The sequence below is a fragment of the Bradyrhizobium sp. ISRA430 genome, assembly GCF_029909975.1.
In the GTDB taxonomy this organism is placed as follows: domain Bacteria; phylum Pseudomonadota; class Alphaproteobacteria; order Rhizobiales; family Xanthobacteraceae; genus Bradyrhizobium.
On sequence record NZ_CP094516.1, the window covers coordinates 5,269,561 to 5,327,231 of the forward strand.

Here is a 57,671-nt window from a genome sequence, read left to right on the forward strand (position 1 = left end):
TGAGGCCCACCAGGCTGGCCATACGCCATGTAGTCGAGATCGCTGCCCGGCTGCGCCATCGCGACTGGGCCCGTGGTCTGCATGCAGCCGCCAAGGGCGAGCGCCGCGGACGCAACCAAGACCGACCATCGAAACGCGCGTGCAACCGGCACCGGACCCATCCCTTGAAGGAGACAGCTCCAGTCTTGCACTGGGTATGGTTAATAAAGCGTTTCGGAAACCCTCCCTGGAGGGATCCGAGACGAGCGTAGCTCGCTCGTGGGTCGATCGCGCGAAGCGCGAGCGGGTGGGATGACGGTCTCTCCGCATCGAACACTGTCCGCGTTGAGAGATCACCCCACCCCGTCTCATATTTCTATTTCGGTGCGCTCAATATGAGCCGACCCTCGCCCTCCAGGGGAGGGTAACCGCGATGCATATCGATTTGCGCTTACGCGCTCACGCCGACGCCGATCGGGCAGGACACGCCGGTGCCGCCGAGACCGCAATAGCCGGCCGGATTCTTGGCCAGATATTGCTGGTGGTAGTCTTCGGCAAAGTAGAACTCGCCGGCCGGCGCGATCTCGGTCGTAATCGCATCGAGCCCCTTGGCTTTGAGCGCCTTCTGATAGAGCGCCTTCGATTCCTCGGCCGCCTTCTTCTGCACGTCGCTGAAAGTGTAGATCGCGCTTCGATACTGCGTGCCGACGTCGTTGCCCTGGCGCATGCCCTGCGTCGGGTCGTGGTTCTCCCAGAATGCCTTCAACAGCCGTGCATACGAGATCTTGTTCGGATCGAACACGACCAGCACCACCTCGGTGTGGCCGGTGCGCCCCGAGCAGACTTCCTCATAGGTCGGGTTCGGCGTGTGGCCGCCTGCATAGCCGACGGCGGTGACATGGATACCATCGCCGAGCTCCCAGAACTTGCGCTCGGCGCCCCAGAAGCAGCCGAGCCCGAACACGGCCTGCTCGAGGCCCGCGGGATAAGGCGGCTGCAGCTTCGCGCCGTTGACGAAGTGAGTGGTCGCGGTGGGGATCGGTTGCGCACGGCCCGGCAGCGCTTCGGCTGCGCTCGGCAGTGCGGTGGACTTGCGCATGAACAGCATGATCGGATCTCCGGGACGAGCTCACCGTCCCCCGAGCCAAAGGTTCAAACCAGGCGCTCGGGCGGCGTGCTCGTGACTACGGGTGGAATATAGGCAATTACGTCGGGACGGGCAGCCCCGTTACGCGCCCGCGCGCGCAGGACCTTAGTCCCGCGAATAGCCGATCAGCGGTTTCCGCGGCCGGAACAGGATCATCAGGAGGATGCCGAGGATGCCAAGGACGGCGAAAGCCGGCTGGTCCAGGATCACGCGGATCACGGAGGTCCAGAGCCAGGGCGCCTTGGCCTCCACCCAGGTCCGGACCGCCTGCTGGCTGGCCTGATGGACATCGTTCCAGAACTGGCCGAAGCGGGTGAACCGCAGGGTCTGGTCGGCCACCCAGCGGGCGCCGTCATAGACCATGAAGACGAAGCCGCCGGCCAGCAACAACAGCCCAATCAGTCGGAAAAAGCCGCGGATCATGCGTCACCTTATAGGGCCGCCCGGTCGGGGCGGCCTCGAAGCGCCGCCAGCCAATAGCGGGCTAACGGCAGAAATTCAACCTCATCAGCACGTTACGGCCCTCTCCGGACCGTCCGGGGCCGGCCTTCCCAGCCCTAGAGGGCGTTGACGGTGCGGCAGACCCCCTCTATAAGGACGCCAACTGGCGGCGGGTGCAATCCCGCCGCCGCTGTTCTTTGAGCAGACGAAGGTGACGCCGCAAGGCGGTCGCTCATGCTCCGGGGACGGCCTTAGCAACCGAACACCCTAAATCCGAGCGTCGATTACGCGGTTCAAGCAGCCGGCGCTACCCGACCAAAACGCGACCGGTTACCGCAAAGGACATTGAGACTATGGCCAACACCACTTCCGCCAAGAAAGCGACGCGCAAGATCGCCCGCCGCACCGCCGTCAACAAGTCGCGCCGCACCCAGATGCGCGGCGCCGTCCGCACTGTCGAAGAAGCCATCAAGACCGGCGATCGCACCGCTGCGCTGAAGGCGCTGGCGACTGCGGAGCCCGCCCTGATGCGCGCCGCCCAGCGCAACATCATTCACAAGAACAACGCCAGCCGCAAAGTCTCGCGGCTCACCGCGCAGATCGCCAAGCTCGCCAAGTAAGCTTCCAAGCAAGCTTCCAAGCAAGCTTCCAAGCAAGCTCTGCGAGTCATCCGATCGATTGATCCGATCGATCATCGCGCGCATCAATCAGCCCGGCATCCTGCCGGGCTTTTTTGTTGTCTGTCACAATTCAAGCACGCGCTCGCACGACGATGAGCCTTCGGTCGGAAGAGCCTTGGGTCGGAAGAGCCTTGGGTCGGAAGACTTGGGTCGGAAGACTTGGGTCGGAAGAGAAGATGCGTGTCGCCGCGGGACGTCTCGCTCCGTAATTTTACCGCTGATGGTTTTGCGACAGCGGAAACTTTCACCGCATTGCAAAAAACCCTTGCAGGGCGGGGCTAAAATGAATTTGCGCGAGATGAGCTCTACACAGCGCCGTCTGACGGGACGGCGCGTCGCGGCAAAGTTACCCTGCAAAACGAGACTCGAAAAACGATGCTTCGATAATCACTTATCCACATAGCGCGGACAACCATTTGGAAAATGAGCCCACGCGGCACTCGCGTGAAGGTTTTGTAAAATATTTTTGGCCGCCGTCGGGGAATTGTCACACAACGCGCGGAGCTTTCGATTCTCCACGCGGATTCAAAAACTTGGTCTCGAGCCTGTGAACAACTCGCGCGCGGCGTTAACGCAGATCAAGAATTTGGGCGCCTCAAGTGTGAATCAATTTCGTTGCGAGTCTGTCCGCATCGTGTATTCCTTAAGTCGTTCGCGGCGCCCACGATCTTGAGACCAGCGCGGTTTGGGAAACGGGGCGAGCGTGCAAATCGGCGGCGGTCTGCACGTTGGCGACGCTTTACCAAGCGATTGTCGGTTCAAAACCCATAGCAATATGGGAACGGTTGCACTTTGTCTGAATGTCTCCACGCGGGGCATACGTGTCTCGTTCGCAGCAAGCGCAAGTGAGAGACGTGATCGAGGCGACCCGACAGGCGTGACGGCGAAGCCGGCGAACGGCAGTACAGACGGGCGGGGGCACCTGCGACTGAAGTGTTTCGGACGCGGTTGTCTTTTGGACACGCAGGACCTTGTCGTGAGCAATCACGGCAGGACGGGGAGGTATCATGTCTTACGGACTCAACGCGGTATCGAAACAATCTTCCTACTCCAACCATGCCGTTCTAGATTCGTCCGACCTGCAGTCTCCGACGTGTGACGGAGCGCCGAGTACGCGCTGACCTCGCGACCCCTCCATCTCTGACATCGCTGAACAGGCCTGCGGCGCTTGCGCCGAACGGCCGAGCCATGTCCGACGATGGACTCGCTTGAGGTCGCGCCATGGCGGGAAACCCCGCGTGGCGCTCACAACGCAACTTTATCTCTCAGAAGAAGTTTTTCGACGATGACGACATCGGAACAGGATCGCTGGTCACGCGTGAAGGGACGCCTGCGCTCGAGCGTTGGTGAAGACGTCTATACGAGCTGGTTTGCCCGTATGGATCTGGAAGGGGTGCAGGACGAGAGCGTGCGGCTTTCGGTTCCGACCCGTTTCCTGAAGAGCTGGATCCAGGCCCATTATGCCGAGCGCGTGCTGTCGTGCTGGCAGGCCGAGATGCCGGAGGTGCATCGCATCGATCTCACCGTCCGCTCCGCGGTGCGCCCGATGGCGCAGCCGAAGGAAGCGCCCGCGCCGGTCGAGGCACGCCGTGCACCCGCCGCCGAGCTGCGCTCGACCGCGACTGCGCCGGTCTCCGCCAATCACGATGCGCTCGGCGGCTCTCCGCTCGATCCGCGCCTGACGTTTGCGAGCTTCGTCGTCGGCCGTTCCAACACGCTGGCGCATGCGGCGGCACGCCAGGTCGCCGAAGGGCGCAGGGGCGATCCCGTGATGTTCAACCCGCTCTACATTCATGCCGGCGTCGGCCTCGGCAAGACGCATCTGCTGCAGGCGGTGACCTGGGCCGGCAATTCCGGCAACGAGCGCAAGGTGCTTTATCTCACCGCGGAAAAATTCATGTACGGCTTCGTCGCTGCGCTGAAGACGCAGACGGCGCTCGCCTTCAAGGAGGCGCTGCGCGGCATCGACGTGCTGGTCATCGACGACCTGCAATTCCTTCAAGGCAAGTCGACCCAGGCCGAGTTCTGTCACACGCTGAACGCGCTGATCGACGCCGGCCGCCAGGTCGTGATCGCGGCCGACCGTCCGCCGTCCGATCTCGAGAGCCTCGACGATCGCGTTCGCTCGCGGCTCGCCGGCGGTCTCGTGGTCGAGATGGCCTCGCTCGGGGAAGATCTGCGGCTCGGCATTCTCAAGTCGCGCGTCGCCGCGGCGCGCACCCATCATGCGACCTTCGACGTGCCGGAGGAGGTGCTGAACTATCTGTCGCGCGCCATCACCCATAACGGCCGCGACCTCGAAGGTGCGATCAACCGGCTGCTGGCGCATTCCAAGCTCAACAACCAGCCGGTGACGCTGGAGATGGCCGAGCGCGAGGTGCGCGACCTGATCCGGCCGCAGGAGCCCAAGCGCATCAAGATCGAGGACATCCAGCGCGTCGTGGCGCGCCAGTACAATGTCAGCCGCTCCGACCTGTTGTCCTCGCGCCGTACCGCGAACGTGGTCCGCCCGCGGCAGGTCGCGATGTACCTCGCCAAGACGCTGACGCTGCGCTCGCTGCCGGAAATTGGCCGCCGCTTCGGCGGACGCGACCACACCACGGTGCTGCATGCGGTGCGCAAGATCGAGTCCCTGGTCACCAAGGACACCGCGCTGTCCGAGGAGGTCGAGTCGCTCAAGCGCCAGCTTCAGGAATAAACGCCTAGGCCGTCCCGAATTCTGACCTCGCCCGCCGCCCCGGTCCCGCCGGGGCGGCGGCTCGCGTTTTGCCCCTAAATCGTGGGGAACTGGCGCTCAATCCCTTGAAACGGGTGGCGTTCCGCGCCACCTTGCGCGACCCGGGGGGCTTTGATCATATCGGGTGGATGATCCGGCTTTTCGGGTTCTTCGGTGCCGTGGCGCGCTTTTGGCCGCCCGGCTTTTCCATCATGGGAATCGGGCGGGTAGTGCAATGAAGGTTACGGTCGAACGCGCGCAACTCCTGAAGTCGCTGGGCCATGTCCATCGCGTGGTGGAGCGTCGCAACACGATTCCGATCCTCGGCAATGTCCTGGTCCGCGCCGAGAACGCGAAGCTGTCACTCAAGGCGACCGACCTCGACCTCGAGGTGACCGAGACGCTTCCCGCGGAAACCGCGACCGCGGGCTCCACCACCGTGCCGGCGCACATGTTCTACGACATCGTACGCAAGCTGCCGGACGGCTCGCAGATCGTGCTGGAAGCCGACGGCGATCGCGCCGTGCTGGCGATCCGCGCCGGCCGTTCGCGCTTCACGCTGCAGACGCTGCCGGAGAATGATTTTCCGGATCTGGCCGCCGGCGACATGTCGCATTCCTTCTCGCTCGCCGCCAAGGACGTGAAGCGGCTGATCGACCGCACCCAGTTCGCGATCTCCACCGAGGAGACGCGCTATTATCTCAACGGCATCTATCTGCATGCGGCCGGCACGGCCAAGGCCGCGACCTTGCGCGGCGTCGCCACCGACGGCCACCGCCTCGCCCAGCTCGACCTGGTCCAGCCCGCGGGCGCCGCCGGCATGCCCGGCGTGATCGTGCCGCGCAAGACCGTCGGCGAGGTGCAGCGCCTGATCGAGGACTCCGAGGCCGAGATCACCATCGAGCTGTCGCAGGCCAAGATCCGCTTCACCATCGGCAACGTGGTCCTCACCTCGAAGCTGATCGACGGCACCTTCCCCGACTACGGCCGCGTCATCCCGCAGAACAACGACAAGGAGCTCATTGTCGACAAGAAGGATTTTGAGAACGCGGTCGACCGTGTCTCGACGATTTCGAGCGAGAGGGGGCGCGCGGTCAAGCTGTCGCTGTCGGCGGGCAAGCTGGTGCTGTCGGTAACCAATCCGGATTCCGGCAGCGCGACCGAAGAGCTCGAGGTCGATTACGCCTCCGACGCCCTCGATATCGGCTTCAACTCGCGCTATTTGCTCGACATCGCCGCTCAGATCGAGGGCGAGGTTGCAACGCTGAAACTCGCCGACCCCGGCTCGCCGACCCTGGTCCAGGACCGCGACGACACGAGCGCGCTGTACGTGCTGATGCCGATGCGGGTGTGAGCCGTCTCCCCTCGTCATGGCCGGGCTTGCGCGTGGAGGATTGATCTGACAGCCGCGAGCATCCCGAACGGCCGCGCCTATATGATGAAATTGCCCGCGCGGACGATGGGATTGCCGGGTCAAGCCCGGCAATGACGAACAAACATGACCTCCTCCCGCATTCATCGCCTGGCGCTGACGCATTTTCGTAATTACCGGGCGGCGGGGCTCGAGACAGCGGCTGACATGGTGGCGCTGGTCGGGCCGAACGGCGCCGGCAAGACCAATTGCATCGAGGCGATCTCCTTCCTGTCGCCGGGGCGTGGCTTGCGGCGCGCCACGCTGGAAGACGTCGCCGACAACCAGGGCGACGGTTCCTGGGCGGTCTCGGCCCAGGTCGAGGGCGCGCTCGGCCTTGCTACGCTCGGCACCGGCATCGAGCCGCCACGGCCCGACAACACCGTCAGCCGGCGCTGCCGCGTCGATCGCGAGCCGGTCGGTTCGGCCAGCGCCTTCGGCGACCACATCCGCATGGTGTGGCTGACGCCGGCGATGGACGGGTTGTTCATGGGGGCTGCGTCCGAGCGGCGGCGCTTCTTCGACCGCCTGGTGCTCGCCATCGACAGCGAGCATTCCAGCCGCATCTCCGCGCTCGAACGTTCCTTGCGCTCGCGCAACCGCCTGCTCGAGGCGCGCAATTACGACGACCATTGGTGTGACGCGATCGAGCGCGAGACCGCGGAACTCGCGGTCGCGGTGGCCGCAACGCGCGGCCAGACCGCGGCACGGCTGACCGGCATGCTGAACGCCCGCGCGCAGGCGTCCGCCTTTCCATCCGCGCAGATCGCGCTCGACGGCTGGATGGAGAATGCGCTGCTCACCGAGACCGCGACCGCAGTCGAGGACCGCTACCGCCAGATCCTGCGTGACAACCGCCCGCGCGATGCGATCGCCGGCCGCACCACCGACGGCCCGCATCTCACCGATCTCCAGGTGATCTACGCGCCGAAAAGCATGCCGGCGCGCGACGCCTCGACCGGCGAGCAGAAGGCGCTGCTGATCGGGCTCGTGCTGGCGCATGCGAGCCTCGTTGCCGAGATGACCGGCATCGTGCCGCTGCTGCTGCTCGACGAAGTCGTCGCGCATCTCGATCCGAACCGGCGCGCGGCACTTTTCGAGGAACTGCGCAAGCTTGGCGCGCAGGTCTGGCTGACCGGCGCGGACCCGGCCGCCTTCGCCGAGATCGGCGTCGGCAGCGAGGTTTTCGACGTCGAGAGCGGGCGCATCGCCGCACGCCGTTAGGGCATCCGCAGGCCGCCACAGATCCGGAAAAAGCGGCCTTCAAAGACCCCGAAACCAGGTCCCGAATCGGCCTTTTTGCAGTGCCGAGAAACGGCCTTGGAACGACTTGAAAACCGGCCAAAAATCCCCATCTGCTCAAAGGGTTGCGGAAGGATACTTTGCGCTAGGCGCAATCCTCCTTTCATGGCACAAATAGCGTCCAAATCAGCGCCTTCTGCGCCGCTGATTCGGACGACATCCTCGAAGGCCTCTCATGACAGAACCTGCTCGGCAGCCGCGTGCCGAAAACGAGCCCTCCAACGCGAGCGAATACGGCGCGGAATCGATCCGCGTGCTCAAGGGTCTCGATGCCGTCCGCAAGCGTCCGGGCATGTATATTGGCGACACCGACGACGGGTCCGGCCTGCACCACATGGTCTACGAGGTCGTCGACAATGCAATCGACGAAGCGCTCGCGGGCCATGCCACGCGCGTCGACGTCGTCCTCAATCCCGACAATTCCGTCACCGTGCGTGACGACGGCCGCGGCATCCCGGTCGACATCCACAAGGGCGAAGGCATCTCGGCGGCCGAGGTCATCATGACCCAGCTCCACGCCGGCGGTAAGTTCGACCAGAACTCCTACAAGGTCTCCGGCGGCCTGCACGGCGTCGGCGTCTCCGTGGTCAACGCGCTGTCCTCTAAGCTGATGCTGCGCATCTGGCGCGACGACAAGGAGCACTACATCGAGTTCGCCCATGGCGATTCCGTCGCACCGCTGAAAGTGGTCGGCGACGCGCCGGGCAAGCGCGGCACCGAGGTGACGTTCCTGGCCTCGACCGAGACCTTCAAGAACATCGAATATGATTTCGCCACGCTCGAGCACCGCCTGCGCGAGCTCGCCTTCCTCAATTCCGGCGTCAACATCATCCTCTCCGACATGCGTCATGCGGTCGAGAAGCGCGAGGAGATGCACTATTCCGGCGGCGTCGAGGAGTTCGTCAAATATCTCGACCGCAACAAGAAGGCGATCGTGCCGGCACCGATCATGGTGCGCTCGGAAGCCAACGGCATCGGCGTCGAGGCGGCGCTCTGGTGGAACGACAGCTACCACGAGAACGTGCTATGCTTCACCAACAACATTCCGCAGCGCGATGGCGGTACCCATCTCGCCGGCTTCCGCGGTGCGCTGACGCGCCAGGTCAACGGCTATGCCGAGGCCAACGCGAAAAAGGAAAAGATCGCGCTCACCGGCGACGACTGCCGCGAAGGCCTGACCGCCGTGCTGTCGGTGAAGGTGCCGGATCCCAAGTTTTCGTCGCAGACCAAGGACAAGCTGGTGTCCTCGGAAGTGCGCCCCGTGGTCGAGAACGTGCTCAACGAGGCGCTTCAAGCCTGGTTCGAGGAACATCCGAGCGAAGCCAAGGTGATCGTCGGCAAGGTGATCCAGGCGGCCGCTGCGCGCGAAGCGGCGCGAAAGGCGCGCGAGCTGACGCGCAAGAGCCCGCTCTCGGTCTCCTCGCTGCCCGGCAAGCTCGCCGACTGCCAGGAGAAGGATCCGGCGAAGTCCGAACTCTTCATCGTCGAGGGTGACTCGGCAGGCGGCAGCGCCAAGCAGGGCCGCAATCGCGAGTTCCAGGCGGTGCTGCCGCTGCGCGGCAAGATCCTCAACGTGGAACGCGTCCGTCCCGACAAGATGCTGTCATCGGAGCAGATCGGCACGCTGATCACCGCGCTCGGTACCGGCATCAGCGACGATTTTTCGGTCGAGAAGCTGCGTTATCACAAGATCATCGTGATGACGGACGCCGACGTCGACGGCGCCCACATCCGCACGCTGCTTTTGACCTTCTTCTACCGGCAGATGCGCGACATCATCGACGGCGGCTATCTCTATATCGCCCAGCCGCCGCTCTATAAGGTCGCACGCGGCAAGTCCGAGCAATATCTGAAGGACGAGCGAGCGCTGGAAGACTATCTGATCGATGCCGGGCTCGACGACTGCGTGTTCGTTCCGGGAACCGGAGGCGACCGCTCCGGCCGCGACCTGCGCGCGCTGGTCGACGACGCCCGCGTGGTCCGCAGCATCCTGCGCAACCTGCACAGCCGCTATAACCGCAAGGTCGTCGAGCAAGGGGCCGTCATTGGTCTGTTTGGCAGGGAAATTTATACCGATCCAGCAAATGCCAGCGCCGCAGCAGAATACATGGCGAAGCGGCTGGACAGGCAGGCCGAAGAGGTCGAACGCGGCTGGACAGGACAATTCGTGGAAGGCCACGGCTTCATGTTCGAGAGAACGGTGCGCGGCGTCAAGGAAGCCGCCGTCATCGACGATGCCTTCCTGGGCTCGGCCGAGGCGCGCAAGCTCCACGAATACCGGACGAAGCTGCAAGACGTCTACGAGCGCCCCGGCAAGCTGCGGCGCAAGGATTCCGAGCACGTCATTCATGGGCCGACCGACCTGTTCGAGGCGGTCACCGATTCGGGGCGCAAGGGCATCACGCTGCAGCGCTACAAAGGTCTCGGCGAGATGAACCCCGAGCAGCTCTGGGAGACGACGCTGGATACCGAGGCACGCTCGCTGCTGCAAGTGAAGGTCAAGGAGGTCGACGAGGCCGACGACATCTTCACCAAGCTGATGGGCGACGTGGTCGAACCGCGGCGCGACTTCATCCAGGAACACTCGCTGAGCGCGACGATCGATATCTGAGGCTGGTTGCGACTGCCGAAGGACGCCCGCTTTTGGCGGGCTCCTCAGGACGAGGTCTTGTGTCGCGGCGAGATCCTGATCCTCATGGTGAGGAGCGCGGAACGCGCGTCTCCGGACGATGCTTTGCATCGCCGGGCGAACCATGAAGGCCCGCCTGTCGCCCGCCGCCATCCTTCGAGCCCGTTTGTCGTGCGCTGCTCAGGATAAGGGCGGATGCTTGCGACGAATTGCTACCGCGCCCAATTCTCTGTATTTTCCGCTTCCCGAAAGCAGCCCGCCCCAAACAACAGGACACCGACGTGGCGCCCATCCAATACATCGTCGAGGGCGGTCACCGGCTCTCGGGCTCGATCGAACCGTCCGGCAACAAGAACTCGGCGCTGCCGATCATCGCGGCCGCGCTGCTCACCGAGCATCCGGTCACGCTTCAGAATGTTCCGCGGATCCGCGACACCGAGACGCTGGTCGAGCTGATCCGCTCGGTCGGTGCGTCGGCGGAATGGAGCGCGCGCAATACGCTTCATATTCACGCCAAGAGCATCAGCGCCGCCGATCTCGATCCCGAGCTCTGCATCCGCATCCGCGCCTCGATCCTGCTCGCAGGCCCCCTGCTCGCGCGCTGCGGCGAGGTGATGCTGCCGCCGCCCGGCGGCGACGTCATCGGCCGGCGCCGACTGGACACGCATATGCTGGCGCTGGAACAGCTAGGGGCCAAGGTCACGGCGACCGACCGGCTGGAGTTCCGCGCGCCGAAGCTGACCGGCGCCGACGTGTTCCTGGACGAGCCGAGCGTCACCGCGACCGAGAACGCGCTGGTGGCGGCCGTGGCCGCCGACGGCGTCACCTATTTGCGCAATGCCGCCTCCGAGCCGCACGTGCAGGACCTCGCCAACTTCCTGGTCGCGCTCGGCGCGAAGATCGAGGGCATCGGCACCAACACCATGATCATCCATGGCGCGGCGACGCTGGGCGCGGCGACTTACTCGATCCAGCCTGATCATATCGAGGTCGGCTCGCTGATCGGCTTAGCGGCCGTGACGCGCTCGCCGCTGCGCATCGTGCGCGCCGGCGTCGAACACCTGCGCTCGATCCGCATGGGGTTCGAGCGGCTCGGCATCGTCTGCCGCGTCGAAGGCGACGATCTCATCGTGCCCTCCAACCAGACGCTGAAGATCCAGGACGATTTTGGCGGCCACGTGCCGAAGCTGGAGGATCAGCCCTGGCCGGCCTTCCCGGCCGATCTGATGTCGATCGCGATCGTCACCGCCACGCAATGCGAGGGCGTGATCCTGATGTTCGAGAAGATGTTCGAATCGCGGATGTTCTTCGTCGACAAGCTGATCGCGATGGGCGCGCGCATCGTGCTGTGCGATCCGCACCGCGCCATCATCGCCGGTCCCAGCCGCCTGCGCGGCGCATCGATGATCTCGCCCGACATCCGCGCCGGCATGGCCATGCTGCTCGCCGCGGTCTGCGCCGAGGGCACCTCGACGATCAACAACGCCGACCAGATCGAGCGCGGCTACGAGCGCATCGAGGAACGGCTGAACGCGCTGGGTGCGAAGATCAAGCGCGTGCCCGAGCGGAAGGGCTGAAGTCGCCTCTCCCCGCTTGCGGGGAGAGGCCGGATTGCATCGTCAGGTGCAATCCGGGTGAGGGGGAGCCTCCGCGAGTCCAACTCTTACCGTGATCGCGGAAACAGCCCCTCACCCCAACCCTCTCCCCGTAAGAACGGGGAGAGGGAGAATAGAGCAAGGGTGGAGGGAGAACAGCTACGCGCGTCCGGGACGCGAGAATGGGGCCATGTTTTCGACGTGTGGCTGTGTTATTGACCGGCCATGCTCGACACCGTCCAACCTCGTCCGCAGCCGCAAGCCGGCGCGCCGCAAAGCCACCTCGCCGATGAATTCGTCGAGACGCTGCGGCTGGCCGTGCCGATGATGCTGACCCAGCTCGGACAGATCGCGATGATCACGACCGATCTCGCGCTGATCGGCAGGCTCGGCGAGGACGCCGTCGCGGCTGCGGCGCTGGCGCACACGGTCTATTTCGTCAGCTTCACCTTCGGGCTGGGATTGATGGCTGCGGTGTCGCCGCTGGCAGCACAGGCATTTGGTGCCGGAGACGTCAGGCGGATCCGCCGGTCCTTGCGCGTCGGCCTGTGGGTGGCGCTCTTGATCTCGCTACCGATGATGGCCTCGCCGCTCTATGGCGAGCACATTCTGCTTGCGCTTGGACAGGCGCCGCATTCGGCCGCGCTCGCCCAGCGCTATCTGAACGGGCTCGCCTGGGGCATCGCCCCGGCGCTCGGCTTCATCGCGCTACGCGGCATGATGAGCGCGGTGAACCGGCCGCAGCCGCCGCTGTGGATTACCATTGCTGCGATTCCTGCCAATGCGGCACTGGTCTACTGCCTGATCCACGGCCTGTTCGGCCTGCCGGAGCTCGGCCTGCTCGGTGCGGGGCTTGCGACCACGATCGTCAATCTCGGCACCTTCATCGCCGCGGTCGCCATCGCGGCGACGCGAAAACCCATTGCCGACTATCACCCGCTCGCCCATCTCTGGCGGATCGACTGGCAGTTGATGCGCCAGCTCATCGTCATCGGCGCGCCGATCTCGTTCTCGCTGCTGATGGAATATGGCCTGTTCTCCTCGGCCGCGCTGCTGATGGGGCTGATCTCGACCACCGCGCTCGCGGCACATCAGATCGCGCTGCAGGTCACCGCCGTGCTGTTCATGGTTCCGCTCGGGATCGGCATGGCGGCGACGGTACGTGTCGGCCATGCCTTCGGCCGCGACGAGCCGCTAGCGGTGAAGCGCGCCGGCCTCGTCGCGGCGCTGCTCGGGATCGCCCTGGTCTCGGCCCTGACCGTCGCCATCATCCTCGGCCGCTATGCGCTGGGCCGGCTGTTCTTCGGCGGCGGCGAGGCGAGCGCGGCAACCGTCGAGCTGACGGCGACGCTGCTGCTGGTCGGCGCGACCTTCTTCATCGCCGACGGCCTCCAGACCATCATGGGCGGCGCGCTGCGCGGCCTCAATGACACCAGGATGACGCTGGTGTTCGCGGCGATCGGCTATTGGTGTGTCGCCTTTCCCATCGCCTGGGTGCTGGCTTTCCACGCCGGGCTTGGCGCAGTCGGCGTCTGGATCGGCCTGTCGATCGGGACCTTCGTCTATGCCGGGCTCTTGATCTTGCGCTTTCGGATGCTGACGCGCAGATTGGCGGGATGATCGGGACAGTCCGCGAAGTCACCCCCGAGGTCGAGGCCGCTGCCGTGCTGGCGGGTGCGCAGTTCATCGACGCCTATCGCGTCGGGATCGGCGCGAGCCCGATCGATGCCCGCGAAGCCTGCATCCGGATGGTGCTGCACGGGCCACGCTGGATCGATGCGCTGGTGCGCCTGCGCAACATCCTGGTGAGGCCGTTCGGGCTGAAGACATCGGGCGAAGGCGCGCCGGCCCCGCATGGCATGATCGGCCTGTTTCCTGTGGTCAGCGAAACGCCGGAGCGTCTTGTCGCGGGCTTCAACGATTATCACCTCGACTTCCGCCTCGTGGTCGAATTGGACGGCACTGCACCGAGCCGACAAGTCACCTCGACCACGCTGGTGCGGACGCATAATCTGCTCGGCCGGACCTACCTCACCCTGATCATGCCCTTCCACAAGCTGGTGGTCCGCAGCATGATGGGGCGGATCATGGAGCCGGCGCGATGACCCTTGCAGTCGACCTCTTCTTTTCCTTCCGCAGCCCGTTCAGCTATCTGGCGTTGCCCAAGACGCTGAAGCTCGTCGAGACATACGATCTCACGGTGAACCTACGTCCGGTCTATCCGCTCGCGGTGCGAGTCCCCGGCTTCTTCAAGAAGACCAATCCGCAATTCATCCGCTATGTCGTGCTCGACAGCAGCCGCGTGGCGGAGCATGAAGGCATTCCGTTCCGCTTTCCGCGGCCCGATCCGATCGTGCAGGACCTGACGACGCTCGAGGTCGCGGCCGAGCAGCCCTACATCCATCGCCTGACCCGGCTTGGCGCCATGGCGCAGCTCGAAGGCCGCTCGCTCGAGTTCACTTACGCGATCGCGCGCGTGCTGTGGGACGGCTCGGTCACGGGATGGAATGAGGGCGACCATCTCGCGCGCGCGGCAGAAAAAGCCGGCTTCGATCTCGCCGCCATGGACGCAGCCATCAGCACTGATGCGGACCGCTACGCGCAGGTGATCGCCGACAACGAGAAGGATCACGCCGCGTCCGGCCATTGGGGCGTGCCGACCTTCGTGTTCGAAAAAGAGCCGTTCTTCGGCCAGGACCGCATCGATCTCCTGGTCTGGCGCATGCAAAGCAAGGGCCTGATGCGGCGGTAGGGCGTGTACTCACGAATTCGCCAAGTCCGCTTGCTCTCGAAAGTCGACGTTCAAGCTAACATTGGTGCATGTCGCCCCTGGGCCCACAAGCAGAAATCGCAACCGTGCCCTCCTCCGACTTCGCCCCACCGTGTACATGACCGTGACGGCAGACTGACCGAAGGTTGACTTCGCACGAAAAGAGGCGATCAACTGAGTGGCCCCTTGAACCGGACCTGCTAATGCCTGTCGGAATTTTCGTTTTCGTTGCTGCACTGTGGCTGTGTTTGGTCGCCTATGCCCAGTATCAATGTCCGCTTCCAAGCTGTCATGGCGATGGGACTATTGGTTGGTATCTGCCGTTGTTCACGTCGCCCATTGGCGGCTTTGCGGTGCTTGGCCTGATCCTCATGGCCATCGTGCGTACATTTCGTCGATAGCACGGAAGGGTTTGTCAGCTTGGCACATAGCCACTCGCGAATGAGCGAACGTCTGCTCGGGGCCCAGAAGCGGGAAGCTAGCTCTGTTCCCTTGCGAAGCTCCTCGCCACGTAGAGTATGCTGACGGCTACAGCCGGATAGACGAGCAGACGGAAGTGCTCAGCGCTCCCTTCGCCTTGGAAGACGCTGTGCGCGATAAGGGATAGAGCGGCTAACCCAACCAGAGCAAAGCCGAGGTACGCAACAGACCGCCATGCCGTAGGAAGAAAGCTAAATGCAAATTCAGATGCTGCCGCAGCAGCTATTGTGGGTATCCAATAGGGAAATGCAAAGATTGCCAGAACGAACCCAAGCACGTAATTGCTCGGACTCCCCCCAATGCTGGGACTGCCGATCATGACCGCTTCGACGGTCCACCAAAGCAAGACAGCGAGCAAGAAGATCACAAGGTCCATTTTTCGACCGACGCAAGGCGTGTGACAAACAACAACTGCATCAATCATGTACCGCGACCAGTTAACCTCTGGTTGCAGCACGAAACGGTTTCGACGAATTCCGCTTGGGTCATCTGCCGCCGATCACGGCCAAGCCGGGCGACTTCGGCTTGGCTGTCGGAAGCCGAGGTTTATGAGCACACTCCCTACTCACTCCGCCACCCGCGCCGGCTTGTCCGCTGCAGCTTCCGACCATTCGCCGACGACGCGGTCGAGATCGCAGAGGTTCTGGTGCATCTGCTCCAGCGAGAAGCCGAGCGCGAAGAAACGCTCCGCGGTGTCGCTGGGCTGGCCACGGATCAGGCCGTCGCGACGGACGGAAGCGACCGCCTCGGCATAGTGCTGGAGCGCGAGGTGCACGGGATGGATCGGCGGCGCGCCGGCGCCCTCCCGCAAGGCCGCCGCGGCCGAACGCAGAAAGCGCGCGATCACGGTCGAAACCTCCGCTAAGGGCCCGGCGAGCCGCGTCTGCACCTCGGCCGGCAACGGCACCACGGTGGCGCGGCCGATCATCACGACGTCATGGCGCAGCCGCAGGATGGTTCGCAGCAAGGGGCCGGTGTCGGGCCCGCTCGACAGCCGCGCCGCGCGCTCGCGCTCGGCCTCGGCACCGGTGGCGTTGAGGCCCACCAGCGCGGTGCCGATGCCGTCCTGGATCCGGTGCAGCGCGTCGTTGTCGCGGCCGCGCGTCAGGCCTGCGAGCAGCTCGGTGAAAGCGTCGGCGATCAGTTCGAGCAGCAGCGCCGCACTGGCGCGGATCTGCCGCACCGCGCGCGAGGGCAGCACCAGGAACGAGACCAGCAGTCCCGTGATCGCGCCGACCGCGACCTCGCTGACGCGATCGATTGCCGAGGTCATGGGATCGGAATGATGCATGGTGGGAACCAGGAGCACGATCACGGCGGTCACCGTGGCCGCGCTCAAACTCGGATTGATCGCGGCGACGAAGGCGAGCGGGGCGACCGACAGCACCAAAAGCCCGAGCAGCCCGGCTTCGCTGGAATAAGGGATCAGCACCGCGATGGCGCCGCCATAGACGGCGCCGCCGACCGTGCCGAGCATGTAGTCGCGCGTCGCCTTCAGCGAGCGGCCGACGCTCATCTGGGTCACGATCAGCGAGGTCAGCACCGCCCAGAGCGGCAGCAACAGATGCAGCGCGGTCGCAATCGCATAGGCCGCGGTCGCCGCCACCGTGACCCGGACGGCCAGTCCCAACTGCGTCCTTCGCGACCGGAGCCGGTCGAACACCTCTCTTGCGAATGCCATCGTCGAATATCCCGGCCCAATCCTCGGTCAACCGGCCAAAAGCATAGCTGATGCCCGCAGCCGCAAGCCCGCTTGAAAGGCAAAATCAGCCCGCCTAACGTGCCGGCCAAAACGAGGAAACATGATGGCCCACGAAACCGCAACGCTCGCCGCCTACGTCGTCAACCTGAAATATCAGGATATTCCGGCGGAAGTGCTGGATCGCGCAAAAGTGCTGACGCTGGATTTCCTCGGCAGCGCCATCCGCGCGCGCAGCGAAGCGGAATCGACCCCGTCTCTGCTGAAGATGCTGGAGGCCCTGGCGCTCGACACCAAGGGCGAGTCGACCGTGTTCGGCGATGCCAAGACCTGGACGCCGGCGGTCGCAGCGCTGCTCAACGGCGCGCTCGGCCATTCCCTCGATTTCGACGACACCCATGCGGATTCCTCGCTGCACCCGAGCGCGCCGGTGGTGCCGGCAGCGTTCGCGGTCGGCGAGATGGTCGGAGCCTCCGGCCGCGACGTGCTGACTGCCATCGTTGCGGGCTATGAAGTCTGCTGCCGGCTCGGCAACGCGCTCGACCCGACCTCGCACTACGCGCGCGGCTTCCATCCGACTGCGACGGCCGGCACCTATGGCGCGGCCGCGGCTGCCGGCAAGCTGTTCGGCCTCTCCGAGAAGCAGATCATCGCCGCCTTCGGCGTCTCCGGCAGTCAGGCCGCCGGCTCGCTGCAATTCCTGGTCAACGGTGCCTGGAACAAGCGCTACCAGGTCGGCGCCGCCGCGATGAACGGCGTGATCGCCGCGACGCTGGCGCGCAATGATTTCGTCGGCGCGACGGAATCGGTCGAAGGCAAGCACGGCCTGCTCGCCGGCTACACCGACGACGCGCATCCCGACAAGGCGGTCGCCGAGCTCGGCAAGAGCTATGAGACGATGAAGATCGGCGTAAAGCCGTATCCGAGCTGCCGCTACACCCATGCCGCGATCGATGCGCTGATCGCCATGCGGCGCGAGCACAATCTGACGCCCGACCAGGTCAAGCGGGTCGAGATCGGGCTGCATCGCAACGGCATCACGCTGACCGGCGATGCCGCAACCAAACGGCATCCCACGTCGATCGTCGGCGGCCAGTTCTCGATGTTCTTCACCGGCGCGCTCGCGCTCGACCAGGGCAGCTTTGGCTGGGACGATTACAACCGCCTCGGCGATGCCGCCATCGACGCGCTCGCCGACAAGTTCGACGTGGTGCAGGACGACCGCCTCGAGATCGGCCGCACTCATCCCTTCGGCGCACGCGTGAGCATCACCACCGACGACGGCGTGCATGAGCGGCTCTACGCCGATCCCTCCGGCGAGCCGACCTCCTTCCCCGATGCGCAGGCGATGCAGCAGAAGTTCCTGACGCTGGCGCGCCCCGTGCTGAACGCGCGCGCGGAGAAATTTGCCGACGCGATCCTGTCGCTGGAGCGGTTCGACCGCGTAGCGAAGGCGACGGAGCTGGGAAGGCAGTAGCTAGCGCCATTTTTCCCTCTCCCCTTGTGGGAGCGGGTGGCTCGCCGCGTAGCGGCGAGACGGGTGAGGGGTCTCTGTCCGCGAGCACCTTCACGCAGTTGAGTTCGCGGAGACAGACCCCTCATCCGGCGCTTCGCGCCACCTTCTCCCACAAGGGGAGAAGGAAGAAGAGACGGCGCCCTGTCCTGCCGCTATCAATCCACGCCCGCAACCTTCCCCTTGTCATGCGTCGCGGCGATCACATCGCGAACCAAATCGAACACGCCATCCACCTCCGGCGGCCAGTTCGGCGAGCGGCCCAACCGCACGATCACCAGCCGCTCGGACGGGATCACGATCGTGTACTGACCGATCGTACCCTTGGCGAAGAAGGCATCGCGCGGCCACCCGCGCTCGATGCGGTAGCTCGCGCCAAAACTGTCGCCCCGGTTGGTCCAGAAGCCGGCGCCGATGCCGACCCACGCGTGCGGCGTGGGCGAGGCCGAATAGCTCACCCAACCCTCGGGCAGGATGCGCTTGCCGCCCGCGACGCCGTCGTTGAGATAGAGCTGGCCGAAGCGCGCCCAATCGCGCGCGGATGCCAGCATCTCGCTGGAGCCTTCCACCGTGCCGGCGCCGTCGAGCTGAAGCGTGACATGGCGCATGCCGAGCGGCGCGAACAATTCGCGGCGCGCGAAGCGGAGCACGTCCGTGGGATTGCCGCCGAGCGCATTTCGGATCAGATGCGCGAGGATGAGGGTGTTGCCGTCGTGATAGTTCCAGGCAGTGCCCGGCGCTGTTGCGAGCGGCATGCTCTCTGCATAGGCGGCCATGTCATCTTGCAGAAACTTCATGCGATTGACCGGCTCGAGCGCGGAGCCGAGCGATGCCTGCAAGGAACTGCCGAGCGCAAGGCCGGCGGTGTGGCGCAGGAGATGATCGACGGTGATGGCGTGGCGCGGATCATCCGGATTGCGCCAGGCGGCAACCGGCGCCGGCCCGTCGAGCTTGAGCCTGCCTTGGCGCACGAGAATGCCTGTCAGCGCTGAGATTACCGACTTGGTCATGGAGAAGCCGAGCAGCGGCGTCTCCGGTCCAATGCCATCGGCATAGCGCTCGGCGACGATGCGGCCATTCTTCATGACGATCACGGCGCGGGTGCGCCGGTACGGCGGCTGTGCAGGCTCGGCGAAGGCGCGCTCGAGTGCGGCGGCAAGCCCCTCGCTTTGCGGCGGCACGACCGAAGGCGCGGCGATCTCCGGCAGCAGCGCGGGCTGCCTGTCGTCGGGCGGCGGTTCAACGTCGGCGATCGCCGCACCATGCTCCAGCGTGCAGCCGAGGCCGTCGCGATAGACGGCATGGCTGCGGCCAATGCCGAACAGCGTCACCGTGACATCCTTGCGCACGCGGTCGATCCGGTAGTCCATCGCCCAGGTGATCAGGCCGGTCCCGGGCATCGCATCGGTGGTCTCGGTGAAGGTGCGCCGCGGATCGAGGCCGGAGACGAACGTCTCGGCGCAGAGGATGTCGGCGACGAAACCGGTCGCGACCTTCGGCACGTCGCGGGCACGCGCCGCGCCGAGCACGAGGCCGACGCAGCTGATGGTGGTGGTGAGGAGGATGATCTTGCGGCGGCGGGTCAATGGCGTTCTCCGGCTGAAGTGACGCGAAGAAGGCCGGGGCGGCGCGATGACTGCTCGCCGGATTTGGAAATTGGCCTAGCTGAAACTGGACGGGGCTAGTCGATTTTTGAATTATCCAGCGATTTCAGTTCCTTAATTGCACGGCCGCGACCGCGGTGCGGGTTCACTCCCTCTCCCCGTTCTTACGGGGAGAGGGTCGGGGTGAGGGGCCGCCTCCGCGGGAACGCTGGGATTTGGATTCGCGAAAGCTCCCCCTCGCCCGGATTGCAGACAATCCGGCCTCTCCCCGCGCGCGGGAGATGAGAAGTGTCACGCCGCGCGCACCTTCAGCCGCCGATACTCCGTCGGCGTCACGCCGGTCACGGCCTTGAAGGCGCGGTTGAACGGGCCGAGCGACTGGAAGCCGGCATCCATCGCGATGGTGATGACAGGCACCTCGGCCTGGGCGGGATCGGCGAGCGCGGCCTTGGCCTCCTCGATCCGATGGTTGTTCAGGAACACATTGAAGTTGCGGTAGCCGAGCCGCTGGTTGATCAGGCGGCGCAGCCGGTATTCGGGGATCTTGAGCCGTCCCGCCAGCGCACCGATGGTGACGTTCTCCTGGCGATAGATCCGCTCATCCGCCATCAGCCGCATCAAGGCATCGATCAGTTTCCGGTCGGCAGCTTCCTCGGCGGCAACAGGTTGGCCCGGCGCGATCGCGGGTGCGGGCTCGGCAGCCACCGGGAACAGCTCTGCGCCGTCGACGCGCATCATCGCGCAAGCGATCGCGGCGACGACGAAGGCGAGTACTGCGGCATTGATGGTGTTGGCCACGTCGCCTCCACCGCCAACGAAGATCTGGAGCAGCGCGTTCAGCCCGCCATAGAGCGCGGCAGCGGCGACGATGAAGACGCGAACGCGGCGGCGCCGTTCGACCAGATCGGCCGGCCACGACGCGATCGTCTGCACCACCGCGAGGGCGATGAAGCCAAGCGAGATCAGGTTGGTCGCGACGACGACAAGCCGCAGGTTTCCGCCCGGCGCAATCCAGAGGCAACTGACCAGGCTGAATGCGGCAACGAGTGCCCAGATCGCGCTATGCCGCCAGCGCAGGCAAAACTCGTCATCAAACAGCGCGCGCGTGAACAGCCAGAACACCACGACATTGCTCGTCGAGAGCGCAATCAGCGGCGCGTGCCAGGCTGACGTCAGCGCCGGCGCACCGATCGAATAGCTCGCGGCATGGGCCGCCGATCCGAGCGCGAAGGCAACCGCAAGCCGGCCGGCGACCACATTCCTGAAGCCGGAGAACAGCGATGCCGCCAGCACCAGCAGCAATGCCACGGCAGCGGCGCGGCAGGCCAGTTCGATTGCGGCGGGAGTCATCGGATTAGCGCGATCGGTCAGGGTTGAAATCGGCTGAGCATCGTTGGTCGTGCGACGTTTTTCAAGACTGATCGCGGCGCCAGCGTTCAGGCGCGGTTACAAGAAAGTCGACGTCATCTTCGTTCAGGCCAGCGCCCGGCTTGATCGGAGAAACCATCGCCCGCCCCTGTTTCCAACATTGCTCTGGCCGATATCTCACGGCGACCGCAAATAGGCTATCGCGTCCATGCCCTGATCGGCGCGACGGAGCGATCAAATCCTGTTACGATCGCCGCAACAAAGAAGGAGTCCACCATGAGCTGGCAACCCTCCAACGATCCCGTGCTCGGCGATCCCATGTCATGCGATGCGCTCGACCTCGTCATCGTGCCGCGCACCCGCGACCTCGGCGACGGATTTGAGGTGCGGCGCGCGCTGCCGCATGGCAAGCGGCAGATGGTCGGGCCTTTCATCTTTTTCGACCATTTCGGTCCGGTGCAGTTCGTCTCCGGCAAGGGCATGGACGTGCGGCCGCATCCGCATATCGGGCTCGCCACCGTCACCTACCTGTTCGACGGCGCGATCATGCATCGCGACAGCCAGGGCAACATCCAGGAGATCCAGCCCGGCGCGATGAATTTGATGACGGCCGGGCGCGGCATCGCACATTCCGAGCGCACGCCGGACGCGCAGCGTGCATCGGGTCAGAAGATGCTCGGCCTGCAAAGCTGGATTGCGCTGCCGGCCGGATCCGAGGAGATCGCGCCGTCGTTCCAGCACTATGCCGCCGGCGACCTGCCGATGATCTCGGAACGCGATTTCACCGCGCGGGTGATCGCGGGCTCGTCGTTCGGCATCGCCTCGCCGGTGTCGATGGTCTCGCCCTGGTTCTACACCGAGGTCACGGCCGCGGCAGGCGCGAGCGTACCGCTCGACCCCGACCACGAGGAGCGCGCGATCTATCTCGTCGACGGCGAGGTCGAGATCGCGGGTGAGCGCTATGAGGGGCCGCGGCTCCTGGTCTTCCGGCCCGGCGACCGCATCACGGTGAAGGCGCTCAAAGCCACACGGATGATGTTCCTGGGCGGCGATGCGCTGGAGGGACCGCGCCACATCTGGTGGAATTTCGTCTCCTCCAGCAAGGAGCGGATCGAGCAGGCCAAGCAGGATTGGAAAACCGGCCGCTTTGCGCAGGTTCCGCAGGAACATGAGTTCATTCCGCTGCCGGAATAGGCTATCCCGATCCCGGCCGCATTTTTGCGCGGCCGAGTTCTCCTGCCTGAAGGCCTGCCGATGACCACCATGCTCAGTAGCGACCTGCCCCTGCCCAAGATCGGGCGCGGCAAGGTGCGCGATATCTACGCCGTCGATGATGACCGCCTGCTGCTCGTCACCACCGACCGCATCAGCGCCTTCGACGTCGTGATGGGCGAGACCATTCCGATGAAGGGCGCCGTGCTGACCCAGATCAGCGCGTTCTGGTTCAAAGAGCTCGAGGGCGTGGTGCCGCATCACATGATCAGCGCCGACACCGACGAGATCATCGCCGCCGTGCCGGCGTTGAAAGCCCACCGCGCCGACATCCATGGCCGCGCCATGCTGTCCCGCCGCACCACCGTATTCCCCATCGAATGCGTGATCCGCGGTTATCTCTCCGGCTCGGCCTGGAAGGAATATGCGGCCTCCGGCACGCTCGCAGGCGAGAAGCTGAAGGCGGGCCTCGTCGAAAGCGAGAAGCTCGATCCTGCGATCTTCAGCCCGGCGACCAAGGCCGAGACCGGCCACGACGAGAACATCACCATCGCGCGGATGCGCGAGGTCGTCGGCGACGAGGTCGCCCATACGCTCGAGAGCATGACGCGCGCGGTTTACACGCTCGGCGAGGAGCTGGCGCGCGAGCAGGGCATCATCATCGCGGACACCAAGTTCGAATTCGGCCGCGACAAGGACGGCCGCATCATCCTGATCGACGAGGTGATGACGCCGGATTCGTCGCGCTTCTGGGCGGCCAGTGCCTACAAGCCCGGCCAGCCGCAGGCGAGCTTCGACAAGCAGCCCTTACGCGACTATCTCGACGCCGAGCGCCGCGCCGGCCGCTGGAACGGCGACGCCCCGCCGCCCCCGCTGCCCGCGAGCGTCGTGGAAGCGACGAGCAAGCGGTATCTGGAAGCCTATCGGCGGGTGACGGGGACGGAGCTGAAGATTTAGCTTCAGCTCATTATCGTCGTCCTGACGAAAGCCAGAATGCGTGGCGTCTGCATCGGCTTTTTCCAAGCATTGCCCACGCGGCAACCTGATGCAAAACTCCCTGCAAAACATCAGGGAGAGCACACATGCCCGAAGCCGATGCCGTGCTGATCGAGCGCGATGGCCCCGCCACCGTCATCTCCATCAACCGGCCGCACTGCCGCAACGCGGTTGATGGTGCCACTGCGCGCAAGCTCTATGACGCGTTCCTTGCCTTCGACGCCGACCATGACGCATCGGTTGCGGTTTTCACCGGCACGCACGGGCATTTTTGCGCGGGCGCGGATCTGAAGGCAGTCGCGAAGGGCGATCGCGAGAAGATGCGCGAGATCGGCGGCCACGGCACGATCGCCCCAATGGGGCCAAGCCGCTTGCGGCTCTCCAAGCCGGTGATCGCGGCGGTCGAAGGTTACGCGGTCGCGGGCGGGATGGAGCTCGCATTGTTCGCCGACATGCGCGTGGTCGCGGAGGACGCCACTTTCGGCATCTTCTGCCGTCGATTTGGCGTGCCGCTCATCGATCTCGGCACCGTCCGCCTGCCGCGTCTGATTGGCCATTCACATGCCATGGACTTGATCCTCACGGGGCGTCCGGTCGGCGGCGCGGAGGCGTTGCGCATGGGCCTTGCCAACCGCCTCGTGCCGACCGGTGAAGCCCGCGCGCATGCGGTCCGGCTTGCCAAGGAGATCGCGCGCTTCCCGCAGACATGCCTGCGCGCCGACCGGCTTTCCGCGCTTCAGCAATGGGATATGGGGGAAGAAGACGCGATCAAGAACGAGATGCGCGGCGGCCTGAACGTCATCGCCTCCGGCGAGACGCTGTCGGGCGCAACCCGCTTCGCATCGGGCGCGGGACGGCACGGCGCGTTCGGCGCGGAGGTCTCCGGCCAGGCCGATTGACGCGAACGATTTCGCGAAAGCCTGTCGGAAATTTCACAATCGGAAGAATCCTGTTGCGCTAGCTTCGGACTCGTCTACGTCTCGGACGGGAATTTTCAGGGGCGAGCGCAAAGGCGTGACAGATCCAGCAATTACCTACAGTCCGGCCCCTCGATTTAGCCCGGCTCTCAAGCGTGCACTGAATGATATACTGGGCGGCAGCGCCGCGAGCGTCCTGACCGTCACCTTCGGGCTCTCCTACGCGCTGCTGATCTTCGCGGGGCCGCTGTCGCCCTACCTGTCCTACGGGATCGCCGCGACCTTCATCAGCTCCGCCGTGCTTGCGGCCGTCGTCGCTTTCGGAAGCTCCCTGCCCTTCGCGGTGGCCGCGCCGGACAGCTCGACCGCCGCGGTGACGGGAATCCTCGCCGCCTCGCTGGTCGAGCGCATCGATGCGGCGAATCCGTCGACGCCACTGCTCTCGCCCGTCCTGATCACACTCGGCCTGTCGACTATCCTCACCGGTGTCACCCTGTGCGGATTGGGACTGACGCGGATGGGTCGGGCGATCCGCTATGTGCCCTATCCCGTGGTCGGCGGTTTCCTCGGCGCCACCGGACTTCTGATCGTCATGGGCGCGATCCGGGTGATCACCGGTCATCCGGTGCAGCTCGGGACGCTGTTGCACTTCACCAGCGGCATCACGCTGTCTGAGCTGGGCGCGGCCTGCGCGATGGCGCTGGTGCTGTATCTGACCTGGCATCGCTCGCGCGGCCCGTTCGGGCTGCCGGTCATCCTGATCGGCGGCATGCTCACCGCACATGTGGCGTTCTGGATCGCCGGCGTCTCGCCGGAGGAAGCGCGCAGCCTGGGCTGGACTTTCCAGCCTCCGCCGCCGGCGTCGTTCATGCTGCCGTGGCATGCCGACGATCTCGTGCACTATCCCTGGTTCGCCGTGCCGGACCTGCTCGGCAACCTCGTCGCCGTCATCTTCGTCACGGCCTCCAGCACGCTATTCGGCACCACGGGGATCGAGGTCGCCGTGCATCGCGAGGCCAATCTGGAGCGCGAGCTGAACGTCACGGGTGCGGCCAACATCCTGACCGGCGCGCTCGCCGGCTATGGCGGCTGCATTTCGGTCAGCCGCTCGATCCTCAATTTCAGCAGCGGCGGGCGCGGTCGCCTGTCCGGCCTCACCGTCGCGGCGATGTCGCTCCTGATGCTTGCCGTTGCGCCGGAGCTGCTCGGATTCATGCCGAAATTCGTGCTCGGCGGGCTCCTGATCTATCTCGGTGCCGACCAGCTCCACAAATGGATCATCGAGTCGCGCAAGCGGCTCTCCAAGCTCGAATATCTGTCGCTGATCGCCATCATCGTGATCATCGTGACTTGGGGTTTCGTGCCGGGCATCCTGATCGGCGTGATCATCGGCTGCGCGACATTCGCGTTCAGCGCGGCGCGGGTGGAGACGATCAAGTACAGTTTTGACGGCTCCGAATATCGCTCTTCGCTCGACCGCTCGCGCGACGATCATGAGGTGCTGCTCGCCCATGGCGGCAAGATCCAGGGCCTGAACCTGCAAAGCTATCTGTTCTTCGGCTCGGCCAACCGGCTCTACCAGCGCGTCAAGAAACTGCTGCAGGAGCGCCCGGAGTGCCGCTATCTGCTGTTCGACTTCAAGCTCGTGACCGGCGTCGACTCGTCAGCCGCCTACAGTTTCGCCCAGATCAAGCGCAGCGCGCGCGACCTTGGCGTCGAGCTGATCCTGGTGCATCTGTCGGCCGCCGCCGAGAAGGTGCTGCGCTCCAGCGATTTCATCGGCGAAGGCGTCATCATCATTCCCGAACTCGATCATGCGCTGGAGTGGTGCGAGAACGAGCTCATCGCGCAGCATCAGGGATTGGCCCAGGAAGAGGCCAGCTTGCGGGACTGGTTCATGCGGATCCTCAAGAGCGAGCACGATGCCGACGAGTTGATCCGCCGCTGCCAGCGCCTCGACGTCGAGGCCGGCGAGGTCATCGTGAACGCCGGCGACCCCGCCGATTCCATGCACTTCATCCTCGACGGACGCGTCGGCATCATGGTCCCGGCCGAGGAGGACCGCACCACGCGCGTGCGCAGCCTCGGCCGCTACACCACGATCGGCGAGATGGGCCTGGTGGCACACACGCCGCGCAGCGCCACCATCCAGGCGGAAGTCGCCAGTGTGCTCTACGTGCTGAACACGCACCAGTTCAATGCGATCAGGGTCGAAGACCCCGAGCTCAGCCATAAGCTGCTGACCTATTTCGTGTCGGTCATGGCCGAGCGGCTGAGCTTTGCGAACCGGACGATCGCGGTGCTGAGGCGGTAGCGGCTGCGTAGATGGGGTAACGGGCCGGAGGCGTAAATGGCGCGCCATAAGTTCAATGTCGTCCTGGCGAAAGCCAGAACCCATTACCCCAGCGAGTGATTTGGCGAAGACTGGCGGTCCGATACACCTACCGCCTGCAATCGATAGATCACGCGGTATGGGTCCTGGCTTTCGCCAGGACGACGACGGGCAAGCATTCCCGCCACGTCACACCGATCCGCGACGGCAGGCCTACACCCCCGCCATCATCACGTACTTGACCTCGACATATTCTTCCATGCCGTGATGCGAGCCTTCGCGTCCCAGGCCGCTTTCCTTGACGCCGCCGAAGGGCGCGACTTCCGTGGTAATCAGGCCGGTGTTGACGCCGACCATGCCGGATTCCAGCGCCTCGGCGACGCGCCAGACGCGGCCGAGATCGCGGGAGTAGAAGTAGGAAGCAAGCCCGAAGGGTGAGGCGTTGCACATCGCGATGACGTCGGCCTCGTCCTTGAAGCGGATCACCGGCGCGAGCGGGCCAAAAGTTTCCTCTTGCGACACCAGCGAGTCCGCCTTGACGTCGGCAAGCACGGTCGGCTCGAAGAAGGAACGCCCGAGCGCATGGCGCTTGCCGCCGGTGACGACCTTGGCGCCGCGCTTCACCGCATCCGCGATATGGCGCTCGACCTTATCGACCGCTTCCATGTTGATCAGCGGGCCCTGCGTGACGCCGCTCTCGGTGCCGTCGCCGATCTTCATCGCCGCGACCTTCTTCGACAGCTTCTGCACGAATTCGTCGTAGATCTTGTCCTGCGCATAGAGGCGGTTGGCGCAGACGCAGGTCTGGCCCATGTTGCGGTATTTCGACACGATCGCGCCTTCGACCGCGGCATCGATATCGGCGTCATCGAACACAATGAACGGCGCGTTGCCGCCGAGCTCGAGGCCGAGCTTCTTCACCCCGACGGAGGCCTGGCGATAGAGGATCTTGCCGACCTCGGTCGAGCCGGTGAAGCCGACGAAGCGCACCGCCGGATGCTCGCACAGCACCTTGCCTATCGGCGGCGCATCGCCGGTGATGATGTTGAACACGCCCTTGGGCACGCCGGCCTTCTCGGCGAGCGCGGCAAGCGCGAGTGCCGACAACGGCGTTTCGTTGGCGGGCTTCAGCACCACGGTGCAGCCGGCAGCTAGCGCCGGCGACACCTTGCGCGTGATCATCGAATTCGGAAAATTCCACGGCGTGATCGCGCCGCAGACGCCGATCGGCTGCTTGATCGCGAGCAGCCGCGCATCGGGGCGCTGCGTCGGAATGGTCTCGCCATAGACGCGCCTCGCCTCCTCCGCGAAGAACTCGACATAGGCCCCGCCGATATCGACCTCGCCGAGGGCTTCGCTGAGCGGCTTGCCCTGCTCGGAGGTGAGGATCAGCGCGAGATCCTCGCGGTTGGCGACGATCAACTCGTACCATTTGCGCAAGATGTTGGAGCGCTGCTTGGCGGTGAGCTTGGCCCAGGCCGGGAACGCGCGCTCGGCAGCTTCGACCGCCTTCGTCGCATCATCCGCCGAAAGCTGCGGGATTTTTGCCAGCTCTGCGCCGGTCGCGGGATTGTTGACCGCGAAGACCGGCGAGCCGACCCAGGCGCCATCGATGTAGCAGGCCTGCTTCAGGAGCGAAGGGTCCTTCAAGCGCAGGGTGGAGGTGGCTTGCGAAGCGCGTGCGGCGGCGGTCGGGGTCATGGCGTTGCTCCTCAGGGCGTTCGGATCGGCCCGGAATATAGGGACAGGCGGCGCGTAATGCACCGTCCCTCAACGCACATCAGCTTGGAGTTAAGCTAGGGGCCGCGAGCCCTTACCTCTCCCCAACGGGGAGAGGTCGATTTGCACAGCAAATTGAGTGAGGGGGTTCAGGTCCCACGAGAGAGCGCAACCCCTCACCCGCGCCTCCGGCGCGACCTCTCCCTACGGGTGAGGCTTGGCGTCGCGAGTGCGGAAGCAACTTAATCTAGTCTCGTGGTTCTTACGCCGCGCCGTTCAGATAGGTCTCGCGCCGGCCGATCATGCGCTCAGCCGCAGTCTTGGCGTCGGCCTTGGACGAGGTCGCGCAGGTCCGGTATTCGAGATCGGGAACGTCGGAGGTGTCACGGCGGCCGAACCAGGACCTTGAGCCGACCGGCAGCAGCGCCAGCGCCTGTGCCACGTTCTCGACCGCGCCGAAGGAGTAGAGTGCACCGGTGCCGGCAATCCGGACCTCGTAAATACCAGGCGAAATCGGCGCCTCCAGGTTCTCGCCCCGTCCATGACGAGGATAGCGCTTCCATTCGCTCCAGGTCGAAATCATTTCAAATCCCCTCGCGGCCCATACGCCGCCAAAATTTGCATCAAGTGTTAACGTCGGGCCGCATCGGTCCGGCGGCAGGGCCGAACGTCGCAGCGCACAAAATGTTTCAAGTGCTTCGAAACTCTCGAAACATATCGCCTGACCCCCTCTGGGGTCACGGCGAAGTGCGTCCATCCACCGCACTTTATGTCGACGTGTTGCAGTTCAGTCGCTTTGTCGTCCTGCGCAGGACGACTGTCGTCAAGTCACGACATCGCGACCGTACGTTAAGGTTGACGCGCTTGCCGCGCGCGATCTGCAGGAGGACAATCTATCGCTTCCAACAATAACCAAACCGGAGGAAACGCGTATGCAAAGCCAAGCAGAGATCGATCAGGTTCTGCGCCAGAAGAGCGACGCCAAGGAGATTCCCGGTGTCGTCGCCATTGCAGCGAGCGGTAACGACGTGCTCTATCAGGGCGCGTTCGGCAAGCGCGATTTGTCCAAGCCCGATGCGATGACGCTCGACAGCGTGTTCTGGATCGCGTCGATGACGAAGGCAGTGACGAGCGCCGGCGCGATGCAACTGGTCGAGCAAGGCAAGCTCTCGCTGGACGCGCCGATCGGAAATCTTTTGCCCGATCTCGCCAATCCGCAGGTGCTCGAAGGTTTCGACGCCAACGGCGAGCCGAAGCTGCGGCCGGCGAAGGGAGCGATCACGCTGCGCCACCTCATGACCCACACCGCCGGTTTTTGCTACAACGTGTGGAACGGCGACTGCGCGCAATATCTGGAGAAGACCGGAACCCCGAACATCTTCTCCTGCCTGAACGTCGCGCTGAAGACGCCGATCATGTCCGATCCCGGCACGCGCTGGGAATATGGCATCAACATCGACTTCGTCGGCAAGGCGGTGGAAGCCGTGAGCGGCAAGCGTCTCGATGCCTATCTGCGCGACCATATGTTCACGCCGCTCGGCATGAACGACACCGGCTTCAAGATCACCGACGACATGCGCCAGCGGCTGGTCGCCACGCATGCGCGCGGCGAGGATGGATCGCTGGCGCCGATCCCGTTCGAGATCGAACAGAATCCGGAATTCCACATGGGCGGCGGCGGCCTTTACAGCACTGCCGGCGACTACATCAAGTTCACCCAGATGATCCTCAACAAGGGCCGCGGCAACGGCAATCAGGTGCTGAAGCCCGAGACGGTCGCGCTGATGGGCGAAAACCACATCGGCGACCTCACCATTGGCAAGATGACGACGGTGGCGCCCATGTACACCAACGACGTCGATCTCTTCCCCGACATCGTCAAGAAGTGGGGGCTCTCCTTCCTGATCAACACTGCCCAAACGCCGGAAGGCCGCAGCGCCGGCAGTCTCGCCTGGGCGGGTCTCGCCAACACTTATTTCTGGATCGATCCAGCGCGCGATGTTTCCGGCGTGATCCTGATGCAGGTGTTGCCGTTCGTCGACGCCCACTGCCTCGAGGCCTTCGCGGGCTTCGAGCGCGGCGTATATGCCGGGCTGGATGTGGGAAGCGGGCAAAGGGCGGCGTAGCCACTTAGTATGATGCGCGCCTTGTCGCGCGTGCTCCGAGCTGGATGTACCCTCGTGCCCCGAAGGCCCGCCCTTCGGGGCATGAAGCGAGAATGACAAAGCTGGAGGACGCGACCATGGCAGACAAGGCCGACAGCTACGTTTGTGGTATCTCCGACACGCCGCTCCTTGGCGATACGATCGGCCGCAGCCTCGATCAGGCGGTGCGGCGCTGGGGTGATCGCGAGGCGCTGGTTTCGCCCAGTCACGGCGTGCGATGGACCTGGAAGGAATTTGCCGAACGGGTCGATGCACTCGCCGCGGGTTTTGTCGCGCTTGGCCTCGAGCGCGGAGCGCGAATCGGCATCTGGTCGCTGAACCGCCCGGAATGGACGCTGACGCAGTTCGCCGCCGCCAAAGCCGGACTGATTCTGGTGACGATCAATCCCGCCTATCGGCTGAGTGAGCTGGAGTTCGCGCTGCACAAGGTCGGCTGCGCGGCGATCGTCACGGCGACGGCGTTCAAGACCAGCAACTACATCGAGATGCTGAACGCGCTCTTGCCGGAGCTTGCCGGCGCCAAACCTGCGCAATTGCAGGCGGCGCGGCTGCCTGATTTGCGCATCGTCATCCAGATCGGCGGCCCCGCTGCGCCCGGTACGATCTCCTTCGACGAGGTCGCGCGCATGGGCGGCGATCGTCATCGCGAGCAGCTTGCCGCGCTCGGCGCGGTCTTGCAATTCGATGATCCCGTCAACATCCAGTTCACCAGCGGCACGACCGGCTCGCCCAAGGGCGTGACCCTGACCCATCACAACATTCTCAACAACGGCTACTTCACCGGCCGCGCGATGCGCCTGGCCGAGACGGATCGCATCTGCATCCCGGTGCCGCTCTATCATTGCTTCGGCATGGTGATGGGCAATCTCGCCTCGGTCACGCTCGGCGCGACGATGGTGTATCCGGGCGAAGGCTTTGATCCGCTGGTGACGCTGCGGACGATCGAACAGGAGAAGTGCACCGCGGTCTACGGCGTGCCGACGATGTTCATCGCCGAGCTCGATCATCCCGAGTTCCCGAAATTCGATCTCAAATCGCTGCGCACCGGCATCATGGCCGGAGCGCCCTGCCCGATCGAGGTGATGAAGCGCGTCAACAACGAGATGAACATGCAGGAGGTCACGATCGCCTATGGCATGACCGAGACCAGTCCCGTCAGTTTCCAGAGCGCCGTGGATGACCCGCTCGAACGCCGCGTCTCCACGGTCGGACGGATCCATCCGCATGTCGAGGTCAAGGTCGTCGATCTCGACGGCAGGATCGTCAAGCGTGGCGAACGCGGCGAGCTCTGCACCCGCGGCTATAGCGTCATGTTGGGATATTGGGAAGAGAAGGAGAAGACCGCCGACGTGCTCGATGCGAACGGCTGGATGCACACCGGCGACCTCGCCACCATCGACGACGAAGGCTATTGCAACATCGTCGGCCGCATCAAGGACATGGTGATCCGCGGCGGCGAGAACCTCTATCCGCGCGAGATCGAGGAGTTTCTTTATCGCCACCCCAAGATCCAGGACGTGCAGATCTTTGGCGTGGCGGACACCCGCTATGGCGAGGAGCTCTGCGCCTGGATCCGCCTCAGGCCGGGCGAGACGCTGACGAGCGAGGAGGTGCGCGCCTTCTGCGAGGGGCAGATCGCCCACAACAAGATCCCACGCTACGTGGAATTCGTCGACGAATTCCCGATGACCGTGACCGGAAAGATCCAGAAATTCCTGATGCGCGAGGCCGTGGAGAAGCGGCTCGGATTGAAGGCGGCGAAGACGGCGTGAGTTGCCAGCCACCATGAAGCTGTCATTCCCCGCGAAAGCGGGGAATCCAGTACGCCGCAGCTTCTCCGTATTCTACCGCCGTCTCTGGAATACTGGATCGCCCGGTCAAGCCGGGCGATGACAGCGAGTGTGCGAAGGGAAATTCCGCTACACCGGCAGCCCGCGCTGCTGGGCGAGCTCCTTCAGCGACACCTGCGGACGCGCGCCGATGTGCTGGATCACTTCGGCGGCGGCGAGCGCGCCTAACTGGCCGCATTGCTTATAGGGCAGCTCGCGCGCGAGGCCGAACAGGAAGCCGGCGGCGAAAAGATCGCCGGCGCCCGTGGTGTCGACGACTTGCGCGACCGGGAACGCAGGCGCGGCGACGGTGTCTTCCGGGGACACCACCACGCAACCCTTCTCGCTGCGCGTGACCACGCCGAGCTTGACGTCGTTGCGGAGCTGCTTGAGCGCGGTTTCGAAGTCCGAGCTCATATAGAGCGAGTGCAGCTCGGACTCGTTGGCAAAGACGATGTCGACCGTGCCATTGCGCATCAGCGCCAGGAACTCGTCGCGATAGCGATCGACGCAAAACGAATCCGACAGTGTCAACGCCACCTTGCGCCTCGCATCATGCGCGATCTTGGCGGCCTTGACGAATGCATCCTTGGCGTTCTTGGGGTCCCAGAGATAGCCCTCGAGATAGACGATGCCGGCAGCAGCGATCTCGGCCGGATCGATGTCGGCCGGTGACAGGTCCTGCGCAGCGCCGAGATAGGTATTCATGGTGCGCTCGCCGTCACCCGTCACCAGGATGTACGAGCAGCCGGTGGCCGGACCGTCCTTCGCGGCCGGAGTATTGAAGGCGACGCCGGCGGCACGGATGTCGTGCAGATAGAGATTGCCGATCTGATCGTCCTTGACCTTGCCGACATAGGCCGCGCGCGCCCCGAGGCTTCCCACGCCGACGATGGTGTTGGCGGCCGAGCCGCCCGAGACCTCGGTCGCCGGCCCCATGTCCTTGTAGATGGCGGCAGCACGCGCCTCGTCGATCAGCGACATGCTGCCCTTGGTCATGCCGTGCTTGGCAAGGAAAGCCTCGTCGGTCCTGACCAGCACGTCGAACAGCGCGTTGCCGATGCCCAAGACGTCATATTTCGCGTCAGCCATTCACCTTGATCCTGTTGCCCGATTGCGATGTTGCGGAAAATCCGCTTCCTGTTCGGCTCGAAATCCGGCTCGCGGCCTATCACGTTCGGCCCGGCGCGAGCAAGCAACGAAGGGTTATCTTTTGACGCGTTTTCGTCACGCGAACGTACCACTTCGCTCGAAAACGCCATGGTATGACGCGCGATGATCCGCTCCTTCCTGACCGTCTCGACGGGAACACTGGCCTCGCGCCTCCTGGGCTTTGCGCGCGATTCCCTGATCGCGGCGCTGCTCGGCACCGGCGCGGTGGCCGACGCGTTCCTGGCGGCCTTCCAGCTCGTTAACGTGGTCCGCCGCCTGCTCAGCGAGGGCGCGCTCAATGCGGCCCTGATTCCGGCCTGGCTGGGCGTGCGAGACCGCGAGGGCGAGGAGGCCGCGGCCGCCTTCGCCGGACGCGTGCTCGGCACGGTCAGCGTGGCCCTGATCGCAGCCTCGCTTCTCATCGCAGTTCTGATGCCGCTGATCATCACGATCATCGCGCCCGGCTTCCTCGGCAGCGGGACACGCGACCTCGCCGTTCAGAACGCGCGGCTGATGCTGCCTTATCTCGCCTTTGCCGGCCCCGTCACGGTGCTGATGGGGCTGCTCAACGCGCAAAGCCGCTTTGCACTCACGGCGTTTTCGCCGCTTCTGTTCAACATCGCCTTGATCGCGGCGATCGCGGCGCTCCTGCTCTGGCATGCCGATGCGGGCTTCGCCGCCTGGGCGCTGGCGGCCACCGTCGGGATCGCCGGCCTGCTGCAACTGATGATGCTGCTGTCGCAACGAAGCGCGCGCCTCGCAACGCCCTTGCGCGTGAGCTTCGATGAGGAGATGCGCGGCTTCTTCGCGAAAGCGATCCCCGGCATGATCGCAAGCTCGGGACCGCAATGGCTGATGGTGGCTGGCGCCATCATCGCCTCCGCAACGCCGTCCGCCGTCTCGTGGCTCTATTTCGCCAATCGCCTGGTCGAGCTGCCGCTCGGCATTGTCGGCGTCGCCATGGGCGCGGTGCTGGTGCCCGAGCTGACGCGCGCGGTCGGCAGCGGCGACCGCCACGCGGTGGCGCATGCGGAATCGCGCGCGCTCGAGCTCGCCGCCGGGCTCGCATTGCCGGCGACGCTTGGCCTGATCATGCTGGCCGAACCGATCGTGCGGCTGCTGTTCGAGCATGGCGCCTTCGGCGCCGACGACAGCACGGCGACCGCGCACGCGCTGATCTGGCTGGCGCTGGGCCTGCCGGCGCACGTGCTGATCAAGGCACTGTCGCCCGCCTTCTATGCCCGCAGCGACACGACGACGCCGCTGTTGGCAACGGCCAAGGGATTTCTGGTCGCAATCGCGCTCGCGGTTGGTCTTGGCCACTTCTTCGACGCGTCGGGGATTGCCGCGAGCATCGCGGCCGGAGCCTGGAGCAGCGCGATCTCCCTGCTACGGAAAGGCACATCCGAATTCGGCTTCTCGGTTGACGCCGCCGCCCAAAAGCGGTTGCCGCGGATCGTGGTCGCCGCGCTCGTCATGGGCGGCCTGCTCTGGCTGACCGCAGGCCTTACGCCCGCCGACAGCCACGGCCTCGTCAGGTTCGTGGCGCTGGGCCTGCAGATCGCAGCGGGGATCGCCGTCTACGGCCTGCTCCTGCAAATCCTCGGCGTCGCCTCCTGGCGCGAAGCGGTTAACGCTCTGAAGCGGCCCTCTCGCGCCTCAAATCCCGCGAATTGCCCTTGACGGGGCAGCGCCGCTGTTGGAAACGACGGCGCATTATCTAGGGGAAGGCTTGCCATGGCATTCGTTGAACGGGTCTTTTCGGGCGTCCAGCCGACGGGCAATCTGCATCTCGGCAACTATCTCGGCGCCATCGTCAACTTCGTGAAGATGCAGGAAACTCACAACTGCATCTATTGCGTCGTGGACATGCATGCGATCACGATGGGGGTGGACGTCTGGGGCGGGCCGGCCGAACTCGCGCGCAACACCCGCGAAGTGACCGCGGCGTTCATCGCGAGCGGGATCGATCCGAAGAAGCACATCGTGTTCAACCAGAGCCAGGTCTCGGGCCATGCCGAGCTCACCTGGATCTTCAACTGCGTCGCGCGCATGGGCTGGCTGAACCGCATGACCCAGTTCAAAGAGAAAGCCGGCAAGGACCGGGAGAACGCCTCCATCGGACTGTATGACTATCCGGTGCTGATGGCGGCCGACATCCTGCTCTACCGCGCTACCCACGTTCCGGTCGGCGAAGACCAGAAGCAGCATCTCGAGCTCTCGCGCGACATCGCGCAGAAGTTCAACAATGATTTCGGCGACTCGATCCGCAGCCACGGCACCAATGACGGCCTGTTCTTCCCGCTGCCGGAGCCGTTGATCACGGGCCCGGCGACGCGCGTGATGAGCTTGCGCGACGGCACCAAGAAGATGTCGAAGTCGGATGCGTCAGATTATTCGCGCATCAATCTGACCGACGACGCCGACACCATCGCCCAGAAGGTCCGCAAGGCGAAGACAGATCCGGAGCCGCTGCCGACCGAGGAGAAAGGCCTGGAAGCACGGCCCGAGGCCGACAACCTCGTCGGCATCTTCGCTGCGCTCTCCGGCCGCACCAAGGCGGACGTGCTGCGCGATTTCGGCGGCGGCCAGTTCTCCAGCTTCAAGAACGCGCTGGTCGATCTCTGCGTCACGAAGCTGTCGCCCATTGCCGGCGAGATGAAGCGCCTCGTCGCCGACCCCGGCCACATCGACGCCATCCTGAACGATGGCTCCGACCGGGCCCGCGCGATCGCCGACGAGACCATGAAGCTCTCGAAGGACATCGTCGGCTTCATCCGCAGGCGCTGATTATTGCGCGTGCAAAACGCGGCCTGCGCCTCAGCGCCGGCCGCCGTTCCCTCTCCCAAACACTGAGGGAGTGTGGCAGCATGCCGGGCAGGGATACGCCGGGACATGCATGACCAGCACGCGACGTTGCTTCGAGCCGGGTCACAAGCCGAAATGCCTCGTCATCGTTGACGACACCGCCGAATGGGATCGCGCGGTCTATTATGCCAGCCGCTGGGCGATCCGCGCCGGCGGCGGCGTGGTTATGTTGCGCATCATCGAGACCGAGCAGCAGAACCAGGAATGGCTGGGCGTTGCCGAGATCATGCGCGCCGAGGCGCATGAGGCCGCGAACGCCGCGCTCGACCGCGCCGCCGGCCGCGCCAACGGGATCGCCGCCATCACGCCGGAGCGGGTGATCCGGGAAGGCAGCGCGATGGAACAGCTCCTTGAGGTAATAGACGAGGACCCGGACATCGCCATGCTGGTGCTGGCCGCCAGTCCCGGCGCGGAGGGCCCGGGACCGCTGGTCGCCCTGCTCGCGCATGCGGTGGGGACCTTCCCGATCCCGGTGACGATCATTTCGGGCGCGCTGAGCGACCAAAGCGTGGATTCGCTGTCGTAGCTTGCAGGGTTCTTCGCTTCTCCCCGCAAACGGGGAGAGGCCAAGAAGGCGCCCTAACCCGCTGATATAACAATGGAACGGCCCCTGCAGCCCCTTGATCGTGCGTTCCCCGTCGCCATCTGCTAATTAATAGCTCACGCGCCGGCCTTGAACCGGCGACGTCCGGAGAAAACCATGTTCATTCAGACCGAAGCCACCCCCAATCCCGCCACGCTGAAATTCATTCCCGGCCGCCTCGTGCTCGACGGCAGCCCGATGGAGTTTTCGAGCCGCGAGGCCGCCGCGCGCTCGCCGCTTGCCGAAAAGCTGTTCGACGTGCCCGGTGTCACCGGCGTGTTCTATGGATCGGACTTCATCACCGTCACCAAGACGAGCGGTGAATGGCAGCAGCTCAAGCCCGCGATCCTCGGCGCCATCATGGAGCACTACATGTCCGGCGCGCCGCTGCTTGCCGACGGCACGGCGTCGAACGATGTGGATTTCGACGACCAAGACGAGTTCTTCGACGAGGCGGATGCCGAGACGGTCGACATGATCAAGGACCTGATCGAGACCCGGGTGCGGCCGGCGGTTGCCAATGACGGCGGCGACATCACCTTCCGCGGCTTCAAGGACGGCATTGTCTATCTCAACATGAAGGGCGCCTGCTCCGGCTGCCCGTCATCGACCGCAACGCTCCAGCACGGCATCCAGAACTTGCTCAGGCACTTCGTCCCCGACGTGGTTGAAGTCCGCCCGATGTGACGGTTGAGCGAATGGCGAGTAGCGAATGGCGAATGACATTCCGATCGGCTAAGCTACTCGCCATTCACCACTCGCCATTCGCTTTTCCATGCTGATCCTTGCCATCGATACCGCGCTGGAGGCGTGCGCGGCGGCCGCCCTTGATGCCGATGCCGGCGAGCTCCTTGCGCAGGAGCAGCTTCCCATGAAGCGCGGCCACGCCGAAGCCTTGATGCCGATGATCGCGCGCGTCATGCAATCAGCCAATCTCGCATTCACCGCGCTCGACCGCGTCGCCGTCACCGTCGGTCCCGGAAGTTTCACCGGCTTGCGGGTCGGCATCTCGGCTGCGCGCGGGATCGCGCTCGCAGCAAAGCGGCCTGCCGTCGGGCTGACGACGCTGTCGGCCTTTGCTGCCCCGATCGTCGGCCGGAACGGGTCGGCGCCGGTGATCTCGGCGATCGATGCACGGCATGATCACGTCTATTTCCAGATCGTGGCCGGCGACGGCAGCCAGCTCACCCCGCCGAGGGTCGCCAGCGTCGACGAGGCGATTGCGGCCTCGCAATTCGGCGCGCCGCATCTGGTCGGCAATGCCGCCAAGATCCTGGCCGACCGCTGGCCGCAGGATCTACCGCAACCGATTGCCGTCGACGCGCAAGGCGCGCCCGACATCGGCTGGGTCGCATGGCTCGGCGCCGCGGCCGATCCCGACACCACGCCGGCGCGGCCGTTTTACTTGCGCGCGCCTGATGCAAAGCCGGCCGCACAGCCGCCGCTCGCCGCACAAGCCGCAACCTCATGATGCCAACCTCATGATGAGCTGGCTGTCGGAATGGTGGCGCGGCGGCACCGCTGCCGTCGAGCCCGCTTCCGCGCGTGATGCGGCGCGGCTCGCACAGCTTCATGGCGCATCCTTCGCGCGTGGTTGGGGCGAAGGCGAGTTCGAGACCATGATCAGCGAACGCAACACGCTGGTTCATCGCCTGCGCCTGGGTCGCAGGACGATCGGCTTCGCGGTGTCGCGGATCGGCGCGGATGAGGCGGAAATTCTCTCCATCGCAGTCGACCAGGCCGAGCGTGGTCGCGGTTTCTCCCGCACGCTGCTGATGACCCATCTCGGCCACCTCGCAGGACGCGGCGTCCGCACTATATTTCTGGAGGTCGAGGAGAATAATCAGCCGGCGCGGCGGCTGTACGACCGGGCCGGATTCGTGGTGGTGGGACGGCGCGAACGCTACTATAAGCAGCCGAACGGGGAACAACTGAACGCACTTCTGATGCGGCGTGACTTGTCGTAACATTGATGGCAAGAAGCGCCTGCCAGGCAGACAACCCTATGACCATACTGAAACCTTCTTCCGCGACCAAGGCGACCGGCATCGAAGCGCGCTGCGCCGCGACCGGCATGCGCATGACCGAGCAGCGCCGCGTCATCGCCCGCGTACTCGCCGAGGCGATGGATCATCCCGATGTCGAGGAACTCTATCGGCGCTGCGTCGCCGTGGACGACAAGATCTCGATCTCGACCGTCTATCGAACGGTAAAATTGTTCGAAGATGCCGGCATCATCGAGCGCCATGATTTTCGCGAGGGCCGCGCGCGCTACGAGCAGATGCGCGACAGTCATCACGACCACCTCATCAACCTGCGCGACGGCAAGGTGATCGAATTCACCTCCGAAGAGATCGAGAAGCTCCAGGCGGAAATCGCCCGCAAGCTCGGCTACAAGCTGGTCGATCACCGCCTCGAACTCTATTGCGTCCCACTCGACGACGACAAGCCGTCGAGTTGATGGCGATGTGCGGCGAACGCTCCTCACCTCTCCCCATCTGAGCCTGTTGCGCATGTGCACGGGAACGCCTTCCCACCCACCACTGTCATTCCCCGCGAAAGCGGGGAATCCAGTACGCCGCGGCCTATCCGTATCCCACCGCGGCCTCTGGAATACCGGATCGCCCGCCTTCGCGGGCGATGACAGTGAGATTGTGGAGCGCGCGTACCCAAATCTCGTCATTACGAGCGCAGCGAAACAATCCACCTCTGGGTATTCGTGCTAGACCTTATCATCTTCGATTGCGACGGCGTGCTGGTCGACAGTGAGGTGATCTCCTGTCGCGCGCATGCCGACGTGCTCACCCGGCACGGCTATCCGATCACGTCGGAGCAGGTTCTGCTTCGCTTCCTCGGCGTATCCGAGCGGGACGCGCGGCTGATGGTGGAGCAGGAGATCGGCCGCAATCTCCCCGACGATCTGGAGCAACAGGTGAATGCGGCCACGCTGCAGTTTTACGCCAGCGATCTGCAGGCGATCACCCATGTTGCCGCAGCGATTGGCGCAATCGATTTGCCCAAATGCGTTGCATCGAGCGGCACACCGGAAAAGATCCATCACGGCCTGACTTGCGCAGGGCTATATGACATGCTCGCTCCTCACATCTTCTCCGCGAGCCAGGTCGCACGCGGCAAGCCCGCGCCCGATTTGTTTCTGTTTGCAGCCGAGCAGATGGAAGTCGCGCCGGAACGGTGCCTCGTGATCGAGGACAGCGTCCCGGGGGTGACCGGTGCGTGCGCTGCCGGGATGACCGTGCTGGGCTTTCACGGCGGCAGCCACTGTCCACCAGGTCACGCCGCCAGGTTGCGTGCCGCCGGCGCCGGGTTGACGTTCGACGATATGCGACAGTTGCCGGAACTTGTCCGGCAGGTCGAGGCGGAGGCACTGGCGGGCTAAATCGGCCCCTTCGTCGTCATTTCGGGGCACGCGCAGCGCACGTGAACCTGGAAATCCGCAAGTTTTGAAATCCGCAAGTTTTGGCGCAAGAAACAGCGCGCCCCGGAATGACAGGTTTTGGCCCCAATCGCTGGATTTTCGCCTCTCCAGCCTATATCTGAGGGCTGTTCTCCACCTCAATCCGGGTTCCATGAAGCCGCCGCGCAAGCTGCACATCAAATCATATGGCTGCCAGATGAACGTCTACGATGCCCAGCGCATGGTGGACACGCTGGCTCCGGAGGGATTCGTGGAGACGGCGCGCGCCGAGGACGCCGACCTCGTCATCCTCAACACCTGCCATATCCGCGAGAAGGCCTCCGAAAAGGTCTATTCGGAGCTTGGACGTCTGCGCGTTGCCAAGGACGAGGCCGGGCGCAAGGGCCGCACGATGCAAATCGCGGTCGCAGGCTGCGTGGCGCAGGCGGAAGGCGAGGAGATCGTGCGCCGTGCACCGGTCGTCGACGTCGTGGTCGGCCCCCAGAGCTATCATCATCTGCCGGAGCTATTGAAGCGCGCGGACGACGAAGGCCGCGCGATCGAGACCGAATTTCCGGCCGAGGACAAGTTCGGCTTCCTCGCCCAGCCGAATCCCGACGCGATCCGTGCGCGCGGGATTTCCGCCTTCGTCACGGTGCAGGAAGGTTGCGACAAGTTCTGCACCTTCTGCGTCGTGCCGTATACGCGTGGCGCCGAGGTCTCGCGCCCCGTGGCCAGGATCATCGACGACGTGAAGCGGCTCGTCGACAACGGCGTGCGCGAGCTCACGCTGATCGGGCAGAACGTCAACGCCTATCATGGCGAGGGTCCCGATGGGACAAGCTGGCCGCTCGGCAGATTGCTCGAGCGACTCGCGCAGGTTCCCGGGATTGCGCGGCTGCGATATTCGACCAGCCATCCCCGCGACGTTGATGACAGTTTGATTGCGGCCCATCGCGATCTGGATGCGCTGATGCCGTTTGTCCACCTGCCGGTGCAGTCCGGCTCGGACCGCATTCTGGCGGCCATGAACCGCAAACATACCGCCGATGATTATCGGCGTGTCATCGACCGTTTCCGTACCGCACGCCAAGACATTGCTTTTTCATCGGATTTCATCGTGGGCTTCCCCGGCGAGAGTGAGCAAGATTTTCGCGCCACCCTCGCGCTTGTCGCACAAATCGGCTACGCTGCAGCTTATTCGTTCAAGTATTCCGCCCGGCCGGGAACACCGGCCGCGGACATGCAGGAGACGGTGTCCCCGGCCGAGATGGACCAGCGATTGGAGCGGCTCCAGGAACTGATCGACAGCCAGCAATCGGCCTTCAACAAGGCCGCGATTGGCACAACCGTCGACGTGTTGTTCGAGCGCGCCGCGCGCAACGCCGGCCAGATCGTCGGCCGCACCGCCTATTTGCAGCCCGCGCATGTGATGGCTTCGCCGGACATCATCGGACAGATCCTGCCGGTCCGGATCGACAGCCTCGAGCGCTACAGCCTTTTGGGAGAACTCGTGACGCGGCATCCTGCGCACGGGCCCGCTTTATCGCCAATCGCCACTGGAGCCTGAACCCTTGCCAAAGAGCGCATCGGATTCGCCTACTTTCGCTCCCAGCCGCAAATTTGACCGCGACATGCAAGTTCCGCCCGAGACCCAGGTCGTCATCGACTTCGACGACAATCGCGCCGCATCCGCGCTGGTCGGCCCCTACGGCCAGAACCTCGCACAGGTCGAGCGGCGGCTCGGCGTGGTCGTCGATTCCAAGGGCAACCACATCACCATCGGCGGCACGCGCGACGGCTGCGACGCCGCGCGCCGCGTGCTCGAGATGCTCTATGCGCAGGCGGTGAAAGGGCAGGATCTCGACCAGGGCGAGGTCGAAGGCGCGATCCGCGCCGTGATCGCGCAGGGCTCGCTGTTCGAGTTCGACGCCAAGTCGGCCAAGGCGACCTTCGAAAGCATCAACCTGCGCAAACGCCCGGTGCGGGCGCGCACCGCCGCGCAGGATTCCTATATCCGCGCGCTAAAGCGCCACGAGCTGGTGTTCGGCGTCGGCCCGGCCGGTACCGGCAAGACCTGGCTTGCGGTCGCGCATGCCGCGCAGCTCTTCGAGCGCAAGGAGGTCGATCGCATCATCCTGTCGCGTCCGGCGGTGGAAGCCGGCGAGCGGCTCGGCTTCCTGCCCGGCGACCTCCGCGAGAAAGTCGATCCCTATCTGCGTCCGATCTATGATGCGCTCTATGACCTGATGGACGCCCGCATCGTCGAGCGCGCACTGCAGACCGGCGAGATCGAGATCGCGCCACTCGCCTTCATGCGCGGCCGCACGCTCACCAACGCCGTCATCATCCTGGACGAAGCGCAGAACACCACGTCGATGCAGATGAAGATGTTCCTGACGCGTCTCGGCGAGAACAGCCGCATGATCGTGACCGGCGATCCCTCGCAAATCGACCTGCCGAACGGCCAGACCTCCGGCCTGTGGGAAGCGACCCGCCTGCTCGACGGCGTCGAGGGTATCGCGCAAGTTCATTTCACCGCCGAAGACGTGATCCGCCACGAGCTCGTGGCGCGGATCGTCTCCGCCTATGAGGGCTCGCCGCATCGGCCGGCCGCAGGCAAGCCATAAAGAGACACAACCGGATCTGAAAGACGCGAAGAAGCGTCATCCGTTCCGAACAACACCATGTCGCATCCCAACCTGCCCACCACCGAGGTTCTCGTCGTCGCCGATTGCTGGCAGAGCGAGCCCGATGCGGACGCCGTGATCCAGCGCGCGATCGCCGCCGCAGCCGAGACGGTCGATGAGGATGTTGCCGAAGCAGAAATCGCGGTCATGCTGACCGACGATGTTGGCATCCGCACGCTGAACAGCAACTGGCGCGGCATCGACAAGCCGACCAACGTGCTGTCGTTTCCGGCGCTGCAGCCCGAGGGCGAGTGGAAAGTAGGCGACGCACCGCGCATGCTCGGCGATATCGCCATCGCCTATGAAACCATGCGGCGCGAGGCGGACGAGGAACAGAAACCGTTCGACCACCATTTGAGCCATCTGGCCGTGCATGGTTTCCTGCACCTGATCGGCTACGACCACGAAAACGACGACGACGCGGAGGAGATGGAAACGCTCGAGCAGCAGATCCTGGCGCATCTCGGCATCCCCGACCCCTATGCAGAGCGCTGACGGATTGATTGAGATGGTGGATTCCGAACCGACCCACGACAATCCACGCAATACCCGCAACCTGCCCGCGGTGGTGACGCCAGGCGAGGTCTTGCGCCCGACCGCGGAAGGCTGGCTGTTGCGCGCGATCCGGACGCTGTTCGGCTGGAAGGCGGGATCGGTGCGCGACGACCTCCAGGTCGTGCTCGACGCCTCTACGCCCGACGACACCGGCTTCTCCGCCGTCGAGCGCACCATGCTGCGCAACATTCTCAATCTGCACGAGCGCCGCATCGCCGACGTCATGGTGCATCGCGCCGACATCGTCGCGGTGAAGAACGACATTCCGCTCGGCGAGCTGATGGATCGGTTCGAGAGCGCCGGCCATTCGCGTCTCGTGGTCTACAACGAGACGCTCGACGATCCCGTCGGCATCGTCCACATCCGCGACTTGCTCACCTTCATGACCGCGCGCGCACGCGTGTCGGAGACGGCCAAGGCCAAGCGCAAGAAGCCGCTGCCGGCCGGGCTAGACTTGCGCGCGATCGATCTCGCGTTGCCGCTGCAAGATGCCCACATCATCCGCAAGCTGCTCTATGTGCCGCCGTCGATGCGGGCGATCGACCTGCTCGCGCAGATGCAGGCGACGCGCATTCACCTCGCGCTGGTGGTCGACGAATATGGCGGCAGCGACGGGCTGGTCTCGCTCGAGGACATCGTCGAGCAGATCGTCGGCGAGATCGACGACGAGCATGACAGCGACGAGCCGCCGTCCATCGTCCGCCTGCCCGACAACACCTTCATCGCCGATGCGCGCGCCAGCCTCGACGACGTCCGTTCGGTGATCGGCGAGGATTTCGTCACCGGAGAAGCCGGCGAAGAGGTGGAGACGCTCGGCGGCTATCTCGTCAGCTTCGTCGGCCGCCTGCCGGTCCGCGGCGAGGTGATTTCCGGCCCCGGCAATTACGAAGTTGAGGTGCTCGATGCCGATCCACGCCGCGTCAAACGGCTGCGCATCTCGACGCGGAAGGAACGTCCCGCACCGCGCACCCAACGCGAGAGCCGCCGCCGCGAGGCGCCGCCGGATGCAGGCCAGCCGCAGACAGGCGACACGCCTACTCCGCCGCCGAGCGACGGAGCCGGCACGCCGTGAGTCCCTTCCAGCGACTGCAACCGATCGCCCTCGCCATCATCCTGACCTGGGGATGGAAGCGTGCCCTCATTGCAATGGCGGCAGGCGCCCTGTCGGTGCTGGCGCTGGCACCGTTCAACGCGTGGCCGGTGCTGTTCGTCACCTTCCCGGTGCTGGTCTGGCTGATTGACGGCGCAGGCGGCGGACGGTTTGGCGGCGTTCCCGCCGCGGCGTTGACCGGCTACTGGTTCGGACTCGGATATTTCGTGCCAGGTCTCTACTGGATCGGCTACGCCTTCTTCGTCGAGGCCGACGTCTTTGCCTGGCTGACGCCCTTTGCCGTGCTAGGCCTGCCAGCCTATCTTGCGATCTTCACGGCGATCGGATTCGCGCTCGCGCGCCTGCTCTGGACCAAGGATGGCACGCGCGTGCTCGCGCTTGCCGCAAGCCTCACGGTCAGCGAATGGCTGCGCGGACACATGTTGACCGGCTTTCCCTGGAATGCCTTCGGCTATGCGCTATCCGAGCCGCTGCCGCTGGCCCAGACGGCGTCCCTGATCGGCCTCTGGGGCATGACGTTCCTCACGATTGCGATCTTCGCGAGCCCTGCGGTGTTGATCGACCGCACGGCGGACCGCGGTGTGGCCTGGCGCGTGCCGGCCGCAGCGGTCGCACTGCTGGTCGTCATGGGCATCTTCGGCGCCATCCGCCTGTCCCTGCATCCGACCACGATGGTCGCCGGCGCCAAGCTGCGCCTGATGCAGCCAAACCTGCAGCAGGATGCGAAGTTCAACTACGCCGCCAAGGCAGAGGTGATGAAGAAATACCTCTCGCTGTCGGACCGCGCCTCCGGCCCGCAGTCGACCGGCGTGCGCGATGCCACCATTCTGATCTGGCCGGAATCCGCCTTTCCGTTCTTCCTGACCCGCGAAGCCGATGCGATGGCAGAGATCGCCGATCTGCTGCCTAAGGGAACGGTGCTGATCACCGGATCGGTCCGTGCTCCTGACCTACCGCCCGGCAAACCAATCACTCGCGCCTACAATTCGATCTACGTGATCGACCACGACGGCAGCGTGCTCGCGGTTTACGACAAGCTGCACCTGGTACCGTTCGGAGAATTCCTTCCCTTCCAGGACCTGATGGAGAAGCTCGGCTTCGAGCAACTGACGAGGGTACGCGGCGGCTTCATCCCGGGCACCGTACGGCACGCGCTGCCGGTGCCTGGTGCGCCGCGCGCGCTGCCGCTGATTTGCTACGAGGCGATCTTTCCCGGCGACGTCGCCGCGCGCGACGAACGTCCCGGCTGGATCGTGAACCTCACCAATGACGGCTGGTTCGGCATCTCGACCGGTCCCTACCAGCATTTGGAGCAGGCGCGGATGCGTGCCATTGAGCTCGGGCTGCCGCTGGTCCGCTCCGCCAATACCGGCGTGTCGGCGGTGATCGATCCGGTGGGACGAACCGTTGCCAGGCTCGGTCTCGGGATCGAAGGCATCCTGGATGCAGGCCTGCCAGCCGCGATCCCGCCGACTGTCTACGCGAGGGTCGGCGACATCCCCGCGGCCATGCTCGTCGCGCTGGCCGTGATCCTGGCGGTGCTGCGACGCGTTGGCAGACGGCACCCCTGATCGCGCCGTGCTCAGCGAGGAGTCCGGAAACCCTTGACAACCGTAGTCCGCGGTTGACAGACCGCTCACGGCCTCCGCATTCTGGCCTCGCTGCAGCAAGACAGCGGTGCATTGCTAAATTTCTCCGCAATGTTTCCCCAATCAGAGTGAAATTTGATATCGCTGTCACCTGAGGCAATACTTCCATTGCGCCAACGGTGGTGTCTGGAGGGCTGAGGAAATGTCGAAAGCGCCCAACCCTGTTGACAAATATGTCGGCAGTCGCGTGCGCATGCGCCGCATCATGTTGGGCATGAGCCAGGAAAAGCTCGGCGAAGCTTTGGGCCTGACGTTCCAGCAAATCCAGAAATACGAGAAGGGCACCAACCGGGTCGGCGCGAGCCGCATCCAGCAGATTGCCGAGATTCTGCAGGTGCCGGTATCGTTCCTGTTCGAGGGCGGACCGAGCGGTACGCCGGGCGCCGACGGATTCAGCGAGGGCGCCTCTCCCTCCTATGTCTCCGATTTCCTCGCGACCTCGGAGGGGCTCGCCTTGACCAAGGCGTTCACCCGAATCGGCGATTCGAAGCTGCGCCGCTCCATCGTCGATCTCGTCGAGCAGATCGCCGCCCGCGAAGGCCCCGACAAGCGCTGACGCGCGCCACCTCATTCCGATTTGAGACTGTGCCAAATCTGGCCTATGTCGTCATGTGAGGGCGCGCCTTCGGTGCGCCCTCTCCGATGATGCGATTCAAAGGCACAGATGCGTCAATGGCGAGCTCCAATTTGTTCGATTCCCAAACTATTCTCGATGGCATCCGCCGCTGGGTGGAGATCGAGACGCCGACGGACACGCCTGAACAGGTCAACAAGCTGGCGTCCCTGGTTGCGGATCACTATCGCGACCTGCCGGCAACTATCGAACGCGTTGCCGGCGTCGATGGCTGCGGCGATCACCTCATCGTCCGTTCGGCGTGGGGCCAGGATCAGCCGGGCATCCTGGTGCTCAGTCATCTCGATACTGTCCATCCCATGGGATTCATCGAGCGACTGCCCTTCAAAGTGGAGGGCGACAGCGCGTTCGGTCCCGGCATCTACGACATGAAGGGCGGCGCCTACATCGCCCACCACGCCTTTCGCGTGCTGTGCGCCACGGCGGATCGCTCGCCGCTCGGCATCACCCACATGTTCACCTCCGACGAGGAGATCGGCAGCCCCACCTCGCGCGCGTTGATCGAGCAGGAAGGGCGCAAGGCCAAATACGTGCTGGTGACGGAGCCCGCGCGCGACGGCGGCAAGATCGTCACCGGGCGCAAGGGCGTCGGGCGGTTCGAGGTCTTCATCAAGGGCGTGCCCGCGCATGCCGGCACGCGGCCCGAAGACGGGCGCAGCGCGATCCGCGAGCTCGCCAATGTCATTCAGGTGCTGGAGGGAATGAACGACCTGAAGCGCGGCGTCACCGTCAATGTCGGCGTGGTGCGCGGCGGCACGCGTCCCAACGTGACGCCGGAAGAGGCCTATGCCGAAGTCGATCTACGTGTCCCCAGCTTCACCGATGCAGAAGAATTCGTCGGCAGGATCCTCGGGCTGAAATCCAAGACTGACGGCGTCACCCTCAAAGTCACGGGCGAGCTCAACCGTCCGCCGTATGAGAAGAACAATTCGGGTGCCTCGCTGTTCGAGCATGCGAAGACGCTGGCTGCCGAGCTCGGCTTCGACCTGATCGACGTTCATACCGGCGGCGGCTCGGACGGCAATTTCACCGCCGCGCATACCGGCACGCTCGACGGACTCGGCGTCGACGGCAAGGGCGCGCACACCCATTTTGAGCAGCTCTACGTCTCCTCGCTCGAACCGCGCGCGCGGCTGCTCCATCGCCTCTATCAGACGCTGCGATGATCGACGACAAGCCGCATCCGCGCCGCACCGATGACAGCGAGCGCGCATTCTTCGGACGCCGCAAGGGTCACAAGCTGAGGCAGCACCAGGCCGACCTCGTCGACAATTTGCTGCCGCATCTGGCGCTCGACATCGCGCACGAGGCGCCAGCGGATGTCCGCGAGATCTTCGATCCGGCCGCGAGCGACCTCAGGCTCGAGATCGGCTTTGGCGGCGGCGAACATCTTGCGGCCGAGGCGCAGAACTTTCCCACGACCGGCTTCATCGGCTGCGAGCCCTATGTCAACGGCATGGCCAAGATCCTCGCGCAGATCGAGGTCGGCAACATCGGCAATATCCGCCTGTTCGCAGGCGACGCCGCCGAGCTGCTCGCCTGGCTGCCGCAAGCATCGCTGTCGCGGATCGACCTGATCCATCCCGACCCGTGGCCGAAGCGACGGCACTGGAAGCGGCGCTTCGTCCAGGACAAGACCATCACGGCGATGGCGCGCGTGCTGAAGACGGGCGGCGAATTCCGTTTCGTCTGCGACATCGACGATTACTGCGCCTGGACGCTGTCGCATCTCGCACGTTCGCCGGATTTCCTCTGGCTTGCGGAGCGCGCCGATGATTTCCGCCTGCCCTGGGCCGGCTACACCATGACGCGCTACGGCAGGAAAGCCGCACGCGAGGGACGCAAGGCGGCGTATCTGCGGTTTCGCAGAGTGTAGTCGCGACGATCTCAGATCGTCTGCCGGTTGCGCCAGAACGTCACGACGCGCTCGGCGGTCGTGGGCATCAGGCGCGTGAAGTTGGTGCGGGCGGCTTCGATGTCGGCATCGGCCGGCGTCCGGTGCGGACCGTACCACAGCAGGATCAGCGCGCGCACCGTCGGCCAACCGAGATTCAAGACACGGCCGAGGATCAGGATCGGATCATAACGATCGCCTGCGATCAGGCGATCGAGGTTCGCGAGCCTGACGCCGGACATCGCGGAGAGCGCGGCGATCGACTCCTCGTATTTGTGCGCCTTGGCGAAGCCGAGCAGCGCGCTCTCGCCGAGATGACCCTCGCGATGGAGGGCGAGCACGGTGCGCTGCGCGTCCGAGAAATCGCGCCGCGGTCCGGGCGGCCGCGCGGCTTCCTCGATCGCCGCCATCGCGCGCTTGATCTCGACCTGGCGAACCGGATTGACCACGCTGGACAGGCGGCGGCGAATGACGTCGAGCGTGCCGTCGAGCAGCTCCTTCAGATGATCGCCCGAGAGATCCTCGCGCTGACCGAGCTTGAGCGTCAGGACGCCATCCTGCGAGGCGCGCTTGATCAGCTCGGAGTAGCCGCCTGGCGAGAACACCGCACCGGCATTGCCGGCGGCGCGACGTATTACGTCGCGATCGCCGCGCTCGACCAGAACGTCGGTGACGTCAGCCGACAATGTCGGCCGCTCCGTCATCGCCAGCAGATGGCCCTGCCCTTTCAGCCGTGCGATCTCGATCAGCGCGGCTTCGTCGAGCACGGGCGAGCGGCGCAGCACCGGGCCAGCCACCATGATCTCGTTCTCGCGGGCGAGCTGCCTCACCAGAAGGCGCGGCGCGTTGTTCAGGCGCGAGAAACGCTCGGCGAGATCGACGCGCGAGGCCAGCTCGGCATGCGGGACGAGGTCGATCAGGAGATCGTCGAACAGCGCAACGAGGTCGGGACGGAGCCTTGCGGAATCCCGAAGGAACAGCTCGGCGATGGCGCGCGCCACCTCGCCGCGACGCTTCGGATCGCCGCGTCTGACGATATCGTCCAGTCCGGGAATGAGCGACGTGGCAACGGTCATGAAACGCAACTCGAATCGGGCACGCCGCGGGTGCGCCCTTGGCTCAAGCCGCCCCACAATCGGGAAATCTAGGCTCCCTAGATGAACGAAGCGTTGCTTGAACGGGCAGGCAAATCGGCCGCAAAAAGCCCCTCGCCGGCTGCGATGGGCCTTGTCCGGGAGGGTGGAAAGCGCTATATCAGCGCCAACTTAATCTTCTCATACGATCCGCGTAATGAGGGTGGGCCCGAAAGGACCCGCTCTTTTTTATTACCTGAACGCGGCTTGGCGGGAGGAGTGCGGCCCGACGGCTTGTTGGGGCCGAAGGAAGTCCGAACCAGCCTCTGAAGCGTTATAACCAAGCCTTAACCATCGAGCGCCTTGACCCTGAATATGACCGAACCGAACCTTGGTTCCACGGATGCCGAATTGCTGGCTGAGCCGCGGCTAGTGGTCGAGCCGGGCGTGGCGGCACGGGTGTCGGCGATCGCCAGCCCGGTGCTCGAGGGCATGGGCTACCGTTTGGTGCGGATCCGCATTTCCGGCGAAGCCGGCTGCACCCTGCAGATCATGGCCGAGCGCCCCGACGGCTCGATGCAGCTTGAAGATTGCGAGGCAATCTCGCGGGCGCTGTCGCCCGTGCTCGACGTCGCCGACCCCATCGACCGCGCCTACCGGCTGGAAATCTCCTCGCCCGGAATCGACCGGCCGCTGGTGCGGCGCTCGGATTTCGAGCGATATGCGGGGCATCTCGTCAAGATCGAGATGGCGGTCGCCCACGAGGGACGGAAGCGGTTCCGCGGCATGCTCGCCGGGGTCGAAGGCGACCGGGTGCGGGTGAAGCGCGACGACGTGAAGGCCGGCGACGAGGCCGAGGTTCTCCTGGTGATGGAGGATATCGGCGATGCACGGCTGGTGCTGACCGATGAACTGATCGCCGAATCGATGCGCCGCGGCAAGGCCGAGGCACGCGAGATGCGGCGCAATCTCGGGTTGGAGCCGCCGCAGGCCCCGCACGCGAAGATCAGCGAGAAGACGACGAAGAACACCAAGCCGAAGAAAAAGCCGGCCCCGAAGAACACCAAGCAACATCGCCTTGCCGCCGAACGCGCGCGGCGCGGCGAAATCGAGCCTGACGAAGGAGACTAGCCATGGCAGTCAGTGCCAATCGTTTAGAACTGCTCCAGATCGCAGACGCCGTTGCGCGCGAAAAATCGATCGACCGCAGCATCGTCATCGCCGCGATGGAGGACGCCATCGCCAAGGCGGCGCGCGCCCGTTACGGCAGCGAAACTGACGTTCACGCCGAGATCGACCCGAAGAAGGGCGAGCTCCGTCTGTCGCGCCACATGCTAGTGGTCGACAAGGTCGAAAATCATTCCAACCAGATTTCGCTGACCGACGCGCAGCGCGCCAATCCCGGCGCCCAGGTCGGCGACACCATCGCCGACACCCTGCCGCCGCTCGAATACGGCCGTATCGCCGCGCAGTCGGCAAAGCAGGTGATCGTGCAGAAGGTGCGCGAGGCCGAGCGCGACCGGCAGTACCAGGAGTTCAAGGACCGCATCGGCGACATCGTCAACGGCGTCGTCAAGCGCGTCGAATACGGCAGCGTGATCGTCGATCTCGGCCGTGGCGAAGCCATCATCCGCCGCGACGAGATGCTGCCGCGCGAAGTATTCCGCAACGGCGACCGCGTCCGCGCCTATATTTTCGACGTGCGTCGCGAGACCCGCGGCCCGCAGATCTTCCTGTCCCGCACCCATCCGCAGTTCATGGCCAAGCTGTTCGCGCAGGAAGTGCCGGAAATCTATGACGGCATCGTCGAGATCAAGGCGGTTGCCCGCGACCCCGGCTCGCGCGCAAAAATCGGCGTGATTTCCCGCGATTCCTCGGTCGATCCGGTCGGCGCCTGCGTCGGCATGCGCGGCTCGCGCGTGCAGGCGGTGGTGAACGAGCTGCAGGGCGAGAAGATCGACATCATCCCCTGGTCGCCTGATATTGCGACCTTCGTGGTCAACGCGCTGGCGCCGGCCGAAGTGTCCAAGGTTGTCATCGACGAGGACCGCGAGCGCATCGAGGTCGTGGTTCCCGACACCAACAACCAGCTTTCGCTGGCGATCGGCCGCCGCGGACAGAACGTCCGTCTCGCCTCCCAACTCACCGGCTGGGACATCGATATTCTCACCGAGCAGGAGGAATCGGAGCGTCGCCAAGCCGATTTCGAGAACTCCACCCGCGTCTTCATGGAATCGCTCAATGTCGACGAGGTGGTCGGCCAATTGCTGGCGTCTGAAGGCTTCACCTCGGTCGAGGAACTCGCCATGGTGGATGTCAAGGAACTCGCCGGCATCGAAGGTTTCGACGACGAGACCGCGCAGGAGCTCCAGAACCGCGCCCGCGAATATCTGGAGCAGCAGGAGGCCGAGCTCGAGGCCCGGCGCAAGGAACTCGGCGTCGAGGACGCGCTCAAGGACGTGCCGGGCGTGACCTCGAAGATGCTGGTGAAGTTTGGTGAGAACGACATCAAGACGGTCGAGGATCTGGCCGGCTGCGCCACCGACGACCTGGCCGGCTGGACCGAGCGCAAGGAAGGCAGCGAGCCGACCAAGCACGCCGGTGCACTCGATGGCATCGACATCTCCCGCGACGACGCGGAAGCCATGATCATGCAGGCGCGCGTCAAGGCCGGCTGGATCACCGAGGCCGATCTCGCCAAGCCCAGCGAGGAGGCCGAGGCGACCGAAGACCAGCCGGCTTAAGGGCAACAGGAGATGTCGCCCGGATGCTCGCTCACACTGACCCCGAACTCGACCATGGACCGCGGACCGAAAGGTCCGCGACCATGCGGATGTGCGCGGTCAGCCGCGAGGTCCGGCCGATCGACGAGCTGATCCGCTTCGTCGTATCGCCCCAGGGCGAGGTGGTTCCCGATCTCAAGCGCAAGCTGCCCGGACGGGGCATGTGGATCACCGCATCGCGCAAGGCGGTTGCGGAAGCCGTCCGCCGTAACCAATTTAGCAAAGCCTTCAAGCGCGACCTGCGCATTCCTCCGACGCTCCCGTCAGATACGGAGACGCTCCTGGTTCGGAGCGTGGCCGAGGCACTTGCGATTGCGGCCAAGGCGGGCGGGGTCGTGGCCGGTTTTGGCAAGGTCGAAAGTGCCTTGCGGGAAGGCACGGTCGAGGTCCTGATCCATGCCAGCGACGGGGCCGCGGACGGAATCCGCAAATTGGACACGCTGGCGCGGCAAAATGACGGGAATCGCGGTGCCCGGCCGCCGATTCCCATCGTTACTGCATTGAAATCGGCAGAATTGGATTTGGCACTGACCCGGTCAAATGTGATACATGCTGCGCTGCTCGCGGGCCCGGCGAGCAGGACATTCCTGTCACGTAGCCAGATGCTGGTCCGATACCGGCTGGCGGACGATGACAAGACTGCCGAAAATCACGGCCAGGATTTCTGAAGACAACGACAAACCGGATGACGGTGCGGCAACGCACAACGTTAACAAGATCAAGATTGGGACTACTGAATGGTTGATACCAAGACCCCTGGCGACAAGAAGCTGAGCGTTCCGAGCAAGACGCTATCGCTCAAGCCGCGCGTCGAAACGGGTACCGTGCGCCAGAGCTTCAGCCATGGCCGGAGCAAGCAGGTCGTGGTCGAGAAGCGCGGCAAGCGCCGCATCGGCGACGGCGGCCCCGAGCCGCAGGCCCCCGAGGTTGCGAAGCCGGCAGCGGCTGCGCCCGCTCCTTCGCGCCCGGCCCCGCCGCCCGCCCAGCCGCGCAATGCCGGTTCCGGTGTGGTGCTGCGTACGCTGACCGAGGACGAACGTTCCGCCCGCGCCAGCGCGCTGGCCGATGCCAAGCTGCGCGAGGTCGAGGAACGCCGCCAGGCCGAGGAAGAGGCCCAGCGCCGCGCCGTTCGCGAGGCTGCCGAACGCGCTGAGCGCGAAGCCGCCGAAGCCCGCCGCAAGGCCGAGGAAGAGCGCCATCGTCACGAGGACGAAGCCAAGCGCAAGGCCGAAACCGAGGCCAAGAAGCGTTTTGGCGAAGGTGAGCAGCCGCAATCGGCCGCGCGTACCGCGACGGCGGCACCGGCCACTCCTGCGCCGCGTCCCGGCGCAGCCACCGCGCGGCCGACGGCCTCTGCGGCCCGGCCCGCGACGACCGCACAGCGGCCGGCCGGCCCTGCGGGTCGCGCACCCGCGATCGCGGCCGGACCGGACGAGGACGAGGGTCCACGCCAGATCCGTCGCGGTCCCGGCGGCGCCGTGCGCCCTGCGGCAGCCCCCAAGACCACGCACAAACCAGGTCCGCAGAAGGAGCGCGGCCGCCTGACCGTCGTCACCGCGCTCAATGCCGACGACGTGCGCGAGCGTTCGATCGCCTCGTTCCGCCGCCGCACCCAGCGCCTCAAGGGCCATGCCTCGAACGAGCCGAAGGAAAAGCTCATCCGCGAAGTGACGATTCCGGAAGCGATCACCATTCAGGAACTCGCCAACCGCATGTCCGAGCGCGCGGTCGACGTCATCCGCATGCTGATGAAGCAGGGCGCGATGCACAAGATCACCGACGTGATCGACGCCGACACCGCGCAGCTCATCGCCGAAGAGCTCGGCCACACCGTGAAGCGTGTTGCCGCCTCCGACGTTGAAGAAGGCCTGTTCGACGTCGTCGACGATTCCACCGATACCGAGCCGCGTTCGCCGGTCGTGACCGTGATGGGTCACGTCGACCACGGCAAGACCTCGCTGCTCGACGCGCTCCGCCATGCCAATGTGGTCTCGGGCGAAGCCGGCGGTATCACCCAGCACATCGGCGCCTATCAGGTGTCTTCGCCTGAAACCGGCAAGAAGATCACCTTCATCGACACGCCCGGCCACGCCGCGTTCACCGCGATGCGCGCCCGCGGCGCCAAGGTGACCGATATCGTCGTGCTGGTGGTCGCGGCCGATGACGGCGTGATGCCGCAGACGGTCGAAGCCATCAACCACGCCAAGGCGGCGAACGTGCCGATCATCGTCGCCATCAACAAGATCGACAAGCCCGACGCCAAGCCGGAGCGCGTGCGCACCGAGCTGCTCCAGCATGAAGTACAGGTCGAAACGTTCGGCGGCGAAGTCGTCGACGTCGAGGTCTCCGCCAAGAACAAGACCAATCTCGACAAGCTGCTCGAGATGATCGCGCTGCAGGCCGAAATCCTCGACCTGAAGACCAATTCGCATCGCCCGGCCGAAGGCACCGTGATCGAGGCCAAGCTCGACCGCGGCCGCGGCCCGGTCGCGACCGTGCTGGTTCAGCGCGGCACGCTTCGTGTCGGCGACATCATCGTCGCCGGTGCCGAAATGGGCCGCGTCCGCGCGCTGATCTCCGATCAGGGCGAGACGGTGCAGGAAGCCGGCCCCTCGGTGCCGGTCGAAGTGCTCGGCTTCAACGGCCCGCCGGAGGCCGGCGATCGCCTCGCGGTGGTCGAGAACGAAGCCCGCGCCCGCCAGATCACCAGCTACCGTGCGCATCAGAAGCGCGAGAACGCGGCAGCCTCGATCTCCGGCATGCGCGGCTCGCTCGAGCAGATGATGTCGCAGTTGAAGACGGCGGGCCGCAAGGAATTCCCGCTGATCGTCAAGGCCGACGTGCAGGGCTCGCTGGAAGCGATCCTCGGCTCGCTGGAGAAGCTCGGCACCGACGAAGTCGCAGCCCGCATCCTGCATGCCGGCGTCGGCGGCATCTCGGAGTCCGACGTGACGCTCGCGGAGGGTTTCAACGCCGCGATCATCGGCTTCTCGGTTCGTGCCAACAAGGAGGCGGCCGCGGCCGCCAAGCGCAACGGCATCGAGATCCGCTACTACAACATCATCTACGACCTCGTGGACGACGTGAAGAAGGCGATGAGCGGCCTGCTCGCGCCGACCCTGCGCGAAACCATGCTGGGCAATGCCGAGATCCTGGAGATCTTCAACATCTCCAAGGTCGGCAAGGTCGCCGGCTGCCGCGTCACCGACGGCACTGTGGAACGCGGCGCCAATGTGCGCCTGATCCGCGACAACGTCGTCGTGCACGAAGGCAAGCTGTCGACGCTGAAGCGCTTCAAGGATGAAGTGAAGGAAGTCCAGTCCGGCCAGGAATGCGGCATGGCCTTCGAGAACTATCACGACATGCGTGCCGGTGACGTGATCGAGTGTTATCGAGTGGAGACGATCCAGCGCTCCCTGTAAGTCCAAATCTTACCGAAGCGCCCGGATCTTTTTTGAACTGAAATTGCGGGAGTGCGATGGCCGGATTTTTCCGGCCATCCGCCTCTCATTCGTTGCAACAGGACAAATGGCAATGCTCGTGTCCAAACACGGGCATGCCGAGGTGATTTTCGAGAAATGCCCCGCCACCATCAGAAAAAGAGCTCCACGCCCGGCGGCTCGCAGCGACAGTTGCGCGTCGGCGAAGCGGTTCGCCATGCGATGGCCGATATTCTGGCGCAAGGCAGTGCGCATGATGCGGACCTCGAAGGCCACATCATCACCGTGCCGGAGGTACGGATGTCGCCTGACCTGAAGCTCGCGACAATCTACGTGATGCCGCTCGGTGGCCGCGACACCGCGGTCGTCATTGCTGCGCTCGAGCGCAACAAGAAATTCCTGCGCGGCGAGGTCGCGCGGCGCGTTAACCTGAAATTTGCACCTGACATTCGCTTCCGCGTCGACGAGCGATTCGACGAAGCGGAACGGATCGAGAAGCTTTTGCGAACGCCTGCGGTGCAAAGAGACCTGGAACAGGATCCGGATTCGGATCGGGAAGAAGAACAATGACGATGGACCCGGCTCACGGCACGATCGGCGGCGAAGAGCCTGATACCCGCGACGTGCAGAAAAATAATTTCGGCGACACGCAGCCGCACCAGGAGCCGCGCCGCGTCAACAATGATCCGCGCGCCAAGCAGCAGAAGGGCAACCAGCCGCGCCGCGACCGGCGCGACGTCCATGGTTGGGTCGTGCTCGACAAGCCGATCGGCATGACGTCGACCCAGGCCGTCGCCGTGCTCAAGCGCCTTTTCCAGGCCAAGCGCGCCGGCCACGCCGGCACCCTCGACCCGCTCGCCTCCGGCGGCCTGCCGATCGCACTCGGCGAGGCGACCAAGACGGTTCCCTTCGTCATGGACGGCCGCAAGCGCTACCGCTTCACCGTGTGCTGGGGCGAGGAGCGCGACACCGATGACATCGAGGGCCGGGTGACCGCGACCTCCGACCTGCGCCCGACCCGGGAGGCGATCGAAGCGCTTCTCCCGCGCTTCACCGGGGTGATCGAGCAGATCCCGCCGCGTTATTCCGCGATCAAGGTCCAGGGCGAGCGCGCCTATGACCTGGCGCGCGACGGCGAGGTCGTGGAGCTGGCCCCCCGGCCAGTCGAGATTCACCATTTATCCCTTGTAGATCAACCAGATAGCGATCGAGCGGTATTCGAGGCCGAGTGTGGCAAGGGCACCTATGTCCGCGCGCTCGCCCGGGATATGGGCCGGATTCTCGGCACTTACGGCCATATCTGCGCGCTGCGGCGGACCC

At 64.8% G+C, this 57,671-nt stretch carries 49 protein-coding genes (2 of these 49 only partly in view); 39 read left to right on the forward strand and 10 right to left on the reverse strand.

Going from position 1 to position 57,671, the window contains the following annotated elements; all coding sequences use genetic code 11:
• The 3 genes from MTX21_RS25040 to MTX21_RS25050 form a co-directional block, all read right to left on the reverse strand.
• Nucleotides 1–152, reverse strand: the 5' portion of a protein-coding gene (locus MTX21_RS25040) for a polysaccharide biosynthesis/export family protein (protein ID WP_280967347.1). It extends 580 nt beyond the left edge of the window; the window shows 152 of its 732 coding nt (coding positions 1–152); the start codon lies at nucleotides 150–152; its stop codon lies beyond the left edge, outside the window.
• Between the two features lie 278 nt (nucleotides 153–430).
• Entirely contained in the window at nucleotides 431–1,087 is a 657-nt protein-coding gene (msrA, locus tag MTX21_RS25045; protein WP_280967348.1) for a peptide-methionine (S)-S-oxide reductase MsrA, read from the reverse strand.
• Between the two features lie 144 nt (nucleotides 1,088–1,231).
• Nucleotides 1,232–1,549, reverse strand: a complete 318-nt coding sequence (locus MTX21_RS25050) for a hypothetical protein (protein WP_280967349.1) — start codon at nucleotides 1,547–1,549, stop codon at nucleotides 1,232–1,234.
• A 371-nt stretch (nucleotides 1,550–1,920) separates the two neighbouring features.
• Between MTX21_RS25050 and rpsT the strand changes: the two genes are divergently transcribed.
• From rpsT to MTX21_RS25095, 9 genes are all read left to right on the forward strand, one after another.
• Nucleotides 1,921–2,187, forward strand: a complete 267-nt coding sequence (gene rpsT, locus MTX21_RS25055; protein WP_280967350.1) for a 30S ribosomal protein S20 — start codon at nucleotides 1,921–1,923, stop codon at nucleotides 2,185–2,187.
• 1,345 nt (nucleotides 2,188–3,532) lie between these two features.
• The gene (gene dnaA / locus MTX21_RS25060) at nucleotides 3,533–4,945 is read left to right on the forward strand and encodes a chromosomal replication initiator protein DnaA (RefSeq protein WP_280967351.1); all 1,413 of its coding nucleotides are present in this window, start codon (nucleotides 3,533–3,535) and stop codon (nucleotides 4,943–4,945) included.
• Nucleotides 4,946–5,198: 253 nt separating this feature from the next.
• The gene (dnaN, locus tag MTX21_RS25065) at nucleotides 5,199–6,317 is read left to right on the forward strand and encodes a DNA polymerase III subunit beta (RefSeq protein WP_280967352.1); all 1,119 of its coding nucleotides are present in this window, start codon (nucleotides 5,199–5,201) and stop codon (nucleotides 6,315–6,317) included.
• Between the two features lie 144 nt (nucleotides 6,318–6,461).
• Entirely contained in the window at nucleotides 6,462–7,598 is a 1,137-nt protein-coding gene (gene recF / locus MTX21_RS25070) for a DNA replication/repair protein RecF (RefSeq protein ID WP_280967353.1), read from the forward strand.
• Between the two features lie 253 nt (nucleotides 7,599–7,851).
• Nucleotides 7,852–10,287, forward strand: a complete 2,436-nt coding sequence (gene gyrB / locus MTX21_RS25075; RefSeq protein WP_280967354.1) for a DNA topoisomerase (ATP-hydrolyzing) subunit B — start codon at nucleotides 7,852–7,854, stop codon at nucleotides 10,285–10,287.
• 299 nt (nucleotides 10,288–10,586) lie between these two features.
• On the forward strand, nucleotides 10,587–11,882 hold the full coding sequence (murA, locus tag MTX21_RS25080) for a UDP-N-acetylglucosamine 1-carboxyvinyltransferase (protein ID WP_280967355.1): 1,296 nt from the start codon (nucleotides 10,587–10,589) through the stop codon (nucleotides 11,880–11,882).
• A gap of 243 nt (nucleotides 11,883–12,125) precedes the next feature.
• A complete protein-coding gene (locus tag MTX21_RS25085; RefSeq protein ID WP_280967356.1) occupies nucleotides 12,126–13,520 on the forward strand; it encodes an MATE family efflux transporter in 1,395 nt (464 codons plus the stop codon).
• Nucleotides 13,517–14,005, forward strand: a complete 489-nt coding sequence (locus tag MTX21_RS25090) for a DUF2867 domain-containing protein (RefSeq protein ID WP_280967357.1) — start codon at nucleotides 13,517–13,519, stop codon at nucleotides 14,003–14,005. Before MTX21_RS25085 ends, MTX21_RS25090 begins: the two co-directional genes overlap by 4 nt.
• The gene (locus MTX21_RS25095) at nucleotides 14,002–14,652 is read left to right on the forward strand and encodes a 2-hydroxychromene-2-carboxylate isomerase (RefSeq protein WP_280967358.1); all 651 of its coding nucleotides are present in this window, start codon (nucleotides 14,002–14,004) and stop codon (nucleotides 14,650–14,652) included. The genes MTX21_RS25090 and MTX21_RS25095 overlap by 4 nt, the downstream gene beginning before the upstream one ends.
• Nucleotides 14,653–15,715: 1,063 nt before the next feature.
• Here the strand turns inward: MTX21_RS25095 and MTX21_RS25100 are convergent.
• Nucleotides 15,716–16,831 (reverse strand): FUSC family protein, encoded by a 1,116-nt coding sequence (locus tag MTX21_RS25100; RefSeq protein WP_280967359.1) that lies wholly within the window; start codon nucleotides 16,829–16,831, stop codon nucleotides 15,716–15,718.
• 124 nt (nucleotides 16,832–16,955) lie between these two features.
• Here MTX21_RS25100 and MTX21_RS25105 point away from each other — a divergent pair, with 124 nt between their 5' ends.
• Nucleotides 16,956–18,326, forward strand: a complete 1,371-nt coding sequence (locus MTX21_RS25105) for an MmgE/PrpD family protein (RefSeq protein WP_280971154.1) — start codon at nucleotides 16,956–16,958, stop codon at nucleotides 18,324–18,326.
• Between the two features lie 194 nt (nucleotides 18,327–18,520).
• Here MTX21_RS25105 and MTX21_RS25110 read toward each other — a convergent pair whose 3' ends face one another.
• Together MTX21_RS25110 and MTX21_RS25115 are read right to left on the reverse strand one after the other, a co-directional pair.
• Nucleotides 18,521–19,948 carry a serine hydrolase gene (locus MTX21_RS25110; RefSeq protein WP_280967360.1) on the reverse strand — a complete coding sequence of 476 codons (1,428 nt, stop codon included), beginning with the start codon at nucleotides 19,946–19,948 and terminating at the stop codon, nucleotides 18,521–18,523.
• A gap of 309 nt (nucleotides 19,949–20,257) precedes the next feature.
• Nucleotides 20,258–21,316 (reverse strand): helix-turn-helix domain-containing protein, encoded by a 1,059-nt coding sequence (locus MTX21_RS25115; RefSeq protein WP_280967361.1) that lies wholly within the window; start codon nucleotides 21,314–21,316, stop codon nucleotides 20,258–20,260.
• A gap of 294 nt (nucleotides 21,317–21,610) precedes the next feature.
• Here MTX21_RS25115 and MTX21_RS25120 point away from each other — a divergent pair, with 294 nt between their 5' ends.
• From MTX21_RS25120 to MTX21_RS25135, 4 genes are all read left to right on the forward strand, one after another.
• Complete coding sequence (locus MTX21_RS25120; RefSeq protein ID WP_280967362.1) at nucleotides 21,611–22,528, forward strand: pirin family protein; 918 nt, start codon at nucleotides 21,611–21,613, stop codon at nucleotides 22,526–22,528.
• A 60-nt stretch (nucleotides 22,529–22,588) separates the two neighbouring features.
• Complete coding sequence (locus tag MTX21_RS25125) at nucleotides 22,589–23,503, forward strand: phosphoribosylaminoimidazolesuccinocarboxamide synthase (protein WP_280967363.1); 915 nt, start codon at nucleotides 22,589–22,591, stop codon at nucleotides 23,501–23,503.
• A 125-nt stretch (nucleotides 23,504–23,628) separates the two neighbouring features.
• Entirely contained in the window at nucleotides 23,629–24,441 is an 813-nt protein-coding gene (locus tag MTX21_RS25130; RefSeq protein ID WP_280967364.1) for a crotonase/enoyl-CoA hydratase family protein, read from the forward strand.
• Nucleotides 24,442–24,556: 115 nt separating this feature from the next.
• Entirely contained in the window at nucleotides 24,557–26,773 is a 2,217-nt protein-coding gene (locus tag MTX21_RS25135) for a SulP family inorganic anion transporter (protein ID WP_280967365.1), read from the forward strand.
• 231 nt (nucleotides 26,774–27,004) lie between these two features.
• Here MTX21_RS25135 and MTX21_RS25140 read toward each other — a convergent pair whose 3' ends face one another.
• Complete coding sequence (locus tag MTX21_RS25140) at nucleotides 27,005–28,492, reverse strand: NAD-dependent succinate-semialdehyde dehydrogenase (RefSeq protein WP_280967366.1); 1,488 nt, start codon at nucleotides 28,490–28,492, stop codon at nucleotides 27,005–27,007.
• Between the two features lie 280 nt (nucleotides 28,493–28,772).
• Nucleotides 28,773–29,093 carry a hypothetical protein gene (locus tag MTX21_RS25145; RefSeq protein WP_280967367.1) on the reverse strand — a complete coding sequence of 107 codons (321 nt, stop codon included), beginning with the start codon at nucleotides 29,091–29,093 and terminating at the stop codon, nucleotides 28,773–28,775.
• Nucleotides 29,094–29,442: 349 nt separating this feature from the next.
• Here MTX21_RS25145 and MTX21_RS25150 point away from each other — a divergent pair, with 349 nt between their 5' ends.
• Together MTX21_RS25150 and MTX21_RS25155 are read left to right on the forward strand one after the other, a co-directional pair.
• The gene (locus tag MTX21_RS25150) at nucleotides 29,443–30,636 is read left to right on the forward strand and encodes a serine hydrolase domain-containing protein (RefSeq protein WP_280967368.1); all 1,194 of its coding nucleotides are present in this window, start codon (nucleotides 29,443–29,445) and stop codon (nucleotides 30,634–30,636) included.
• Nucleotides 30,637–30,752: 116 nt separating this feature from the next.
• A complete protein-coding gene (locus MTX21_RS25155; protein WP_280971155.1) occupies nucleotides 30,753–32,447 on the forward strand; it encodes an AMP-binding protein in 1,695 nt (564 codons plus the stop codon).
• A 147-nt stretch (nucleotides 32,448–32,594) separates the two neighbouring features.
• Here MTX21_RS25155 and MTX21_RS25160 read toward each other — a convergent pair whose 3' ends face one another.
• On the reverse strand, nucleotides 32,595–33,596 hold the full coding sequence (locus tag MTX21_RS25160) for an adenosine kinase (protein ID WP_280967369.1): 1,002 nt from the start codon (nucleotides 33,594–33,596) through the stop codon (nucleotides 32,595–32,597).
• 183 nt (nucleotides 33,597–33,779) lie between these two features.
• Between MTX21_RS25160 and murJ the strand changes: the two genes are divergently transcribed.
• From murJ to trmB, 16 genes are all read left to right on the forward strand, one after another.
• Nucleotides 33,780–35,339, forward strand: a complete 1,560-nt coding sequence (murJ, locus tag MTX21_RS25165) for a murein biosynthesis integral membrane protein MurJ (protein WP_280967370.1) — start codon at nucleotides 33,780–33,782, stop codon at nucleotides 35,337–35,339.
• A gap of 54 nt (nucleotides 35,340–35,393) precedes the next feature.
• Nucleotides 35,394–36,446 (forward strand): tryptophan--tRNA ligase, encoded by a 1,053-nt coding sequence (trpS, locus tag MTX21_RS25170; protein WP_280967371.1) that lies wholly within the window; start codon nucleotides 35,394–35,396, stop codon nucleotides 36,444–36,446.
• Between the two features lie 109 nt (nucleotides 36,447–36,555).
• Nucleotides 36,556–37,050 carry a universal stress protein gene (locus tag MTX21_RS25175; RefSeq protein ID WP_280967372.1) on the forward strand — a complete coding sequence of 165 codons (495 nt, stop codon included), beginning with the start codon at nucleotides 36,556–36,558 and terminating at the stop codon, nucleotides 37,048–37,050.
• A 174-nt stretch (nucleotides 37,051–37,224) separates the two neighbouring features.
• Nucleotides 37,225–37,794, forward strand: coding sequence for a NifU family protein (locus MTX21_RS25180; RefSeq protein ID WP_280967373.1), 570 nt, complete (start codon nucleotides 37,225–37,227; stop codon nucleotides 37,792–37,794).
• Nucleotides 37,795–37,882: 88 nt separating this feature from the next.
• Nucleotides 37,883–38,578: a tRNA (adenosine(37)-N6)-threonylcarbamoyltransferase complex dimerization subunit type 1 TsaB gene (gene tsaB / locus MTX21_RS25185; RefSeq protein ID WP_280967374.1), complete on the forward strand. Its 696-nt coding sequence runs from the start codon at nucleotides 37,883–37,885 to the stop codon at nucleotides 38,576–38,578.
• A 10-nt stretch (nucleotides 38,579–38,588) separates the two neighbouring features.
• Complete coding sequence (rimI, locus tag MTX21_RS25190) at nucleotides 38,589–39,074, forward strand: ribosomal protein S18-alanine N-acetyltransferase (protein ID WP_280967375.1); 486 nt, start codon at nucleotides 38,589–38,591, stop codon at nucleotides 39,072–39,074.
• A gap of 38 nt (nucleotides 39,075–39,112) precedes the next feature.
• Nucleotides 39,113–39,568: a Fur family transcriptional regulator gene (locus MTX21_RS25195; RefSeq protein ID WP_280967376.1), complete on the forward strand. Its 456-nt coding sequence runs from the start codon at nucleotides 39,113–39,115 to the stop codon at nucleotides 39,566–39,568.
• Between the two features lie 258 nt (nucleotides 39,569–39,826).
• Complete coding sequence (locus MTX21_RS25200; protein WP_280967377.1) at nucleotides 39,827–40,504, forward strand: HAD family hydrolase; 678 nt, start codon at nucleotides 39,827–39,829, stop codon at nucleotides 40,502–40,504.
• Between the two features lie 190 nt (nucleotides 40,505–40,694).
• Nucleotides 40,695–42,092 (forward strand): tRNA (N6-isopentenyl adenosine(37)-C2)-methylthiotransferase MiaB, encoded by a 1,398-nt coding sequence (gene miaB / locus MTX21_RS25205; RefSeq protein WP_280967378.1) that lies wholly within the window; start codon nucleotides 40,695–40,697, stop codon nucleotides 42,090–42,092.
• Between the two features lie 64 nt (nucleotides 42,093–42,156).
• Nucleotides 42,157–43,152: a PhoH family protein gene (locus MTX21_RS25210; RefSeq protein ID WP_280967379.1), complete on the forward strand. Its 996-nt coding sequence runs from the start codon at nucleotides 42,157–42,159 to the stop codon at nucleotides 43,150–43,152.
• 57 nt (nucleotides 43,153–43,209) lie between these two features.
• Nucleotides 43,210–43,707, forward strand: a complete 498-nt coding sequence (gene ybeY / locus MTX21_RS25215) for an rRNA maturation RNase YbeY (protein ID WP_280967380.1) — start codon at nucleotides 43,210–43,212, stop codon at nucleotides 43,705–43,707.
• A gap of 13 nt (nucleotides 43,708–43,720) precedes the next feature.
• Nucleotides 43,721–44,839, forward strand: a complete 1,119-nt coding sequence (locus MTX21_RS25220) for a hemolysin family protein (RefSeq protein WP_280967381.1) — start codon at nucleotides 43,721–43,723, stop codon at nucleotides 44,837–44,839.
• Nucleotides 44,836–46,449 (forward strand): apolipoprotein N-acyltransferase, encoded by a 1,614-nt coding sequence (lnt, locus tag MTX21_RS25225; protein WP_280967382.1) that lies wholly within the window; start codon nucleotides 44,836–44,838, stop codon nucleotides 46,447–46,449. The genes MTX21_RS25220 and lnt overlap by 4 nt, the downstream gene beginning before the upstream one ends.
• A 220-nt stretch (nucleotides 46,450–46,669) precedes the next feature.
• Nucleotides 46,670–47,083: a helix-turn-helix transcriptional regulator gene (locus tag MTX21_RS25230; protein ID WP_280967383.1), complete on the forward strand. Its 414-nt coding sequence runs from the start codon at nucleotides 46,670–46,672 to the stop codon at nucleotides 47,081–47,083.
• Between the two features lie 86 nt (nucleotides 47,084–47,169).
• Nucleotides 47,170–48,327 (forward strand): M20 family metallopeptidase, encoded by a 1,158-nt coding sequence (locus tag MTX21_RS25235; RefSeq protein ID WP_280967384.1) that lies wholly within the window; start codon nucleotides 47,170–47,172, stop codon nucleotides 48,325–48,327.
• Nucleotides 48,324–49,037, forward strand: a complete 714-nt coding sequence (gene trmB / locus MTX21_RS25240; RefSeq protein WP_280967385.1) for a tRNA (guanosine(46)-N7)-methyltransferase TrmB — start codon at nucleotides 48,324–48,326, stop codon at nucleotides 49,035–49,037. Before MTX21_RS25235 ends, trmB begins: the two co-directional genes overlap by 4 nt.
• 11 nt (nucleotides 49,038–49,048) lie before the next feature.
• Here the strand turns inward: trmB and MTX21_RS25245 are convergent, their stop codons facing one another.
• Nucleotides 49,049–50,131: a DUF2336 domain-containing protein gene (locus MTX21_RS25245; RefSeq protein ID WP_280967386.1), complete on the reverse strand. Its 1,083-nt coding sequence runs from the start codon at nucleotides 50,129–50,131 to the stop codon at nucleotides 49,049–49,051.
• 81 nt (nucleotides 50,132–50,212) lie between these two features.
• Here MTX21_RS25245 and MTX21_RS25250 point away from each other — a divergent pair, with 81 nt between their 5' ends.
• The 7 genes from MTX21_RS25250 to truB all read left to right on the forward strand — a co-directional run.
• Complete coding sequence (locus tag MTX21_RS25250) at nucleotides 50,213–50,458, forward strand: hypothetical protein (RefSeq protein ID WP_280967387.1); 246 nt, start codon at nucleotides 50,213–50,215, stop codon at nucleotides 50,456–50,458.
• A gap of 45 nt (nucleotides 50,459–50,503) precedes the next feature.
• Nucleotides 50,504–51,259 (forward strand): ribosome maturation factor RimP, encoded by a 756-nt coding sequence (gene rimP / locus MTX21_RS25255; RefSeq protein ID WP_280967388.1) that lies wholly within the window; start codon nucleotides 50,504–50,506, stop codon nucleotides 51,257–51,259.
• A gap of 2 nt (nucleotides 51,260–51,261) precedes the next feature.
• Nucleotides 51,262–52,872, forward strand: a complete 1,611-nt coding sequence (gene nusA / locus MTX21_RS25260) for a transcription termination factor NusA (RefSeq protein WP_280967389.1) — start codon at nucleotides 51,262–51,264, stop codon at nucleotides 52,870–52,872.
• 23 nt (nucleotides 52,873–52,895) lie between these two features.
• Nucleotides 52,896–53,579 carry an RNA-binding protein gene (locus tag MTX21_RS25265; RefSeq protein ID WP_280967390.1) on the forward strand — a complete coding sequence of 228 codons (684 nt, stop codon included), beginning with the start codon at nucleotides 52,896–52,898 and terminating at the stop codon, nucleotides 53,577–53,579.
• Between the two features lie 69 nt (nucleotides 53,580–53,648).
• The gene (gene infB / locus MTX21_RS25270) at nucleotides 53,649–56,333 is read left to right on the forward strand and encodes a translation initiation factor IF-2 (RefSeq protein ID WP_280967391.1); all 2,685 of its coding nucleotides are present in this window, start codon (nucleotides 53,649–53,651) and stop codon (nucleotides 56,331–56,333) included.
• A gap of 156 nt (nucleotides 56,334–56,489) precedes the next feature.
• Nucleotides 56,490–56,921 carry a 30S ribosome-binding factor RbfA gene (gene rbfA / locus MTX21_RS25275; RefSeq protein ID WP_280971156.1) on the forward strand — a complete coding sequence of 144 codons (432 nt, stop codon included), beginning with the start codon at nucleotides 56,490–56,492 and terminating at the stop codon, nucleotides 56,919–56,921.
• Nucleotides 56,918–57,671 carry the 5' portion of a tRNA pseudouridine(55) synthase TruB gene (truB, locus tag MTX21_RS25280; RefSeq protein WP_280967392.1) on the forward strand. 353 nt of this gene lie beyond the right edge of the window, so the window shows 754 of its 1,107 coding nt (coding positions 1–754); it begins with the start codon at nucleotides 56,918–56,920; the stop codon falls past the right edge of the window. The genes rbfA and truB overlap by 4 nt, the downstream gene beginning before the upstream one ends.

Bases quoted from the DNA above. Each gene is read 5' to 3' on its own strand.
- rpsT (WP_280967350.1), top strand. From the start codon at position 1,921: ATGGCCAACACCACTTCCGCCAAGAAAGCGACGCGCAAGATCGCCCGC.
- dnaA (WP_280967351.1), top strand. From the start codon at position 3,533: ATGACGACATCGGAACAGGATCGCTGGTCACGCGTGAAGGGACGCCTG.
- MTX21_RS25095 (WP_280967358.1), top strand. From the start codon at position 14,002: ATGACCCTTGCAGTCGACCTCTTCTTTTCCTTCCGCAGCCCGTTCAGC.
- MTX21_RS25085 (WP_280967356.1), top strand. From the start codon at position 12,126: ATGCTCGACACCGTCCAACCTCGTCCGCAGCCGCAAGCCGGCGCGCCG.
- MTX21_RS25160 (WP_280967369.1), bottom strand. From the start codon at position 33,596: ATGGCTGACGCGAAATATGACGTCTTGGGCATCGGCAACGCGCTGTTC.
- MTX21_RS25145 (WP_280967367.1), bottom strand. From the start codon at position 29,093: ATGATTTCGACCTGGAGCGAATGGAAGCGCTATCCTCGTCATGGACGG.
- MTX21_RS25195 (WP_280967376.1), top strand. From the start codon at position 39,113: ATGACCATACTGAAACCTTCTTCCGCGACCAAGGCGACCGGCATCGAA.
- dnaN (WP_280967352.1), top strand. From the start codon at position 5,199: ATGAAGGTTACGGTCGAACGCGCGCAACTCCTGAAGTCGCTGGGCCAT.
- MTX21_RS25090 (WP_280967357.1), top strand. From the start codon at position 13,517: ATGATCGGGACAGTCCGCGAAGTCACCCCCGAGGTCGAGGCCGCTGCC.
- recF (WP_280967353.1), top strand. From the start codon at position 6,462: ATGACCTCCTCCCGCATTCATCGCCTGGCGCTGACGCATTTTCGTAAT.
- msrA (WP_280967348.1), bottom strand. From the start codon at position 1,087: ATGCTGTTCATGCGCAAGTCCACCGCACTGCCGAGCGCAGCCGAAGCG.
- MTX21_RS25265 (WP_280967390.1), top strand. From the start codon at position 52,896: ATGCTCGCTCACACTGACCCCGAACTCGACCATGGACCGCGGACCGAA.
- MTX21_RS25050 (WP_280967349.1), bottom strand. From the start codon at position 1,549: ATGATCCGCGGCTTTTTCCGACTGATTGGGCTGTTGTTGCTGGCCGGC.
- MTX21_RS25150 (WP_280967368.1), top strand. From the start codon at position 29,443: ATGCAAAGCCAAGCAGAGATCGATCAGGTTCTGCGCCAGAAGAGCGAC.
- nusA (WP_280967389.1), top strand. From the start codon at position 51,262: ATGGCAGTCAGTGCCAATCGTTTAGAACTGCTCCAGATCGCAGACGCC.
- miaB (WP_280967378.1), top strand. From the start codon at position 40,695: ATGAAGCCGCCGCGCAAGCTGCACATCAAATCATATGGCTGCCAGATG.
- tsaB (WP_280967374.1), top strand. From the start codon at position 37,883: ATGCTGATCCTTGCCATCGATACCGCGCTGGAGGCGTGCGCGGCGGCC.
- MTX21_RS25125 (WP_280967363.1), top strand. From the start codon at position 22,589: ATGACCACCATGCTCAGTAGCGACCTGCCCCTGCCCAAGATCGGGCGC.
- trmB (WP_280967385.1), top strand. From the start codon at position 48,324: ATGATCGACGACAAGCCGCATCCGCGCCGCACCGATGACAGCGAGCGC.
- rimP (WP_280967388.1), top strand. From the start codon at position 50,504: ATGACCGAACCGAACCTTGGTTCCACGGATGCCGAATTGCTGGCTGAG.
- MTX21_RS25235 (WP_280967384.1), top strand. From the start codon at position 47,170: ATGATGCGATTCAAAGGCACAGATGCGTCAATGGCGAGCTCCAATTTG.
- MTX21_RS25245 (WP_280967386.1), bottom strand. From the start codon at position 50,131: ATGACCGTTGCCACGTCGCTCATTCCCGGACTGGACGATATCGTCAGA.
- MTX21_RS25180 (WP_280967373.1), top strand. From the start codon at position 37,225: ATGTTCATTCAGACCGAAGCCACCCCCAATCCCGCCACGCTGAAATTC.
- MTX21_RS25100 (WP_280967359.1), bottom strand. From the start codon at position 16,831: ATGGCATTCGCAAGAGAGGTGTTCGACCGGCTCCGGTCGCGAAGGACG.
- MTX21_RS25120 (WP_280967362.1), top strand. From the start codon at position 21,611: ATGAGCTGGCAACCCTCCAACGATCCCGTGCTCGGCGATCCCATGTCA.
- murJ (WP_280967370.1), top strand. From the start codon at position 33,780: ATGATCCGCTCCTTCCTGACCGTCTCGACGGGAACACTGGCCTCGCGC.
- infB (WP_280967391.1), top strand. From the start codon at position 53,649: ATGGTTGATACCAAGACCCCTGGCGACAAGAAGCTGAGCGTTCCGAGC.
- MTX21_RS25115 (WP_280967361.1), bottom strand. From the start codon at position 21,316: ATGACTCCCGCCGCAATCGAACTGGCCTGCCGCGCCGCTGCCGTGGCA.
- MTX21_RS25230 (WP_280967383.1), top strand. From the start codon at position 46,670: ATGTCGAAAGCGCCCAACCCTGTTGACAAATATGTCGGCAGTCGCGTG.
- ybeY (WP_280967380.1), top strand. From the start codon at position 43,210: ATGTCGCATCCCAACCTGCCCACCACCGAGGTTCTCGTCGTCGCCGAT.
- MTX21_RS25155 (WP_280971155.1), top strand. From the start codon at position 30,753: ATGGCAGACAAGGCCGACAGCTACGTTTGTGGTATCTCCGACACGCCG.
- MTX21_RS25250 (WP_280967387.1), top strand. From the start codon at position 50,213: ATGAACGAAGCGTTGCTTGAACGGGCAGGCAAATCGGCCGCAAAAAGC.
- MTX21_RS25130 (WP_280967364.1), top strand. From the start codon at position 23,629: ATGCCCGAAGCCGATGCCGTGCTGATCGAGCGCGATGGCCCCGCCACC.
- gyrB (WP_280967354.1), top strand. From the start codon at position 7,852: ATGACAGAACCTGCTCGGCAGCCGCGTGCCGAAAACGAGCCCTCCAAC.
- MTX21_RS25105 (WP_280971154.1), top strand. From the start codon at position 16,956: ATGGCCCACGAAACCGCAACGCTCGCCGCCTACGTCGTCAACCTGAAA.
- MTX21_RS25220 (WP_280967381.1), top strand. From the start codon at position 43,721: ATGGTGGATTCCGAACCGACCCACGACAATCCACGCAATACCCGCAAC.
- MTX21_RS25140 (WP_280967366.1), bottom strand. From the start codon at position 28,492: ATGACCCCGACCGCCGCCGCACGCGCTTCGCAAGCCACCTCCACCCTG.
- rimI (WP_280967375.1), top strand. From the start codon at position 38,589: ATGATGAGCTGGCTGTCGGAATGGTGGCGCGGCGGCACCGCTGCCGTC.
- MTX21_RS25175 (WP_280967372.1), top strand. From the start codon at position 36,556: ATGACCAGCACGCGACGTTGCTTCGAGCCGGGTCACAAGCCGAAATGC.
- rbfA (WP_280971156.1), top strand. From the start codon at position 56,490: ATGCCCCGCCACCATCAGAAAAAGAGCTCCACGCCCGGCGGCTCGCAG.
- MTX21_RS25210 (WP_280967379.1), top strand. From the start codon at position 42,157: ATGCAAGTTCCGCCCGAGACCCAGGTCGTCATCGACTTCGACGACAAT.
- trpS (WP_280967371.1), top strand. From the start codon at position 35,394: ATGGCATTCGTTGAACGGGTCTTTTCGGGCGTCCAGCCGACGGGCAAT.